Source organism: Rufibacter immobilis, assembly GCF_003721565.1.
Lineage (GTDB): Bacteria > Bacteroidota > Bacteroidia > Cytophagales > Hymenobacteraceae > Nibribacter > Nibribacter immobilis.
This window is the reverse complement of sequence record NZ_RJJE01000001.1, coordinates 56,925-114,595: the sequence shown is the minus strand read 5'-3', so window position 1 is coordinate 114,595 and position 57,671 is coordinate 56,925. Positions and strand designations below refer to the sequence as shown.

42 protein-coding genes and 1 pseudogene (2 of these 43 cut by a window edge) are annotated in these 57,671 nt (G+C 51.5%); 13 read left to right on the top strand and 30 right to left on the bottom strand.

What is annotated here, in order from left to right; all coding sequences use genetic code 11:
* Both EFA69_RS00470 and EFA69_RS00465 read left to right on the top strand, forming a co-directional pair.
* A protein-coding gene (locus tag EFA69_RS00470; protein WP_123131131.1) for a BlaI/MecI/CopY family transcriptional regulator crosses the window boundary here: on the top strand, positions 1-209 show its 3' portion. 169 nt of this gene lie to the left of the window's left edge; 209 of the gene's 378 nt are visible here — the last part of the coding sequence; its start codon lies off the left edge, out of view; its stop codon occupies positions 207-209.
* Entirely contained in the window at positions 202-2,625 is a 2,424-nt protein-coding gene (locus EFA69_RS00465; RefSeq protein WP_123131130.1) for a M56 family metallopeptidase, read from the top strand. Before EFA69_RS00470 ends, EFA69_RS00465 begins: the two co-directional genes overlap by 8 nt.
* A gap of 161 nt (positions 2,626-2,786) precedes the next feature.
* Here the strand turns inward: EFA69_RS00465 and EFA69_RS00460 are convergent, their stop codons facing one another.
* Positions 2,787-4,316, bottom strand: coding sequence for a S8 family serine peptidase (locus EFA69_RS00460; protein ID WP_148041216.1), 1,530 nt, complete (start codon positions 4,314-4,316; stop codon positions 2,787-2,789).
* A gap of 191 nt (positions 4,317-4,507) precedes the next feature.
* Between EFA69_RS00460 and EFA69_RS00455 the strand changes: the two genes are divergently transcribed.
* Together EFA69_RS00455 and EFA69_RS00450 are read left to right on the top strand one after the other, a co-directional pair.
* Positions 4,508-5,797 carry an aminopeptidase P N-terminal domain-containing protein gene (locus EFA69_RS00455; RefSeq protein WP_123131128.1) on the top strand — a complete coding sequence of 430 codons (1,290 nt, stop codon included), beginning with the start codon at positions 4,508-4,510 and terminating at the stop codon, positions 5,795-5,797.
* 116 nt (positions 5,798-5,913) lie between these two features.
* Complete coding sequence (locus EFA69_RS00450) at positions 5,914-7,446, top strand: TolC family protein (protein ID WP_148041215.1); 1,533 nt, start codon at positions 5,914-5,916, stop codon at positions 7,444-7,446.
* Between the two features lie 119 nt (positions 7,447-7,565).
* Here EFA69_RS00450 and EFA69_RS00445 read toward each other — a convergent pair whose 3' ends face one another.
* The 7 genes from EFA69_RS00445 to EFA69_RS00415 all read right to left on the bottom strand — a co-directional run bounded on the left by EFA69_RS00445 (position 7,566) and on the right by EFA69_RS00415 (position 13,100).
* Positions 7,566-7,979 (bottom strand): STAS/SEC14 domain-containing protein, encoded by a 414-nt coding sequence (locus EFA69_RS00445; RefSeq protein WP_123131478.1) that lies wholly within the window; start codon positions 7,977-7,979, stop codon positions 7,566-7,568.
* Between the two features lie 214 nt (positions 7,980-8,193).
* The gene (locus EFA69_RS00440) at positions 8,194-9,117 is read right to left on the bottom strand and encodes an aspartate carbamoyltransferase catalytic subunit (protein WP_123131126.1); all 924 of its coding nucleotides are present in this window, start codon (positions 9,115-9,117) and stop codon (positions 8,194-8,196) included.
* On the bottom strand, positions 9,104-9,676 hold the full coding sequence (gene pyrR, locus EFA69_RS00435) for a bifunctional pyr operon transcriptional regulator/uracil phosphoribosyltransferase PyrR (RefSeq protein ID WP_123131125.1): 573 nt from the start codon (positions 9,674-9,676) through the stop codon (positions 9,104-9,106). The genes EFA69_RS00440 and pyrR overlap by 14 nt, the downstream gene beginning before the upstream one ends.
* Positions 9,677-9,772: 96 nt before the next feature.
* Positions 9,773-11,326, bottom strand: coding sequence for a hypothetical protein (locus tag EFA69_RS00430; protein WP_123131124.1), 1,554 nt, complete (start codon positions 11,324-11,326; stop codon positions 9,773-9,775).
* Positions 11,327-11,394: 68 nt separating this feature from the next.
* A complete protein-coding gene (locus EFA69_RS00425; protein ID WP_123131123.1) occupies positions 11,395-11,799 on the bottom strand; it encodes an EVE domain-containing protein in 405 nt (134 codons plus the stop codon).
* 80 nt (positions 11,800-11,879) lie between these two features.
* Positions 11,880-12,647: a glycosyltransferase family 25 protein gene (locus EFA69_RS00420; protein ID WP_123131122.1), complete on the bottom strand. Its 768-nt coding sequence runs from the start codon at positions 12,645-12,647 to the stop codon at positions 11,880-11,882.
* A 63-nt stretch (positions 12,648-12,710) separates the two neighbouring features.
* A complete protein-coding gene (locus EFA69_RS00415; protein ID WP_183906639.1) occupies positions 12,711-13,100 on the bottom strand; it encodes a hypothetical protein in 390 nt (129 codons plus the stop codon).
* 227 nt (positions 13,101-13,327) lie between these two features.
* On the opposite strand from EFA69_RS00415, the gene EFA69_RS00410 reads away from it, so the two are divergent.
* From EFA69_RS00410 to EFA69_RS00400, 3 genes are all read left to right on the top strand, one after another.
* Positions 13,328-15,043, top strand: a complete 1,716-nt coding sequence (locus EFA69_RS00410; RefSeq protein WP_123131121.1) for a helix-hairpin-helix domain-containing protein — start codon at positions 13,328-13,330, stop codon at positions 15,041-15,043.
* Positions 15,044-15,085: 42 nt separating this feature from the next.
* Positions 15,086-16,186: an HNH endonuclease gene (locus EFA69_RS00405; protein WP_148041214.1), complete on the top strand. Its 1,101-nt coding sequence runs from the start codon at positions 15,086-15,088 to the stop codon at positions 16,184-16,186.
* A 77-nt stretch (positions 16,187-16,263) separates the two neighbouring features.
* A complete protein-coding gene (locus tag EFA69_RS00400) occupies positions 16,264-16,596 on the top strand; it encodes a DUF962 domain-containing protein (protein WP_123131119.1) in 333 nt (110 codons plus the stop codon).
* Positions 16,597-16,665: 69 nt separating this feature from the next.
* Here the strand turns inward: EFA69_RS00400 and EFA69_RS00395 are convergent, their stop codons facing one another.
* From EFA69_RS00395 to EFA69_RS00370, 6 genes are all read right to left on the bottom strand, one after another.
* Positions 16,666-18,249, bottom strand: coding sequence for a PQQ-dependent sugar dehydrogenase (locus EFA69_RS00395; RefSeq protein WP_123131118.1), 1,584 nt, complete (start codon positions 18,247-18,249; stop codon positions 16,666-16,668).
* 99 nt (positions 18,250-18,348) lie between these two features.
* A complete protein-coding gene (locus tag EFA69_RS00390) occupies positions 18,349-19,221 on the bottom strand; it encodes a helix-turn-helix domain-containing protein (protein WP_123131117.1) in 873 nt (290 codons plus the stop codon).
* Positions 19,222-19,293: 72 nt separating this feature from the next.
* On the bottom strand, positions 19,294-19,698 hold the full coding sequence (locus EFA69_RS00385) for a DUF983 domain-containing protein (protein ID WP_123131116.1): 405 nt from the start codon (positions 19,696-19,698) through the stop codon (positions 19,294-19,296).
* A gap of 229 nt (positions 19,699-19,927) precedes the next feature.
* Positions 19,928-21,757, bottom strand: coding sequence for an outer membrane beta-barrel family protein (locus tag EFA69_RS00380; RefSeq protein WP_148041213.1), 1,830 nt, complete (start codon positions 21,755-21,757; stop codon positions 19,928-19,930).
* Positions 21,699-22,340, bottom strand: coding sequence for a carboxypeptidase-like regulatory domain-containing protein (locus EFA69_RS00375; protein ID WP_123131114.1), 642 nt, complete (start codon positions 22,338-22,340; stop codon positions 21,699-21,701). Before EFA69_RS00375 ends, EFA69_RS00380 begins: the two co-directional genes overlap by 59 nt.
* Positions 22,341-22,477: 137 nt before the next feature.
* Entirely contained in the window at positions 22,478-23,875 is a 1,398-nt protein-coding gene (locus EFA69_RS00370) for a S41 family peptidase (protein WP_221175642.1), read from the bottom strand.
* A gap of 258 nt (positions 23,876-24,133) precedes the next feature.
* On the opposite strand from EFA69_RS00370, the gene EFA69_RS00365 reads away from it, so the two are divergent.
* From EFA69_RS00365 to EFA69_RS00350, 4 genes are all read left to right on the top strand, one after another.
* On the top strand, positions 24,134-25,198 hold the full coding sequence (locus tag EFA69_RS00365) for a sensor histidine kinase (RefSeq protein WP_123131112.1): 1,065 nt from the start codon (positions 24,134-24,136) through the stop codon (positions 25,196-25,198).
* Positions 25,199-25,266: 68 nt separating this feature from the next.
* Positions 25,267-26,019: a LytR/AlgR family response regulator transcription factor gene (locus EFA69_RS00360; RefSeq protein WP_123131111.1), complete on the top strand. Its 753-nt coding sequence runs from the start codon at positions 25,267-25,269 to the stop codon at positions 26,017-26,019.
* 261 nt (positions 26,020-26,280) lie between these two features.
* Positions 26,281-27,618 (top strand): M16 family metallopeptidase, encoded by a 1,338-nt coding sequence (locus EFA69_RS00355; protein WP_183906637.1) that lies wholly within the window; start codon positions 26,281-26,283, stop codon positions 27,616-27,618.
* Positions 27,619-27,692: 74 nt separating this feature from the next.
* The gene (locus EFA69_RS00350; protein WP_123131109.1) at positions 27,693-29,780 is read left to right on the top strand and encodes a M16 family metallopeptidase; all 2,088 of its coding nucleotides are present in this window, start codon (positions 27,693-27,695) and stop codon (positions 29,778-29,780) included.
* A 141-nt stretch (positions 29,781-29,921) separates the two neighbouring features.
* Here the strand turns inward: EFA69_RS00350 and EFA69_RS00345 are convergent, their stop codons facing one another.
* On the bottom strand, positions 29,922-31,664 hold the full coding sequence (locus tag EFA69_RS00345) for a T9SS type A sorting domain-containing protein (RefSeq protein ID WP_148041212.1): 1,743 nt from the start codon (positions 31,662-31,664) through the stop codon (positions 29,922-29,924).
* Between the two features lie 241 nt (positions 31,665-31,905).
* Positions 31,906-33,666, bottom strand: a complete 1,761-nt coding sequence (locus EFA69_RS00340) for a T9SS type A sorting domain-containing protein (protein ID WP_123131107.1) — start codon at positions 33,664-33,666, stop codon at positions 31,906-31,908.
* 252 nt (positions 33,667-33,918) lie between these two features.
* Between EFA69_RS00340 and EFA69_RS00335 the strand changes: the two genes are divergently transcribed.
* Positions 33,919-35,343, top strand: a complete 1,425-nt coding sequence (locus EFA69_RS00335; RefSeq protein WP_123131106.1) for a sodium:solute symporter family protein — start codon at positions 33,919-33,921, stop codon at positions 35,341-35,343.
* Between the two features lie 95 nt (positions 35,344-35,438).
* A complete protein-coding gene (locus tag EFA69_RS00330; protein ID WP_123131105.1) occupies positions 35,439-36,437 on the top strand; it encodes an NADP-dependent oxidoreductase in 999 nt (332 codons plus the stop codon).
* 418 nt (positions 36,438-36,855) lie between these two features.
* On the opposite strand, the gene argH is transcribed toward EFA69_RS00330, so the two are convergent.
* The 14 genes and pseudogenes from argH to EFA69_RS00260 form a co-directional block, all read right to left on the bottom strand.
* Positions 36,856-38,187, bottom strand: a complete 1,332-nt coding sequence (argH, locus tag EFA69_RS00325; protein WP_123131104.1) for an argininosuccinate lyase — start codon at positions 38,185-38,187, stop codon at positions 36,856-36,858.
* A 1-nt stretch (position 38,188) separates the two neighbouring features.
* Complete coding sequence (locus EFA69_RS00320) at positions 38,189-39,253, bottom strand: M20 family metallo-hydrolase (protein ID WP_123131103.1); 1,065 nt, start codon at positions 39,251-39,253, stop codon at positions 38,189-38,191.
* 250 nt (positions 39,254-39,503) lie between these two features.
* Positions 39,504-40,325 carry a pyrroline-5-carboxylate reductase gene (gene proC / locus EFA69_RS00315; RefSeq protein WP_123131102.1) on the bottom strand — a complete coding sequence of 274 codons (822 nt, stop codon included), beginning with the start codon at positions 40,323-40,325 and terminating at the stop codon, positions 39,504-39,506.
* Between the two features lie 544 nt (positions 40,326-40,869).
* Positions 40,870-41,664, bottom strand: a complete 795-nt coding sequence (gene argB, locus EFA69_RS00310) for an acetylglutamate kinase (RefSeq protein ID WP_123131101.1) — start codon at positions 41,662-41,664, stop codon at positions 40,870-40,872.
* A gap of 450 nt (positions 41,665-42,114) precedes the next feature.
* Positions 42,115-43,071 carry an N-acetylornithine carbamoyltransferase gene (locus tag EFA69_RS00305; RefSeq protein WP_123131100.1) on the bottom strand — a complete coding sequence of 319 codons (957 nt, stop codon included), beginning with the start codon at positions 43,069-43,071 and terminating at the stop codon, positions 42,115-42,117.
* A 66-nt stretch (positions 43,072-43,137) separates the two neighbouring features.
* On the bottom strand, positions 43,138-44,274 hold the full coding sequence (locus EFA69_RS00300) for an aspartate aminotransferase family protein (RefSeq protein ID WP_123131099.1): 1,137 nt from the start codon (positions 44,272-44,274) through the stop codon (positions 43,138-43,140).
* A gap of 298 nt (positions 44,275-44,572) precedes the next feature.
* Positions 44,573-45,565, bottom strand: a complete 993-nt coding sequence (argC, locus tag EFA69_RS00295) for an N-acetyl-gamma-glutamyl-phosphate reductase (RefSeq protein ID WP_123131098.1) — start codon at positions 45,563-45,565, stop codon at positions 44,573-44,575.
* Entirely contained in the window at positions 45,552-46,748 is a 1,197-nt protein-coding gene (gene argG, locus EFA69_RS00290; RefSeq protein ID WP_123131097.1) for an argininosuccinate synthase, read from the bottom strand. Before argG ends, argC begins: the two co-directional genes overlap by 14 nt.
* Before the next feature lie 197 nt (positions 46,749-46,945).
* Positions 46,946-47,497 (bottom strand): annotated as a pseudogene (locus tag EFA69_RS00285) (GNAT family N-acetyltransferase); the annotation flags it as partial.
* A 494-nt stretch (positions 47,498-47,991) separates the two neighbouring features.
* Positions 47,992-48,834 carry a DUF1735 domain-containing protein gene (locus EFA69_RS00280; RefSeq protein ID WP_123131096.1) on the bottom strand — a complete coding sequence of 281 codons (843 nt, stop codon included), beginning with the start codon at positions 48,832-48,834 and terminating at the stop codon, positions 47,992-47,994.
* A 26-nt stretch (positions 48,835-48,860) separates the two neighbouring features.
* Positions 48,861-50,375, bottom strand: a complete 1,515-nt coding sequence (locus tag EFA69_RS00275) for a SusD/RagB family nutrient-binding outer membrane lipoprotein (RefSeq protein WP_123131095.1) — start codon at positions 50,373-50,375, stop codon at positions 48,861-48,863.
* Positions 50,376-50,401: 26 nt separating this feature from the next.
* Entirely contained in the window at positions 50,402-53,554 is a 3,153-nt protein-coding gene (locus tag EFA69_RS00270) for a SusC/RagA family TonB-linked outer membrane protein (protein ID WP_123131094.1), read from the bottom strand.
* Positions 53,555-54,269: 715 nt separating this feature from the next.
* Positions 54,270-56,090 carry an ABC transporter ATP-binding protein gene (locus EFA69_RS00265; RefSeq protein WP_123131093.1) on the bottom strand — a complete coding sequence of 607 codons (1,821 nt, stop codon included), beginning with the start codon at positions 56,088-56,090 and terminating at the stop codon, positions 54,270-54,272.
* Between the two features lie 192 nt (positions 56,091-56,282).
* On the bottom strand, positions 56,283-57,671 hold the 3' portion of the coding sequence (locus tag EFA69_RS00260; protein ID WP_123131092.1) for a sodium:solute symporter. Its footprint extends 60 nt past the window's final position; only the last 1,389 of its 1,449 coding nucleotides appear in the window; the start codon falls outside the window, past its right edge — the gene reads right to left on this strand; the stop codon is at positions 56,283-56,285.

The window sequence follows — 57,671 nt, the reverse complement described above, 5'->3', positions numbered from 1 at the left end:
CCTACGGAAAAACGCACGAGTACTACCCGCTCATCGCCCGTGACGACTACCGTCATTTCTACCTGAAGAACTTCGTGAGCGGTTACTTTGGGGGCTCTTTCAAGCGGCTGGTTTCCTTCTTCGCCAAAGAAGAGAACATGGACCTGCAGGAACTGGAGGAAATGCTGAAGCACGTGAAAGAGGACCTAGACAAGAAAGAAGATGAATGAGAACCTGCTGCAGTACCTGCTGGAATCGGCGGCGGGCCTGACCTTGCTGTACCTCTGCTACGCGCTCCTGCTCCGGCGCGAGACCTGTTTCCAGTTTAACCGCTACTACCTGCTGGGTTCACTGGTGCTGGCTTTCTTGGTGCCGCTCTCCCAACTGCCCGGCCTTGCCCTCTGGCCCCAGGAGCCAATGCAGCAGGAAGTGGTGCTTGAACCTATGGACATGACCATGGTCGCGGCCCAAGTAGTGGTAGTTCCGGAGGAAACCTTCAACTACTGGAACCTGCTCTATGTGGTCTACGGCATTGGCCTGTTGTTTTTCGGCCTCCGGTTGGTGGTGCAGTTGGTGCGCCTCCGGCGATTTGCGCGGCAGAGAGGCGTCAGCTTTTACCTGCCCAACCTGTCGCCGGTTGTCTTTACGCAGGGGCAGCTCCCTACCTTTTCCTTCTGGCGCTACGTGTTCTTTGACAACAGCCAAAAACTTACCCCCGAGGAAACGGAGCGCATTCTGCAGCATGAGCAGGTGCACATAGACCAACGCCATACCCTGGATGTGCTGCTAGTTTCGGTGGTGGGCATTGTGTTCTGGTTTAACCCGCTGCTGGTGCTCTACAAAAAAGCCCTGGAACAGACGCATGAGTTCATCGCCGATGCCCAGGTGGCCCAAACCGCCGGTTCCTCGCTGTATTCCTATCTGCTGGTGAAGCAGGTGTTCAGGAACGCAGATTTCCCTTTAGGCAGTTATTTCTTTCTCCATAAATCCCTCACCCTAACCAGAATCAAGATGATGAAAAAATTACACCAGTCGCCCCGGCTTAGCCGGATGTTGATGGCCGTTCCTGCGTTAGCCTTGTTCTTAGTGGCGGTAGCGGCCATGCGTCCGGCCCCGGCCCCCCAGGCCGCCTTTGAGAAAAACACCAAAGTAACCAACGGCCCCGCCGAGTTTCCAGGAGGAAAAGATGCGTTGGAGAGATTTGTGAAAAGCTCATTCGTGCTGCCGGAGGTGGCGTTCCAGAAAAGGAAAAGCCCCAATGACTACGTGCGCGTGGTGGGTACCATAGAAGTGGATGTGAAGGAAGACGGAACGGCCGTATTTGGTAAAACCCTTCATCTGGAAGTTAACCCCAATGACGCCGCCGTGACCCAAGCTGTGCAGCAGCAGTTTGCCCGGCTGGTGCAACAGATGCCCAAGTGGTCGCCGGCCAAAAAAGACGGACGCGCCGTAGCCTCCAAAGAGAGAATCTCAGTGACCAGCACCGGCGGAAATTTCCTCAGCTACGGTGCTTACCTGGAAGGCCGCCAGCAGAAGACATCCGTTACTGGCAAATCGTCGGCAGAAAAGAGCGGCACTACCCAATCAGCGGAGTATCCTGGTGGTAAAGCAGCCCTATATCGTTTCCTGACCAGCCAATATATTACGCCGGAGGAAGTTTTCAGGAACCGAGAGGCCGCAGACACTACCGCCAAAATGGTGCAATATATCAAAGCAGAACTCACCATTGGTGCCAACGGGAAGGTGACCGATGTGTCTACTATAGAGGTTGCTACCAAACCGGCCCAGCCTTCTGCCATCACTCAAGCCATAGAAACCGAGGTGCGGAGAGTGCTGCGCCAGATGCCTGCCTGGACCCCCGCCTATAAAAATGGTGCGGCGGTAGCCTCTAAAGAAGCCATCTCTTTTGCCTCAGTAGTGAACAGAAACGCGAAAAAAACGTCCCAGAAAGAAGCTGCCCCAGCCAAGGATAAGGATCTTGTGTTCATAGCCGTGGAGCAGATGCCAGAATTCCCGGGCGGACAGAAAGCGATGTTTGATTTTCTGAAGGACAATTTCGTTTACCCACAAGATGCCAAAGAAGCCAAAGTAACAGGAATGGTAGTAGCTACATTTGTGGTGAACACGGAAGGAAAGGTAACAGACGTACAGGTCATGAAAAAGCTGCACCCCAGCCTGGACCGAGCCTTTACGCAGGTTCTGCTGAAAATGCCCAATTGGAAACCGGGCACCCAGAATGGCAAAGCCGTGAACGTGAGATACACTGTTCCATTCCGGGTGACAAGCCCGTCTGCTGCTGCCCCGGCGGCCCCACAGGAAGATGAGCGTGTGTTTATTGCCGTGGAGCAAATGCCGGAGTTCCCGGGTGGGCAGGCCGCTCTGTACAAGTACCTGAGCAGCGCGGTAGGCTACTCGGCGGCGGCCAAGGCTGCCAACGCCCAGGGAATGGCAGAAGTGTCTTTTGTGGTGAACAAAGACGGCGCCATTACCAAGGTACAACTCCTGAAGGGAGTACACCCCAGCCTGGACCAGTCTCTAATGAAGGCGATTGAGTATATGCCTGCCTGGAAACCGGGTCGGCAGAATGAGAAAAACGTGAATGTAAAACTAGTGATGCCCTTCAAGTTTGTAGCTCCGGCCAAGTAAAGCGTAGTTTATCATGTAAAATGGAAAGAGCCTCTAACGCGTTTAGAGGCTCTTTTTTTTAAAACAGGGCTAAACCAGAAGAGGCGTAAGGCTGGCTGAACGAGAACGTGGCAAACTAATGAGAGGGTTGAAGGCCGAGAGAATCCTGCCGGTTCATTTCATTATTCCCAGACCAGTTCAACCACAGTGGGGCCCACGTGCAGCGTGGTATGCGTCTCTTTGGGTTTGCGTTTCACCACTATCCGCTTTTTGCGCAAGGAGATTCTCTGCTGAGCCATGACCACCGTGGGTGATTCCTTCCGGTAGAGCACAATACCGCCGTTTTCCTCGGTGAGCAGCGAAGGTTTGTGCTTGTAGACAAAACGGTTGCCCTCTACGGTAACGGTTTCTTTGGCGGGCCAGAGGGTGGAGAAGCCCTGTACCAGTTCCAGTGCCTTGAAGGCGTTGGGTACGCCATACCCCACATAATTATTCCCGTAGGGATACAGGTGGCTGCTTTTCTTGATGATATCTGTGAGCTGCTGGGGCGTGAGCGATGGGTCTTCCTCCAGCAGGCAGGCCGCCAACCCCGCAATGATGGGCGCCGCGAATGAAGTGCCCGAAGCCGCGAAACAGGCCACATCGGGTTTGAGGTAAGGCAGGAAACCTGGGCCAATGCTGCTATAGCCCTGTTTGGCCCAGGTGGTAAAATCAGTGGCGCCTACGGTGAGCACGCCGGGAGCATCGGCGGGGGTGTTCACGATCCTCCATTTCTTATTTCCGCCGTCGTTGCCCGCGGCAATCACCAGCATCATGCCTTTCTGTTCCACGGCCATCTGCACGGCCCTGGCAATGAAACTGGTCCCGTCCATCTGCTCTGGAATGTAATTCTCAGCGGGGTTGTCAAAGCCGGTGCCGTAGCCCAAAGACGAATTCACCAGCCGCACGCCCAGGCTATCCATCCACTCCAGGGCCTGTACAAAGTATTCTTCCTCCACACGGGTTTCGCGGTTGCCGTGGTCGGTGCGGGCCAGGTAGAACTCAGCCTCCGGGGCGAAGCCGCTCAAAACCTGTCTCTCGGGGTCTGAGCCAGCCATGAACAGGAGCACATCGGTGCCGTGCGAATCCAGGAGACTCTCGCGCTGGGAGTAAGGCTGGGTTTTGGCGGGATTCACGAAATCGCGGTACGCTTTCAGGCGGCCATCTCCAAAAATTGGCTGCAAACCAGACTTGTTGGGGGCATCATAGAAACCGGCATCAATCACGCCCACCTTCACGCCGCGCCCGGTGAGGCTGGCGGCAAAAATGGCTTCGGGTTTAAGCTGTTTCAGGGCTTTGCCCATGTACAGGGCCTGGTAGGGTAGGGCAGCGGTGCGGGTGGGCACAAAAAAGCCGGTAATGGGTTGCAGGTCCTGTACAAAAGAAGTCTGGCGCAGAGGTGCTGCTTTCTCCGGTGTGGCGGTGACCACGGCGGCGTTGAGCCACTTGGAGACAGCGGTAACGGTGAAGCCCCGGGCGGCCAGGCTGTCCAGGTACGGCTGGTGCACGGGGGCGTCTGAGGCCTGCGTGACCGAAAGACGCTGGAGGCGGCGCTGGTGCTGGGTGGCAGTGCTGACCCAGAGGGTAGCGCCCGCCGCGGGTTTGTCTTTGAACATGACCCAATACCGCTGCTGCGCCTGTACGTTTTCAGCGGCCCAACCCGTTATAAACAAGACACAGAAAAAGAATATTTTAGTCCAACCCCTCACGCCAAAAAGATTAAATGAAGGCTATTTGCCTGCAAATTACGGTTTAATGTCATACATTTAAGTTTCAAAAGAATAACGGTTTAGGGCTTATTTGAGAAAAAGAGCCGCTAAACGCCCATAGCCGGTAGCACCTGCTTACCACAAAACGTACCGCCATGAAATACGAGCCTATTGGGAAGGACCTTTTTATCCACAATCGCCAGAAATTTGTCTCTTACCTCAAGCCGCAGTCTCTGGCCATCTTCCACTCCAATGACGTAATGCCCACCAACGCCGACGGCACCATGCCGTTCAGGCAGAACAGCGACCTGCTGTGGCTCAGCGGCATTGACCAGGAGGAAAGTATCCTGGTTCTTTTCCCAGATGCCCGCGAGGAACGCCTGAAGGAAATGCTGTTCGTACGCGAAACCAATGACCACATCCTCACCTGGGAGGGCTACAAACTCACCAAAGAGCAGGCCCGGGAGGTCTCTGGCATTGAAACGGTTTTCTGGACCCATGAGTTTGACAGCATTCTGGCCGCGCTCATGCCCTACACCGAGAACGTGTACCTCAACTCCAACGAGCACCTGCGCGCCGTGGTGGAGGTGGAAACCCGCGATGCCCGCTTCATCAAGAAGCTAAAGGAGAAATACCCGCTCCATAATTACTGCCGCAGTACCCAGCACCTGCATTACCTGCGTTCCATCAAGCATCCCCGCGAGGTGGAGCTCATGCGCACGGCCTGCAACATCACGGAGAAAGCGTTCCGCCGCGTGCTCCAGTTTGTGAAGCCCGGCGTGATGGAGTACGAGATTGAGGCCGAGATCAGCCATGAGTTCCTGCGCAACCGCTCCCGCGGACCAGCCTATAGCTCCATCATCGCCTCGGGTGCTAATGCCTGCATTTTGCACTACGTAGACAACTTCCGGGAGTGCCAGGACGGCGATGTGCTGCTCATGGACTTCGGGGCCGAGTACGCCAATTACGCCGCAGACCTCACGCGCTCCATTCCGGTCAACGGCAAATTCACCAAACGCCAGGCCGATGTCTACAACGCCGTGCTGCACGTCATGAACGTGGCCAAGCAGATGCTGGTGCCCGGCAATACGCTGGATCAATACCATAAGTTTGTGGGCAAGGTGATGGAGAACGAGCTCATCAAACTGGACCTGCTCTCTGAGAGCGAGGTGAACAACCAGAACCCCGCCCAGCCGCTCTACAAGAAATACTTCCCGCACGGCACCTCACATTTCCTGGGCCTGGACGTGCATGACGTGGGCGATAAGTACCGCCCGTTTGAAGAAGGCATGGTCTTTACCTGTGAGCCGGGCATCTATATTAGGGAAGAAGGCCTGGGCATCAGGCTGGAGAATAATTTCCTCATTACCCACAATGGCCCCGAAGACCTTATGGCCAACATTCCGCTGGAACTGGAAGACATTGAGCGCGAGATGCGCCGTTAGTTTGATAAGATAAAAGTTGAGAAGTGCGTTTAGGGGCTGTTTCCCGAGAAAGAGCCCCTAAACGGCATGAGCATACACCAGGGTAACCCACACCCACAGCAGATTTTAGAGTGAACGTGCGTACAGTAAAACGAGTAACAAGAGTAAAGTGGCCATTGGTTTTTGTCTGGGTACTGGGTGCTGTTTTGGTAGCCTTGCCCGTGGCCGCGCAGGACACAGACAAAATTCCTAACATTGACACAGAAGATCCCACTACCCGCCGGTTGAGTTTGCCCGAGGTCATCAAAATGGCGCGGGAGCAGTCGCCAAGCTATCAGCAGGCACTCACGCAGCTGGAGAACCGCACCTGGCAGTACCATACGTACAAGAGCAATTACCTGCCGCAATTGGCCCTTTATGCCACGCTGCCCTCTTATACCAAAGACTATGAACGGGTAACAGATGCCACCACTGGTAAAATCAACTTTGTGGGCGTGCAGTCAGCTATCTCTTCGGGGCACCTGGAGCTGAAACAGAATGTGGGGCTAACCGGCGGCGTCATCTCCATTGATTCAAAACTGCAACGAATTGATGATAACGACGGACATTCCTATGCATCTAACCCGGTTGTGGTTACCCTGCGCCAGCCCATCTTCAACCACAATAACCTCAAGTGGGACCGCAAGACAGAGCCGCTGCGCTATGAGGAAGCCAAACGTAATTTCTGGGAAGAGATGGAGCGCATTGCCGTGCGAGCCACAGACTTATTTTTCTCTCAGCTACAGAGCCAGATCAGCTATGACATCGCGCAGAAGAACGTGGCCACCAATGATACACTTTTTAAAATTGCCCAAGCCCGGTTCTATAATGCCAAGATCAGCGTAAACGAACTCCTGCAACTGGAGTTAAGCCTGCTTACCTCCAAACAAAGCCTGGAGCAAGCCAAACTAGAGATTGAAACCACCACACTGCGCCTTAAAACCTACTTGGGCCTCACAGAAACATACCCCATCCGGTTGATCGCGCCTGCCCAGATTCCGCAGTTTGAAGTAGCTGAAGAAACCGCCCTGAAACAGGCCCTTGAGAATCGTTCGCGGGTTATTGGCATCAAAAGAGAAGAGATAGACGCCGAGCGTAATCTGGATTGGGCCGAGGCCAGTTCTGGGGTAAATGCCGATCTGTTCCTGCAGTACGGGCTCACCCAACGCGCCGAATCCATTGGCCCAGTGTATCAAGATCCTACTTCGCAACAGCGCGTAAACCTAGGGCTCAGCATCCCGCTCATGGACTGGGGCCGCAATAAATCCAGAATAGGAACCGCCAAGGCGAACCTGAAATTGGTAAAAGCCAATCTGGAGCAGCAGCGCGTGAGCTTTGAGCAGGACGTGTACCTGCAGGTGAAACGATTTAAGATGCTACGCGAACAGATGAAAATTGCGCAGCAGGCCAATGGTTTGGCAGAACGCCGTTTCCTGGGGGCCAGAGATCGCTACTTGAACGGGAAAATCGGTTTTTTGGAATTGAACCAAGCCTCTTCAGAACGTGACTCCGCCAGAAGAAGCTACGTGAGCTCCTTGCGTAATTTCTGGGACGCTTACTACAACCTAAGGCTACAGACACTCTATGACTTTGAGACCAACCAGCCCCTGACCATGCCGTTGCCGTTCTAGGGCCTTGGTAAAAATAGAGCCGTTTAGAGACTTATTTCAGAAAAATGGCCCCTAAACGGCAGCGCCCTCCAGACTTAATCTGGAGGGCGCTGCCGCTTTATGGTAGTAAAGAAAAGGAGTTATCTACGCGAATTATATTCCGCTAGCCACTGACGGGCTGTTTCCAGGTCATCAAAAGATTTGGCTTCAAAAGATTTTACCTCTTTGAGGAAAGTAGAGGCGGAGGACTCGCCAAAACTTTCAGGGTTGGCGAGCATGGCAATGCGCTTCAGACCGGCTTTGGCGGCATTGGGGGCCCAGTCATTGATCACCCAATCCAGGGAATGGTCCCAGGAACCTATGATCAGTCTGGTGTCATTGAGCACGCAATGATAGCCGGCATCGGCTAAGGCTTGGGTATAGGCCCGGACACCGGCCTTTACATTCTCTTCGGTTAAGTAGCCCATCCAGTTTACATAGATTAGCCTGTTTTTAGCATCCTCCTGTATGGTGAGGTACGTTCTTCCAAAAGGATTGACAAGTTCTTTGGTCATAGTGAAATAACGTGTTTCGGCTTCTGTCAGAGCTTTAAATATATAACTTTTGTTTAACAAAGCTTTGCCGGTTCCTCCTATGAAACCGGTAGGTTTAAGCATTAAACGCAAAAATCCGCTGTTTAGGGGCTCTTTTTTCAAAAAGAGCCCCTAAACAGCGGATAAGGTAAAAGTAGAATGATTCCGTTTTTGGGTGATCTTGCAGGAGTTGTGCTTACCCTTTGCTGGCCAAGAGGTAAAGCACCGCCATCCTGATAGCCACCCCGTTCTCCACCTGGTCCAGAATGATGGAGTGGTGGGAGTCTGCGGCGTCTGAGGTGAGTTCCACCCCGCGGTTAATAGGGCCGGGGTGCATGAGCACGATTTCCTTGTCCAGCTCGTCCAGCATTTTTTTGCTAATCCCGAAGTACAGGGCATACTCGCGCAAAGACGGGAACAGCTTGCCGGTCTGGCGCTCCAGCTGAATGCGCAGCACATTGGCCACATCGCACCATTGCAGGGCCTCGCGCACGTTCCAGAAAACCTTTACGCCCAGTTCCCCTATGTGCTTGGGCAGTAGGGTGGGCGGCCCGCAGACGGCTACCTCGGCCCCTTGCATCTGCAGCGCGAAGATGTTGGAAAGTGCCACGCGGGAGTGGGTGATATCTCCAATTATGGCCACCTTCTTACCGGCTACCTCCCCTAATTTCTGCCTGATGGAGAAGGAATCCAGCAGGGCTTGGGTGGGATGTTCATGGGTGCCGTCTCCGGCGTTCACAATATTGGCCTGTATTTTCCGGGACAGGAAGTGCGGAGCTCCGGGGCTGCTGTGGCGCATCACAATCATGTCTACCTTCATAGACAGGATGTTGTTCACGGTGTCCAGCAGGGTTTCGCCTTTTTTCACGGAGCTGCCGGAGGCCGAGAAATTGATCACATCCGCCGAAAGGCGTTTCTCTGCCAGTTCAAAGGAAAGGCGGGTACGCGTGGAGTTTTCAAAGAAAACATTGGCGATGGTGACATCGCGCAGAGACGGCACTTTCTTGATGGGGCGGTTCAGTACTTCCTTGAACTGGTCTGCGGTCTCAAAGATTAACTGAATATCCTGCGGGGTAATCTCCTTGATGCCCAACAGGTGCCGGACGCTAAGCTGTTGCATGGGGTTGTTCTTGGTCTGGGGTACGTGTCAGGAGCCAGATGGCGTCCTCAGGTGATTGGCTGTCCTGCCAACTCACTTCTACCCGCTGGGAGTGCAGCGAGTCTACCCGCTGGCCCACGTAGGTGGCTTCAATGGGCAAATCACGGGTATATTGGCGGTCTATGAGCACCAGCAGTTCTACCTGGGCGGGTCTTCCGTAGGAGATCATGGCATCCAGGGCGGCCCGCACAGAGCGGCCGGTGTAGAGCACATCATCTGCCAAGATCACCCGCTTTCCTTCCAGGGAGAATTCTACTTTGGTGGCATTGGGGGCCAGGGGAGTGGCACGGCGCCGGAAATCATCACGGTGGAAGGTGATGTCCAGATAACCGGTTTGTACGCTGATGCCCAAGATCTCCTGAAGGGTCTGCTGCAGGCGGTCAGCGACAAAGGTGCCGCGGGGTTGTAGCCCCAGGATAACGGAATTGGAAAAATCACCGTGCGTCTCTATGAGCTGGTGCGCCAGGCGCCGGATCATGATCTGAAACAGTGCGTGCGGAACAATGAGGCGTTTGTGCATGGCCGGGTTTTGGGCAAATATAAAAACTTACTCCCTGCCAATACTAGTAGAACCTGTTTTTTCTGAGGCAGCCTCTAGTGTTTACCGGTTAAGAAACTAAAATGCCATGTTCTGCAGGTAGAAAACGGTGCGGGCTTCGCCGGTCTGGGGCCGTATGCGCTGGAACCCGAAGGCAATGAAGTTACCGCCGTACCAATGCACAATGCCCTCTGAATTGCTGGACACCATTTTCTCCGTTTCCTCCTGAAGCCGTACCTCTACCTTTTCCTCGTTGGAGAGGGATTGTTTAGGCCTTAAGGTTTTAAACCAGATCTTTTCCTCTTCTGGGTACACCAACGCAATGGAACCGTCTGCCATCACTCCAGCCTCTACAGTGGGGGCCAGTTCTGGGTACGTGAGGTTCTTGAGTTTGTAGGAGTTGTCCCAAAGGAGGTTGCCTTCCCGGTCAAAGACGCAGGCAATGGCATGCGAGAACCTATAGCCGTTGAACATGTTTCTGGTTCTGGGCTCACGCATTTCCATAGGGTAACGGCCCGCCAGGTAAGGGTTCTCTATGTTGTTGCGGTACTGCGGGTAATAAATCTCACCTACAATGGCGTAGCCCTGCGGGTGCGGCAGCACGGGGTGCAGCAACATGCGGTACCTGAGCACCAAGGGTTTCTCCCGGGCCTCTTGGCGGGCGAACTTAGCCTTCATGCGGCGCTCCGCCCGCGGCGACAGGTACTCAAAGAAGTGGTCCAGCTTGCTGAAATCAAAATACTTCACGTTGCCCGCCAGATTACTGGTGAACAGGCCTTTGGAGAAGATAGACGTGCGGTAGCCGAAAGTGCCAATGAGCACTTTGCTCAGCGTGTCGCCGGGCGTGAGGCGGCCGGCCTGCAGGGTGTTGTAGTTGCGGTAGTCTATCTCAGGCTGGATGAAATAAGTGCCTATGACATCGCCTTTGGTGTTGATGCGTTTGGTCTGTACCCTAGAACGCCAGCCATTAGATTCCGCCACCACAAATTCTACCGCATGGGAGAGCGTGTCAACTCTAAACTCACCTAAATCTTCCTCCATCCCGAACACCGCGGGCAGCAGTTTCACTTCTTCCTGCCGCGGGTTCAGTTGCAGCATGTTGAGGTTGGGACCTTCCAGACCGCTCAGAAACACTTGGCCGTCCAGAGCCTCCATTTCCCGCAGGGTAAGATTGTTGGAGGGCAGTTCGTGTTCACTATACGTGGCGTTGCCGGTGTTTGGGTTTACCCGGTAAAGCAGCAGCTTTTTGTTGGATAGGGTAGAGAACAGCAGAAAGATGTTGTTGCGCTCAGCGGACACAAACAGCAGGGAGTGGTTGGGCTTGTGCTCATGTTTGGTCTGCCAAATTTGTTTCAGCTGCCGGTCATACCGGGTCAGGGTGAAATCATCTTTGCCAAACCAACTGCTGCGCTTGAAGCTAGCCACCAGCAGGGTGCTGTCGGGCAGCGGCTTTACCACATGTTCATCGTCAAAAGAATTACTCTCCAGTTCTGCCCGGTAGTTTTGGGTAGGCGGGGCCGGTTTTTCCTTGTCCTTCTCTTTTTTCTGGCGGGCATGCGCCGGCAGGAGCCAGCCAGCGCACAGCAGGAGGATCAGCAGGGAACTATAGATGCTTCTGATGATGGGGAACATAGGTGTTTTTAAAAATTTAAGCCAAATCAGTAAAAACGCCGGCTGCCTGCCCAGCATGCGGAGCCGTGTTATTGGCCCATGCGCAGCAGAATCTCAAACTCCTCGGGAGAAAGAGGCATCACAGACAACCTGGATTGCCGCAGCAGGGCAATGTTCTGCAACCGCTCCTCTTTTTTGATCTGGTCCAGGGAGACAGGTTGGGCAAACGCCTGCTCGGGCACCAGGCTTACCGCCAGCCAGCGGGGCTCATTGGCGGTGGGGTCTGGATAGGCTTCTTTGCTTACTTTGGCCACGCCCACAATAGATTTCTCAGAGACGCTATGGTAATACATGACCAGATCGCCTTCTTTCATCTGTTGAAGGTTGTTGCGGGCCTGGAAGTTGCGCACGCCGTCCCAGGTGGTTTCTCCATCGCGCTGTAAGTCAGTCCAGGCGTATTTCTCGGGTTCAGATTTTACGAGCCAGTAGTTCATATAAATAACGGAAAAATTCAGTAAATGTAAAGCAAAGGGAGGACCTTTCTAAAAATTTTCAGGGAAAACAGACCCCGTACTTAACTGTGGAGGTAAGAGATAGGTGCCTCCTCCAGTACCTGGTACTGCTGATTTATGATCTTAGGTAGAACCAGATAAGCCTTTACCAGCTCATTGGTGGCCGCATAGGCCAATAAGTGGTCTGGGAAGAAAGAAATAGGTGTCTGTAGCTCGGCTAATTTCTTCGCCGCAGAATACGTAAGGGCATACGCATGGGTGCAGTCATGATAGCCGGATTTGTAAATGTGTTTCGAAATCTGTTTCGGGTACAGGTTACGGATAGCAGTATGGGTGTGCTTAAGCAAGCCAAGCGAATGGATCAGATGGTAAAACAACTTCTTTAGCGGGGCGTTTGCCGGCGGAACTTCATGCAGGGCAAACCCGAAGTAGAACAACTCCCAATCATTAGGCAGCTCAACGAAGACCTCTGGGAGTAACGCTAGATTCTGGGTGTCCAGTACCACATCATCCTCCAGAATCAGGACTTGCTGGTAACGGTGCATGATGATGTCCTCATAGATCAACCGGTGGCTCCAGGAGCAGCCAACCATGCCCGGGGGCATGGGTTTGCCGTATCTGTGGTGTTTCTTGGCAAGAGCTTCGTCATAGATGCCGGCCGCGTTCAATTCCGCAAGAGAGAATTCTTTTTTGTCTTTTCCATAGAAAAATTCATAGTTAAGCCCTTTCAGTTCTTTTTGGATATGTGCGTGTCTGTCATTCGCCCTGTGAAGGGTAATCACATATATCTTATCATACCTCTGGTTGAGTAGATCCAAGTACTGCTGCATACAATAGCGAGCCTATCTAGAAAAGACGTAAGAGACTAAAAACATAAAAAAGTACAGGGTTGGCTAATCAGTCTTACGCCGGATTTTAAGTAAAGTAGGCGTGGCCGAGATGATCTCAATCTGCTCCGGCTCATGCTGGGCGTCTTTGAACTTGATCTGCAGCAGGTTCTTGCCTCCGGCTTCCCAAGTGCCGGGTTGTTCCTCCAGGCCGTCTGTGGGCGCTATGCCGTACCGGATAAACGTGCCGTCTTTCTGCAGCATAAAACCTGTACGACCTCTGGAGGGAGGAAAGTCAAAGGTGTTGGGGCGGTAAGAGCGCACGTCGGCAGAGTCTTCTTCATAGGAGTAGAGCCAGGTTTGGCCGTAAACAGCATCTGGTACGCTTACACCGTCGCCACATTGAAAGGCCATCAGCCCCATGGTCAGGAGGCAAAACAGAGACAGGTTTTTCATGCGGGGAAGGTCTTTTAGAATCTATTTTAAACGCAAAGTTGTCACAAGATACAAAAGAGTTCCTACCTGCCGCCATACGGGCGCTGGGAAGTGCGTTTAGCGGCTCTTTTTCCGGAATTGAGGCAAAACCAGTCAGTCTCCCAGCTTACACCCAAGACTCGGAACTCAGGACTAACATACGCAGTATGTTCCTTATCTTTGTCTAAATCCCATTAGCAAGCATACCCGTGGAGAACAAAGAACTCATTCGTATGTTCCGGCTCACGGCTTCTTTGATGGAGCTGCACGACGAGAACCCGTTCAAGATAAAATCATACACCAACGCCGTTATGGTGCTGGAACGCCTGGAACAGCCCATTCACCAGATGAGCCAGGCCCAACTGGAGAAGCTGGACGGCATTGGCAAGGGCATGGCCGCCAAGATCATGGAAGCCATCCAGACGGGCAGCCACGCCGACCTGAACCGGCTGCTGGAAACCACCCCCGAGGGTGTGGTGCAGATGCTCAACATCAAGGGCATCGGCCCCAAGAAAATCAGGACCATCTGGAAGGAACTGGGCGTGGAAACCACGGAGGGCCTGCGCGAGGCCTGCGAGCGGAACGAGCTCTCCAAACTCAAAGGCTTCGGGGCGAAAACGCAGGAAACCATTCTGCAGGCACTGCAATACTCAGAGGACAGCAAAGGCAAACTGCTCTGGGCCGAGGCCGAGCCGCTGGCGCTGGATTTGCTTCAATTCCTGAAAAACAGGCCCGAAACGGCTTCCGTGGAACTGGTGGGCGACATGCGGCGCAACTTGGAGATTGTAGATACCCTGCAGTTTCTGGTGAGCCTGCAAGACGACCGCTCCTGGCCTGAGTTCCTGAATGAAATTCCCGGCATTACATCTGTGGAGCATCTTTCTGGACCGTTCGTGTGGCGCGGGCAGTTAGTAGGGGCAGGGCTGAAGCTGGAGGTGCGGCAGGTGCCGGAGCGCCGCTTCGCGAACCAGACCTTGCTGTACTCCGCTAATCCGCACTGGCTCATCCAGCCCCTGAACGAGAACGGAGATACGCTTATGGCCGAGGCCTACGGCGAACCGGCTGCTTCTGAAGAGGAGATTTTCCAGCGGCTGAAACTGCCGTTCATCGCCCCAGAGCTGCGCGAAAGCGTACGCGTGCTGGAACTGGCCAAGGAAAACAAACTGCCCACCCTGCTTCAGGACAGTGACCTGAAAGGCATTCTGCACAACCACAGTACCTACTCAGACGGCGCGCATACGCTGGAGCAGATGGCGGTGCACTGCCAGCAACTAGGTTACGAATACCTGGGCATCTGCGACCACTCCAAATCGGCGTTCTATGCCAACGGGTTGCAGGAGTTCAGGGTACAGACGCAGCACCAGGAAATTGAGCGGCTCAACCAGCAATTGGGCCCGTTCAGAATCTTCAAAGGCATTGAGTCTGATATCCTCGCCGATGGGTCTCTGGACTATGACAATGATGTGCTCGCGTCCTTTGACTTTATTGTGGCTTCCATCCACAGCAATCTCAAAATGGACATCGTGAAGGCTACAGATAGACTGGTGACCGCCATCCACAACCCCTACACCACCATGCTGGGACACCCCACCGGCCGCCTGCTCCTGCGCCGCGAAGGCTATCCTATTGACCATAAAGCCGTGATAGACGCCTGCGCCCAGAACCAGGTAATCATTGAAATCAACGCGAACCCCTGGCGCCTGGACCTGGATTGGCGCTGGGTAGAGTACGCCCTCAGCCAGAACGTGATGCTCAGCATCAACCCAGACGCCCACAGCATGCGCGGCTATGAAGACATGCGCTACGGCGTACTGGTAGGACGCAAAGGCGGCTTAACGGCGGAGATGACGTTCAACGCCAAAAGCAGAGATGAAGTAGCCGCGTATTTTGCAGAGCGGAAGAAGGCCAAGAAGAAAGGAATTTAAGTTATCTTTAGTATGTGATGCTAATTCGATAAATTAAATGTTATGGATAATCTTACTGTATACACATTCAAAAGTTGGGTTAATGAATTAATTAGATTCACAAAGCACTATACAATTGAGTTTATATCAGGTTGTCCAGATAATAAAATGAAAGGGCTTACTCCTAAAAGAGAAAGGGTTTGTAGATTCTGTGGGCGAAATAACACACAAACAAAATTCAACAAGATTGCTCATACAATTCCTCAACTACTTGGGAATAAACATTTAGTTTCTGATGATGAATGTGATATCTGTAATTCCCTCTTTTCTTCCTATGAGAATGATTTGACAAACTTCTTAGGTTTAATAAGAACTATTTCTGGAGTAAAGGCTAAAGAGAATATTCCTAAATTTACATCTAATGATGGGGCTCTTGTTGCTAAATATGGGGAGTTTGATGGATTAAGTGATTGTGTTAAGATTGAGCAAAGTAATTTTGAAAAAAAAGTATTTGAGATTAATGATGAGTTAGGTAGGGCAGAGATACGATTCTTAAAGAATCCATATACACCGATCAAAGTATATAAGGCATTTCTGAAAATAGCATTAGCTGTTATTCCAAAGGAATACATGAAGTATTATCAGGAAAGTGTCAGGCTTCTATTTGAAAATAGATATGATGAGGTACTATCTGAGTTGTTTAAAGTGGTACATTACCAATTACCACTAGAATACAGTGATAAGAAACCAAGTTGCTTTATTTTTAGGAAGTTAGATGATAATGAGAAGTGTGTCACCCATATATTCTATCTAAGATATTTAAACAACGTTTATGAGTTTATTATTCCATTGCATTCTGAAGATCTAAAACATGGTCTTTACAGAGGTGGAAACAAGGTTGTAGTGCCAATGTGCCCACCTCTGTTGTTTTCCATGCCTAAAGATGATAGTATTTGTGGAGTTAATATGAAAGATTTATCATCGAATATCAGATTGAAAGAGGAAGAAAAGATTGAATTTGATTTTCCTCCGAATCTTATAAGTAGCACTATATGCATCAATCCAAAAACGGGTGAAGTAACAGACCATATTTTCGATCCAAATGATATCGTAGCAATGTTGCTTGCACCTGGTGGCTCAAAGATTAACCTTCCCAATAACTGATCTATCTAATAGAGCTGATTGAATAAATACTTCTGTATTCATAGAAATTTATTGTTTCTTTTATCTGGATGTATCAAATGATGCCTCAACCAACTCCTTCTCCCCGCATCACCTCCTTCAAAGAGTTCTACCCGTTCTACCTGCAAGAGCACCAGAACACCACCAGTCGGGTGCTGCATTTTACAGGCACAGGGCTGCTGCTGATCCTTTTGGTGGTGACGTTGTTCCTGGGCCGTTACTCTTGGCTGTGGCTGCTGCCGGTCATTGGCTACGGGTTTGCGTGGGTGGGGCATTTCTTCTTTGAGAAAAACAAACCGGCTACCTTCCAGTACCCGTTCTATAGTCTGGCCTCAGACTTTGTGCTGTTCTTCCAGTTGCTTACGGGGAAACAGAAATTCAGAGCAAAGTAAACTTTCCCTTCTATCCAACTTTGCGTTTAGGGGCCGTTTTTCCAAAAACAGCCCCTAAACGCAAAGTTTCTATTCTTCCTTTCTGGTAGCGGCAGCCTTGGTGGGGGCAGGGCTGCGTTTGGTGGCCCCGGTGGCTTTTTGAGTGGCACTGCCTCCCTTTACGTAGGTAAATTCCAGAATGGCTCCCTTGTACTGGCTGCCTTTGGGATCTTCGCCCGAGGGGCCGGAGGTTACCGAAGAACTGTCTACGGCTAGGTACAGTTTCTTTCCGTCTGGTGAGATAGCCAGGTCCCGGTACCGGATCTGGGATTTGTGGAAGTAGGAGAGAGTATCGCCGGAGGGGGCGGTGCCCGATGCATTCAGCGGTACCCTGATGAGCTTCCCAGATTTGAGCGTGGGAATAAGCAACGAGTTCTGCCACCCCGGAATAGCCGAAGCGGTATAAACGTCAATGCTGCTGGGCGCATCAGAAGGCCATTCTGGCGACGCTTTCTCATCGTTTCGGGATTGCGTCATTATGTTCCGGATGAAGGCCTGGGAGTTGGGGTAGAGACTCAGGAGAGGGTCGCGGTAAGTGTCTTTCCCCAGGGCGGTGGCGTTCTCTTTTTCGCTTTTGATGGTGGGGTAGGTGGTATGCCACTCGCCGGGTAAGTTAGAGTGGGTACTTACCCCGGCGGCCAGTCCGTTGTAGTTGTTGTCGGCGTACCCAATAATAAGCGGGTGACCGTAGTTTTTGCCCTTCTCAATAAGATTCAGCTCATCGTCAGAAAAAGGACCGTGCTCACTGGCGTAGATTCTTCCGGTGCCGCCAATTAGCGCGTACGCCAGCCCTTGAGCGTTGCGGTGGCCGTAGCTCCAGACGGCGTTCTGTTTCTGGGGTTTGGTAAACGGATTGTCATTGGGAATCCAGCGGTCATATTCCCCTTGATCTTGGTCTGGCTCCAGATTGAACCGAAGCACTTTGCCTTCATAGCTGCTAATTTGCTGCGCGTGGTTAGGTCTGCCCACGTTCTTGAACTGCCCCGCGCCCATGTCACCCACGGTATAAAACAGAAACGGCTGGCCATTGGCGGGCGCAATGAGCAGGCGCCCCGAGTTATGGTCGTTGCTGCCGGGAATGCTGTCACAGAGCACCAAAGGGTTCACCAACCGTTGCGCCTTCGGCTGATATTCATACCGCACCACGCGCATGGTGAAATGACAACCGCCAAAGTTGGGGTCACAGCCGCTGCCGGTCTGGTCTGCCCCTGCAAACTCATATGCATAGGCCAGGTACACGTAGGGTTTACCCGTGAGAAGCTGCGGGTGCAGGGCCATTCCCATCAGCCCGCCCTGGGGCCAGGGTTTGCCGCCATCTTTTTGGTCTGGAATTTTGTCATATCTGGGGAAGTTGCGGGCCGAATTCAGGTCCAGCAGCACGGTCTGGGCCCCGGTGGCCGGATTAAGCCTGCTTACCCGGTATCCTTTAGCTTCGGTGACCCACAGATGCTGATCGGGGCCATAGGTTACTTCCCAGGGGTCGCTGAGTTTGTCTTTCACCACCCGCAAGGTAAAGACTTCGCCCTTGGGCCCGGTAAGGTTTTGGGCCGAGGTGGGGCTGGCCGCGCAGAGCACCAGCAAAAAGCAGGAGAGCAGAAGAAAGAAACGTAGCATGGGCAATAACTGAATCTGACGTTAGGACACAGATTCTTTAAACCCCCACCGTTGCCATTAGGTTGTTGAAAAGTAGGCGCTAAGGAGCAGAAACCGTATTTATCCTTTCTGCCGGAACTGCTCTGGCGTGGCCCCCGTGTGTTTCTTGAAGAACCGGCTGAAATAGGAGTTGTCCTCAAACCCAAGCGCCAGCGCCACCTGGGCAATGTTCAGGTGCGGCGAGTGGGTGAGCAGACGCTTGGCTTCCAGAATAAGCCGTTCCTGCAGCAGGTCTGTGGTAGTTTTGCCCAAGTTCTCTTTGCAGAGCTCGTTCAGGTACTTGGGGCTCAGGTGCAGGGCGTTGGCGTAGAACGCAATGGGCTGGTGCTGGCGGTAATGCTGCTCCACCAGTTTTTCCAGCTGGTACAACTGGTGGGGCCAGGTGCTGGTGCCGCTGCGGTGTTGCTGGCTGGGGTACAAGCGGCTTATCTGAATGAGCAGCAGGTGCAGGTACGCCCGCAGCGCATCGGCTTGCAGCGGGAGCGCCGCTTTGTATTCGTTTTGTATACTTTGGAATGTTTGGGCCGCCGGAGCCAGTGTCTGGGCATCTGCGTACAGAACCGGCGCATGTTGCCAGGACCTGAAAAACGGGAACTGCCTCAGCGCCTCACTTTCTTGCCCGTTGGAGAAAAACGCGGGGGAAAAGAACAGCAGCGTGCCTTGGGTGTCTGGCGATAAGTTCCAGGCATGTACCTGCCCCGGCGTGAGGAAGAACAGGCTGTGGGGCTTCACCTCATAGGCGGTGAAATCTATGGTATGGGTGCCGGAGCCTTGCCAGACGTGCAGGAGCAGGAAGAAATCGTGTTTGTGCGGCGCCTCTATGAACGCGTGTTTCTGCTGGTGCGTCTGCAAATCTACCACATGGAAACCCTGGGCCATGCCCCGGGCGGCGGTAAAATCTGGGATACGGTAAACCGGTAGTTTTTCGGGCATAGGCCAAGAGACAGCGGGGAGCCCGCTGGTTTGGGCCTAATTTGGGAAAAACGGCTCAGAAACAGAAATCTTCTAGTGCCCCCGGGCGTGCGGACGGGCGGCGGCGTTAGGATCATAACTGATGAAAATATTGATCCAGATGGCCCTAGAAAGCTTGAAGATAGCCGGCAGAAAAAGTACTAGGGTAAGGGTGAGCGCCCCTACAAACATGAGCATGGTTACTTCGTTGAAAACCAGTAGCATGAGCAGCACCATAATGAGCGTAGGGCCGGTGGTAAGCCCGTAGCTCACATACATGGCGCCGTAGTAATACCCTGGCTCGGGCTCATACACCTGCTGGCAAATCGGGCAATGCTCCTTCATCTGCGAGAACCGACTCCAGCTCAGGAGGCTGTTGTTCTCAAAGAGGTCGCCTTCGTGGCAGCGGGGGCATTTGAGTTTGAAAATGCTATATAATTTAGATCCTTTACCTAACATCAGTACCGTTCATCTGTTTCTACAAAAGTACGTGTCTCTTCCCGGGAAAGATAGGACAAATGGCGGGAGTTGCGGTGATTTTTGTCTTAGGAGGGAAGAATGAGGGTTTGCAGATCTGGTTCTTTAAGGGCTTGCCATGCGGCACCTGGGCAGTGCTTTTAAAGGTTAGTTGCGTTTAGGGGCTCTTTTTCCAAAAAGAGCCCCTAAACGCAACTGAACAATGCAGGCCTTACTTGCTCACCCGGTTTTCCTCGTCAGAGGTGCCGGTTCTGCGGCTGCGGGCGGTTTTGATTTTGCTGTTGCCAAACTTGTAGTCCAGCGTGAGGTTGAGGCGGCGGCTTTCCCACTCGTTCTGCCAGTACATGTTCACGTTAGCGTACCTCAGGTGAGCCCTGAAACGGGCGGTGTCAAAGATGTCGTTCAGTTTCAGGCTCACGGTGGCGCGGCCGTCCAGAAAGGTTTTCTTGCCGCCAATGCTCATGAGGTAAGACGCCTTGTTCCGGAAAAGCCCAGACACCGAGGGCGAGCTGTAGTACGCCGAGTACTGCACGCTGAAGTTCTTAGGCAGGATGAAGTTATGGTCGGTGCTGAGGTCCCAGGAGAACTGCTCCTGGTTATATTGCTCGCCCTGCACGGGAGTGGTCACTTTGTTCAGGCTGCCCTGTACCTGCAGGTTGGCGTTCCACCACTTGCGTACGGGCAAGGTGCCGCCGCTACTGAAACTAAGGGAACGCGCGCGGCTCAGGTTCTTGGGCGTACTGATGCTCTCCTTAGTGTCATCGTTCTGGGTAACCACCTCCATGACAAAATCCTTCTCCTGCAGATAGCTGATGCTCAGCACCTGAAAGCTCTTGAACGAATAACTGACCATGAAAGAGTTGGAGAACGACGGCTGCAGAAACGGATTGCCCAGAAGGCCCGTGTACGGATCTGAGTAAAACGTGAACGGGTTCAGGCTCCGGTAGTTGGGCCTACTGATGCGGCGGCTGTACGAGGTGGAGAACTGATGGTCCTCTGAAGGGGTGTAGCCCACAAACACGCTGGGGAAAAACCGCCAGTAATTGCGGTTAGCTACATTTTTGAGGGTTAGGGAATTGCCTTCGGAAATGGTCTGTTCGGCTCGCAGCCCAGCTTTCAGGCTCAGGGCTTTGCTTACTTTCTTACTCAGGCTCACATACCCGGCGTTGATGTTCTCGTCGTACAGGAAGTGGTTGGTGCGGCGCACATCATTGAGCCAGCGGTCTTCCTCCCGACGCTCAAACCTGATGTCGGCGTCATTGCGGACCCAGCTGCTCTTCCAACCCGTTTCCGCTTTCCAATTATTGGCCAAGGGATGCACGTAGTCCAGTTTAAGGGCGAAGATACGCACATCGGCATCTGAGAAACTCTGCAACTCTTCCAATGCATTTTCGCTCACCACGGTTTGGCCAAAAAACTGGTTTGTGAAAAGCTCATCGGCGGCATTGCGGTAGCGCACAAAGTCAGAGTCAAAGGTGAGCGAGCGGCCGGTGGTGTCTATGTCAAATTTGTAGTTGACGTTGAGGCTGTAGTTGTGGGATGTTACATCGCGCGGGTTGTGCATCTGTACGTTGCCAATGGGGTTGCCAGGCACATCATAGTTCACCGAGTTGCTGGTGGTGAGCACGTCTTGCGGCGAGGTGTAGCCTTTGACCATGAAACCCACCGTGTGTTGCTTTGAGATGAAATAATCGGCCCCGGCCACCACGTTCACGCTTTTAGTGATGGGGTGCCAGAAGTTCACGGAGCGGTACAGGCTGTCTCTGATCTCCCGCTCCATGGTGAGGCGGTTGTAGGAGTTGTAGTGGCCCGTGTTCAGGCGGGTGTAGAAACTCACCTTGCCCAGGTTGTAGTTGAGGTTGAGGCCAGCCCAGGCTTTCTCATATTTCCCGTAGCCGGTGCCCGCGCTCAGCGTCCCGTTCATGCCTTTGGTAAGTTCCCGCTTGAGCTGAATGTTGATGATGCCCGCCGTGCCCGCCGCGTCATACGAAGCCGGAGGATTGGCCATGAGTTCTACCTTGCTCACCGTTAAGGTAGGCACTCAGTTCCGCGCCGTTCATGTAGGTCATTTTGCCGTTGAGCATCACGTTCACGCCCCCGCTTCCTCTAAAGAGAATGTTATCGTCTTTGTCTATGCGTATGCCGGGGGCGTTTTTGAGGACCTCCAGCGCGTTCTCACCGGCGGTGTTCAGCTTCTCCACGTTCAGGATGAGCCTATCGGCTTGCTGCTCCAGCAGGGGGCGCTGGCCCTGCACCACCACTTCTTTGAGCGCGGTGGTCTTGGGAGTCGCCAGGATCGCGGGCACCTGCACCGGCTGGCCGTTCACCTCAAACGGTTGGCTCAGGGCGGTGTTGAAGTCAATGCGGCTGGCTTTTACCACATATCGGCCAGCGGCCACTTTCTCAAACAGATAGGTTCCCGCCTCATCGGCCATCTGGGAGTGGGCGATGGCCGAATCTGGGAGGTGCACCAGCATAATGGTGGCAAAGCCCAACGGCTGGCGGGTTTGGTCTAGCACAGTGCCCTTTACCGGAGCGCCGGACTGAGCCAGGGCTACTCCAGAGAAAAGGCAGAAGGTGAAAAGAAGAGAGAGAAGGCGGGTGGAGTAGAGGTGACAGCGCATAGGAATGGGGTTTGATAAATAGATGCTCAAAGGTGCGGGTGGTTGCTTAGGGCTGGAAAAAAATGATCCCGAGGATTCTCAAGTACTACTGGGTGCCTGTTACATAAGGAATTTGGCGGGAAGCGGCTGCGGATAGATCATGGAAACCAGCGTTGGGCAAACTCCAGCACGGCATCACGGCCCTGTGCCCTGTCTCGCTGAGTTGGTTTTACCACCACGTCTGGCTGAACGCCGTCACGGTTGTGGCGGTCTCCAGTGGGGTGGGTAAAATACTCAGAGGGAGTAGAGGCCACCAGGCGAGTATGGGGTAGCATGAAAGACATCATCTCGCCGTAATCATTGAGCGGTTCACAGGTGGCTTCGCCGATGAGCGTGCCCAGTCCGTATTCTTTGATACTCCCCGCTAAATTGTTGGCCGCCGAGAAAGTGCCCTGCCCAATAAGAAAGCAGAATTGGCCTGTGTAGAAGGGTTGCCTGGTACGGTGCGATTTGGCTTTGTAGCGGGTGGTTTTCACCAACCCGTTAGGAAGGCTTTTCAGCAACACCCGCACCGGTTTAGGAATGGTGCTGTTGACCAAGTCATACTGAAACTCCTTAGAGGGCTTGCTCAGCTTGAATTTGGTGAAGGCGTGAAAGCGGTAAGGCTTCCGGGTAAGGTAGGAGAGCAGAATCTGGCCCAGGCGCGGGTCGCCGCCGCCGTTGTAGCGCAAATCAATAACCAGCTTCTGAACACCCCGCACGTGCATGTCTGTGAAGGCGCTGTCCAGAAAGGAGATAAACCGGCTGTGATATCCCCACATGCGCCGGAAGTTGAGGTACGCCACGCTGTCTGGCAGAACCTGATAGGTATAATAGGCCGGGCTGCTAACGGTGGAGCCAGAAGGTGAGGGCTTTGGGTAAGGATTGCCTTCTACGGTGAAATGGGTGAACCGCCCTCGGTGGCTGGCCCGTACCCGGAACGGAGACCTGATGGAATCTGCGAACAGCAGGAAGTGGAGATTGTTTTTGACGTGTCTGGTGCGCCAGCAGTCCAGCCCACCGTTCAGGTTTTTGTATTTCTGGATCAAATGCCTCACCGGAATCCCATTGATGGCCCAGATAGTGTCAAAAGGAGCCAGGTGTTGCGGCTGAGACAAGTCTTTCTGAATGATAAGAGCATCATGCATGACCTCCGCAATGGTAAAAGGGAAAACCTGCGCCTCGCGATAAAAATGTTTCCACTGCTCCTGGTGGGTGACAAAGCCTAGATGTCCTTCGTTCAACTGCGCCACAACCGCACTTAGCGCAAAAATGGCTTGGAAACTGTTCAAATGGGCAGGTAACGCGGCCGCCACACTGTCTTTGTACCGGGTCAGCTGCTCCCGGCTCACAGAATGGTATAGGTTGGGGTGCGCCTGCTGTAGGGTGTGGAGCAGAAACTCTAAGTCTTCCTGCACCTGGGTTTTGGTGAACCGAGTAGTCACCAAGCTAGAGTCTGTGGGTTGGGCGTAGAGGATTTGCGCTTGGCCAGCAAAAGGACTGAAAAGAAAGGCCACGCAAACCAGTAGGCCACTCAAACATCTGAGATAAATAAAAAAGCGCATGCCGGGTTAGGTTGGGTGAAGGAATGCCCAAAGGTGCAGGGGGTTGCTCTGAGCGGGAAAAAAATGATCCCAACGTCTCCAGATTTTATCCCAAACTGCGTTTAGGAGCCGTTTTTAGAAAAAGAGCCTCTAAACGCAGGTTCACATCAGGAAAAGAGGGATTGGGATAAAAAAGGCGGAAACCCTTGCCGCTCTTTCTAGCTTTGGGACATGAAGAACCAAAAGATTGTGCTCTACCATGTGGCGGCCTGGGTCCTGTACCTGACGTACAGCTTGATAGGTATCTATATAGAACAGCCAAAGTACCCGCGGTCCCTCATGTGGCTCCAATCCTCGTTCACGCTGTGCATGGCGTTGGAGTTCTACTACTGCTACCGTTTGGTGTACCCCCGGTTCCTGAACCGCGAACGCCTGTTGGCCCTGGTGGTGGGGTTGGGGAGTGCGCAGCTACTTTTCATCCTCTGCCGGTACCTGCTGGAAGAGAATCTGTACCCGCTGGTGCTGGGGTTCCAGAATTACAGCAAAAGCACCCCTTTTCTGCATTACTTAACAGACAACCTGTACTACGCCACGCCCATGGTGGTGCTGAGCCTGGTGGTCTACAGCGTGCAGGATGCCTTTAAGAAAGAGAAGGAAAACAAACTGCTGCGCCAGGAGAAGACCCAGGCCGAGTTAGCCTTCCTTAAATCTCAGGTGAACCCGCACTTCCTCTACAACACGCTCAATTACCTGTATGCGCAGGCGTACCCCGTTTCTGAGAAACTGGCCGAGGCCATTCTCAAGCTCTCTGACCTGATGCGCTACATGCTCCATGACAGCCCCGATGGCCAGGTGGAGCTGCAGAAAGAAGTAGACTACCTGCACAGCTACATCCAGATTTTCCGGCTGCGGTTCCAGGATTGTTTCTTCGTGGATTTTCAGGTGGAGGGCTCCGTGGAGGGACAGCGTATTGCTTCTCTGTTGCTCATCCCGTTTGTGGAGAACGCCTTTAAACACGGCATAGCCGATGATGCCGCCAACCCCATCCGCCTAAAACTGGAGATGACGGGACAAGACTTGATTTTTGAGGTAGAGAACCACATCCACCACCACCAGAAAGACCAGACCACCGGCATCGGGTTACAGAACATAAAACGGCGGTTGGAGCTGCTGTACCCCAATGCCCATACGCTCACCGTCAAAAACAACGGTGATGTGTACCTGGTCACGCTGCACTTACGTTTAGGGGCTGTTTTTCCAAAAACAGGTCCTAAACGCAATAGTGCTGCCCATTAGAAAGTTGTTGGAGCTTTCTGCATTTTGGGTATTATCTTTAATTTCCTACTTCCCAACTTACAAGAAGAATGATCAGGTGTATTTGTGTGGATGACGAGGCGTACGCGTCTACCTTGCTCAAAGCCTATATTGAGAAGGTGCCGTTCCTACAGTTTGCGGGCAGCACTACCAGCCCTATTGAGGCGCTGGGCTGGGTGAGCGAAGGCCGTTGCGACCTGGTGTTCCTGGACATCCAGATGCCCGAGCTAACCGGTTTGCAGTTCCTGAAACTGGCGGGCAACAGGTGCAAAGTCATTCTCACCACCGCCTACCCAGAATACGCCTTGGAAGGGTACGAGCATGATGTGGTGGATTACCTGCTCAAGCCCATTGCGTTTGACCGCTTCCTGAAGGCGGCGCAGAAAGCGCAGGCGCAATTGCAGCCTGCTAAGGCGGCTCCCATTGGAGGTTTTCCCGATCCGCTGGTTCCCGCTGCGCCCGCCCCAGACTACATGTTTGTGAAAGGCGAGAGCAAAAACAAGTTCCTGCGCGTCAACTACTCAGATATCCTGTTCATTGAAGGTCTCAAAAACTACGTGTCTTTGTACCTGCCGCAGCAGCGGGTGGTCACGTACCAAACGCTTCGGGATTTGGAGGAGCAGCTGCCGCAACCACCGTTTTACCGGGTTCATAAATCCTACATCATCGCCATTGACAAAGTGCGCATGGTAGACGGGCACACCCTCTACATCCAGGACAAGGAAATTCCGCTGGGCGAAACGTACCGGGACAACTTTTTCCGGCTCATTAGGGAGAAGGAGCAGGGGGGAAGGCAGTCTTAAGAGGGCCTTTGTATGTAAGCTTGCCGCAGTTTTCGGCCTGTTTCCAGAAAAACATGCTTAAAACCCCAACCTGTCTTCCGCGTTGCGAAAATAAAAAATCTCTGCCCCTGTGCTGTAAGAAATACCCGCCCGCTGCTACTAATGAGCGTTAGCAAAAGGATTACCCTTGGCGATAAACCGGAAAGAGTCTCCGGTTACGGCGTTACCTGCTGCTTCACCATTTACCAGTGCACAACCCTTTATTTATTCAACCCCAACAGTATGTTATTTAAAAAGCATCTATTCGTTGCGGCGGCAGCGGCCATGCTCTCTTCTACGGCAGCGCAGGCGCAAAAAGTAGAATTCACGGAGTATGATTTACCCAACGGCTTACACGTGATCCTGCACCAGGACAAATCTGCCCCGGTGGTGGCGGTGTCTGTGATGTACCACGTAGGCTCTAAAAACGAACAGGTGGGCCGCTCGGGCTTTGCCCATTTTTTTGAGCACCTACTCTTTGAAGGCTCACAGAACATCAAGCGCGGCGAATTCATGAAGCTGGTTTCCAGCAACGGCGGCCAGAACAACGCCAATACCTCGCATGACCGCACGTTCTACTATGAGGTGTTCCCCAGCAACCAGCTCAAACTGGGCTTGTGGCTGGAAAGTGAGCGCATGCTGCATCCCGTGATCAATGAGGTAGGCGTGAAAACCCAGAACGAAGTGGTGAAGGAGGAGAAACGCCTGCGCATTGACAACCAGCCATACGGCCAGTTCGCCAATGAGATCTTCAAGCGTCTGTTCACCAAGCACCCGTACCGCTGGCAGCCCATTGGCTCCATGGAAGACCTGGATGCGGCCAAGCTGAGCGAGTTTCAGGCGTTCTTTAAGAAGTATTACGTGCCTAACAACGCTGTGCTCTCCATTGCCGGCGACATAGACGTAGCCCAGACCAAAGAACTGGTGGCCGCTTACTTCAGTGAAGTGCCCAAAGGCGAGCCGGTGGTCTACCAAAAGGTGGAGGAAGCACCCATCACCAAGGCCATTGTAGACACGGCCTATGATGCCAATATCCAGATTCCGGCCATTATGGCGGCGTACCGCGTGCCGGGCATGAGCACCAAAGACTCTAAAACCATGCAGATGATCTCTTCCATCCTTTCAGGTGGGGCCAGCTCCAAGCTGTACAAGAAAATGGTGGATGAGAAGAAGAATGCGCTGCAAGTGGCGGCCTTTAACTTCGCGCTGGAAGACTACGGCGCTTACATCACGTTGGCGCTGCCCAATAATAACACCCCTCTGAACACCTTGCTCACTGATATTGACGCGGAGGTGGCCAACCTGCAGAACAACCTCATTTCTGAGGAGGATTATAAGAAAATCCAGAACCAGTTTGAGAACCAGTACGTGACCGCCAACTCCACTATGTTGGGCGTGGCCGAGAACCTGGCCAGCGGCTACACCTTCCACAACAAGAACACGAACAACGTGAACCAAGAGCTGGAGCAGATCAGAAGCATCACCCGCGAAGACATTCAGGCGGCAGCCAAAAAATACCTGCAGCCCAATGCCCGGGTGGTATTGTATTACCTGCCCACTTCTGCAAAACCAGCTAAATAAGATTAGAGGAAAAGATTGCTTTGCGGGCAAACCATTACCTAACGGAGGTGTGCCCGCCTAACATAGAAACTACCATGAAAAAATATATTTTGATTGCCGCCAGTGCCCTTCTGCTGTTCCAGGCAGAGGCGCAGGTGAAAGTGGACAGATCCAAAAAGCCGGAGGCCGGTCCGGCCCCCGCCATTACCCTTAAAGACCCCAACACGTTCAAGCTGAAGAACGGCATTACGGTGCTGGTGGTGGAAGACCATAAACTGCCCAGAGTTTCTGCCAGTTACTTTATAGATGCCGGCCCTATCACGGAAGGGGCTAAAGCCGGGGTAGTGAACCTCATGGGCCAGATGCTGAACGAGGGCACCAAAGACATGCCCAAAGCCGCCTTTGACGAAGCCGTTGACAAAATTGGCGCTGAGGTGAGCCTGTCGCCCACGGGAGGCAGTGCCGCGGCGCTTACCCGTTATTTCCCGGAGGCATTCGCCCTCATGGGAAAAGCCTTGCAAAACCCGGCCTTCACGCAGGAATCATTTGACAAGCTGAAATCCCAGGCAATTACTGGCTTAAAAGCCGATGAGAAGAACGTGAAATCCGTTTCTGGCCGGGTAGTGAATGCGTTGTCTTACGGAAAAGACCATCCTAGCGGGGAGTTCGTGACCGAGGAAAGCATCAAGAACCTGACCTTAGCCGATGTGCAGGCGGCCTACCAGAAGTACATCACGCCTTCGCGCGGCTACCTCACCATCATTGGCGACATTAAACCGAAAGAAGCAAAAAAACTGGCCGAGAAAGTCTTCAAAGACATGAAAGGCAGTGCGCTTACCTTACCTACCTTGGCTCCGGTGCCCAACCCGGCTAAGACGGAGATCAACGTGGTAGACATGTCCAATGCGGTGCAGTCTGAGATCACGGTGACCAATTTGGTAGACCTCAAGATGAACAACCCAGATTACTTCCCGGTGTTGCTGGCCAACCAGATTCTGGGCGGTGGTTCAGAGAGCCGTCTGTTCAACAACCTGCGCGAGAAACACGGCTTTACCTACGGTGCGTATTCCAGCATCGGGTCGGGGCGGTTCCAGAGCGATTTCTCGGCCTCGGCTTCCGTGCGGAGCGCCAAGACAGACAGCGCCGTGGTGGAGTTTATCAACGAGATAAACAAACTACGCAATGAGCCGGTCACTGATGAGGAACTGGCCAGCGCCAAAGCTTTGTATAACGGTTCGTTCGCACTTGGCTTGGAGAACAAAGGCTTAACGGCTTCCTTCGCACGTAACATCCTCATCAATGAGCTGCCTAAAGATTTCTACCGGACGTACCTGCAGAAAATCAACGCCGTGACCAAAGAGGACATTCAGCGGGTAGCGCAGAAGTATTTCAACAGCACCAACACCCGCGTGGTAGTGGTGGGCAATACCTCCCAGATGCTGGACGGCCTCAAAAAGCTGAATTACCCGGTGAAACTGTATGATGCCTTCGCCAACCCAGTTACGGAAACAGCCAAATCGGCGGCAGCCGTAAACGTGAAAGCGTCTGATGTGTTCACCAATTACCTCAAAGCCATTGGCGGCGTGGAGCAACTGAAGAAAGTGAAGTCTATTGCCGCCAATATGAGCATGAGCATGCAAGGAGCCACGCTAGATGTGCAAACCAAAGCCATGGCGCCTAACAAAGAGGCCATGACCATGTCTATGGGCGGCAACGTGATCATGAAAACCAGATTCAACGGCACGGCCGGTTACCAGGAGCAGATGGGCCAGAAAAAGGCCTTAACGCCAGAAGAAGTGAAAGAGAAGAATTTAGTTGCCAACCTGTTTGAGCAAATAGATTTCCTGAACAACAAGGCTTTCAAAGCCGAAGTGACAGGTGTAGAGAAAGTAAACGGATCTGATGCCTACAAGGTGGTGGTTACCTACCCCGGCGGCAAAACCAAAACCGACTACTATGACGTGGCCAGCAAACTTCTGGTAAAAAGAGAGGAAGCCACTACCGCCAACAACATGACTATTAACAACACCTCGGAATTCAGCGACTACAAAAAAGTTGGTTCCATCCTGTACCCGTACACCCAAACCATTACCGTGTCTGCGGGCGGACAGCAACAGGTGATGGAGATGAAGGCTAAAACGGTAACGGTGAACGAAGGAGTGACCGCCACTGATTTTAATTAAGGAAATTTTCCTCTGGAGTAAATAAAAAGGGAGCAGATTAAAGTCTGCTCCCTTTTTATTTACTGTCTTTACCTATAAGCAGTAGCTGTTCCTGTTTAGGGGCTATTTTTGAAAAAATAGCCCCTAAACGGAAATCAATGGCTATTGGGCAATGACTAATTTCTGCACCAGTGTGCCTTGGTCTGTCTGAAGGTGGAGTAGGTAAAATCCGGCAGTAAGACTCCGGAGGTCAAAGACCCAACCAGCGGCAGTTCTACGGGGAGTAAGGGTGCTGATCTTAAGCCCTGCCTGATTGAGTACCTGTGCTTTCATAAGGCGTACAGATGCCGGTGCCTGTACGGTGAAGTCTGTGGTAGCCGGGTTAGGATAGAAAGAGAATTGCTGCCCCAGTCCTTCGCGCATACCGGTTACCAAAGTGGCACAAACCTCATTGGAAGCCACGCTGTTCCCACCTGCCGTACCTCCAAAATCGGCGTAAATCCGGTAGCAGAAATTGGGATTGCCAGTACCAGAATAGGTATCTAGAAAAGTAGTAACGTCTGCGTTCACCTGGCCTACCAGCGTATAGCCGGCCGAGGAAGGGACGCCAGGTTGGCAGGCATTTGGGGTGAAGGAGGAAGAGGGGCCTTCTTTGCGATAAATGTAAATGCGGCGGGCGTTGGCACAGCTATAGGTATCCCAGGTTAGCCTAATACGGGTACTGCTTTCCTGTACCGCAGACCGGAGTACCGGGGGCGGCCCCACCACCGTAATGCGCCAAGGCTGTAGGTCTTTTAGCCGTACCCCTGTAGTTGGTTGGTCCTCGGCTGTAAAAAGCACCTGGTAAGGCTCAGCTTTGATGTCCTGGCAAGACGTTTGCCAGGTAAACGCGCCGGAAGTGGTTCCTGGGATAAACGTTGCGCCGGAAGAGGAGGGTGTGAGTATACCGGCCAGTGCCGAGAGTGACACCGCGTGCCCATCTGGGTCTTGGGCCGTGATGGTTTCCTGCACAGAAGCGCCCGCTACCAGACAGACATCTTTAGGAATGGTGAGTACCGGAGGGCGATTACTGTCTTCCAGTATCATGATCTGCATGTCACGGGTTACCTGTCCCAGCAGCCGGCCGTTACGCCACTCCTCCACCACAAAGGCCACATTCACTTCACCTACCACCCCGGGCGTATTCCAGGTGAGTAACCCGGTGTATTTGTCTATGCTGAACCCCGCAGGCTTGACGGTATTCACCGGCCCTAGGAAGTTCTCTAGTCCCTGATACCCTGCTGCAATTTTACCCGTTGGGTCCCCGCAGGCGCTCAGGCTGCTTTCAGTCTTCAGCGGTACTATCTTAAAGGAAAGGCTGTCGCCGTCTGCATCATACGCGAACGGGTTGTGCTGAAAGACCTGATTCCGGACGGCGGCATCCAATGGCGCATACTGGAGCACAGGAGATTTATTGGGTCCCAGAAGTGGGTCCACCGTGAGCGTGCTCTGAAGGAAGAAGGTTTGCTGAAAAGCATTGGAGATATTCAGAACTCCTCCGTTGCGGTTAGAGCCTACATAGGTAACGGTATAGGTGCCCGCGGCTGTATACGTATGCTCAAACCTGTACACATTCATATAGGAGTTGTTGAGCAAGGTTCTGGACTCTCTGGTCACAGTCTGATGGGTGCAATCCCCAAAATAGAGGGTGGCCTCCATATCCTCATAAGTCGCTGCCACGCTGAACGTCACCAGTGTTATATAAAATTTATAAGGACTGCGTGCGGCAGTAGTGTCACTTTTGTAGAAAATGTTACCGGCTTTCAAGTGGGTAGCCTGCGCGGTAAAAGTGAATGTCAGTAAAATGAAGAACAGGACAGGCAGAAGCCATCGCTTTGCCTGGTTATGAAGGAACGCTTTTCTCATAGTAGGCAGCAAGTGCTGTATTATATATTAAATTAACTTTTGTTATAATCTTTGATTTTATAGAAATGAAATAAGCTAAAATAACTCCTTAAAGCAATTTAAATTCAAAATTTTTTAGATGTAACTGATTGTTAATAAGTGAAATATGTGCGTGGTTTAGGTGGGGAGAAGGAAGGAAGGAAGGAAGTGCTGATTTCCTGTTTAGGGGCTGTTTTTGGAAAAAGAGCCCCTAAACAGGAAATCAATGCCCTACTAACAGTTTGTGCACCAGCGTGCCCTTGTCTGTCTGGAGGTGGAACAGGTAAAACCCGGCGGCAATATTTTTTACGTCAAAGACCCAACCAGCGACAGTTTTACGGGGAGTAAGATCGGTGATTTGTTGGCCTGAGGAGTTCAGCAGGATTCCTTTCTGTACCTGAACAGAGTTGGGAGCCTGTACGGTGAGGGTGCTAGGGGCCGGGTTAGGAAAGAAAGAGAATTGCTGTTTCAACTCTTCCGCCATGCCCGTTACAAAGCGGGCGCAAACCTCGGCCGAAGCCTCACTGGTCCCGCCGGCCGCAGAGGCATATTCAGCATAAATCCGGTAGCAGTAAGAGGGATTGGTGGTGCCTTGGTCAATCTTGTCGTCTACAAAAGAGGTGGCATTCCCGTCTACCTGCCCTATGAGCGTGTAGCCTTCCGGGGCAGAGATGGTGCGTTTCCGGTTGCCTGTACCGGTGGCAGGAGTAGTCTGCTTGCGGTAGATGTAGAGCTGTTTTGCGTCTTGGTAGGTATAGGCATCCCAAGCTAACCTGATGCTGGTGTTGCTTTCCTGTACCGCAGACTTAATCATGGGGGCAGGACCTACTACGTGAATCAGCCAAGGCTGCATATCTACCAGTTTTGTCCATGTCGTTGGCGCATCTATCGCCCGGAAGACAACCAGATATGGTTCTTTCCGCACATCAGAATCTTCGGGTTTCCAGGTGAAGGTACCGGAAACTCCATTTTGGGTGGAGAAACCGGTAGCGGTATTGAAAGAGGTGGGTAGATGGGCCAGGAGGCTCAAGGAAACGGAGTGCTCATCTGCGTCAGTAACAGTAATCTCCTCCTGTAGGCTAGAGCCGGCTTTTACGTAGATTTCCCTTGGCACGGCAATGACCGGCGGTCGGTTGGAGTCCTCCCGCACATAGATCTGCATGTCCCTGATGACGCGCCCGATGAGCCTCCCGCCGCGCCACTCCTCCACCACGAAGGCGATGTTGAACTCGCCCAGCCTGCCGGGGTTATTCCACGTCAGCTGCCCGGTGTAGACATTGAGAGTAAGACCGGCGGGACGACCTGGGGCAAGCTGGCCGCTCAGGTAGTTCTCCAGCCCCTGGTAGCCGGGCGCCACCTTCCCCAGCGGGTTGCCGCAGGCGTCGAACCGGTCGAAGATGCGGGGCTCTACTAATTTGAAGGCCAAGCTGTCTCCGTCGGGGTCATAGGTGGCGGGGTTGTGCACGAACACCTGCCCCCGCACCGCCACGTCCACGGGCGGGTACTGCATGCGCGGCGAGCGGTTCCTAAGCAGCAGCGGGTCCACGGTGACAGTGGTCTGCAGGAAGAAGGTCTGCGTCACGGAGGAGGAGATGTTCACGATGCCCCCGTTACGGTTCTCGCCCACGAAGGAGACGGTGTAGGTGCCCGGCCCGTAGATGTGCTCGAAGCGGTAGACGTTCATGAACGAGTTGTTCTGCCCGTTGTCCAGCAAAGTTCTGGACTCACGGGCTACCTCCTGTCTGGTGCAGTCCCCGAAGTAGAGGGTGGCCCTCAGGTCCTCAAAGGGGGGCGGGGCCACGCTGAAGGTGACAAGGGTGAAGAAGAAGCGCCCCGGCACCGGGTTGGCCGTGGTATCTGCCACGGCGTAGATGTTGCCCGCCCGCAAGTGCGTGGCCTGTGCTGATAAGCCAGAACAGAGCAGGAAAAGAAAAACACTCAGGAAAAGATGCCAGCGTTTGCCAAAGGGTAGAGATATTGTCATATACAGGTAGAAGGGGAACTAGGGAAGATTAAATATGAGATAATATTGTGAATACATTCAAGCACTTAAAGTCAATAAATGTACTATTTGCTAATTACAGGTGCAAAGTAATTTCTTGTGCTAATCAAAGAAAGCGCTGTTTTAGGGAAGACCTTTTACTTGTGTTGGAGCGAAAGTAGCAAAACCTGTAACTTGTCTTCCGTTTAGGGGCCGTTTTTGGAAAAAGAGCCTCAAAACAGAAATCCTTTGTCTATGCTTGTTTTCTTCGTACTGCTATACCTGGCGCTTAATGTATTGCTGGGCTTATGGGCCGCCCGCCGCGTGCATAATACCTCAGATTTCATGTTGGCTGGTAGGGCATTACCCTTGCCCATGGCCACCGCGGTGGTGTTTGCCACCTGGTTCGGGTCTGAGACCATTCTGGGAGCCTCTGCCGAGGTGGCCGAAGAAGGATTGATGGGCATGGTGGAGGACCCGTTGGGCGCGGCGCTTTGTCTGGTGTTAGTAGGGCTGTTCTTCGCCCGTAAACTGTATCGCATGAACCTGCTTACCTTCGGAGATTTTTACCGCGTCAAGTTTGGCCGGCCGGCCGAGGTAGTGGCCTCTGTCTGCCTGGTGGTTTCTTACTTTGGTTGGGTGGCGGCGCAGATGGTGGCCTTGGGCATAGCGTTCAACCTGCTGCTGGGTACCTCCCTGTGGCAAGGGGTATTGCTGGGAAGCTTTTTGGTAGTAGTATATACTTATTTTGGGGGCATGTGGAGCGTAAGCGTCACAGACTACCTCCAAACCATCATGATTATTCTGGGGCTGCTGGTGGTCACGTGGTGGGTTATGCGTGAGAAGCCTATCTCAGAAGTCACCGCTAGTTTACCAGCCAGTTTTTACCGGATCACGCCTACAACCGGCACTTCCTTTACCGGATGGCTCAATTACCTGGCCCTCTGGCTGACCATTGGTCTAGGCTCTATTCCGCAACAAGACGTGTTCCAGCGGGTTATGGCCGCTAAGTCTGAGAAGGTGGCGGTAAGCGCCTCACTGCTGGCGGCGTTTCTTTACGTGACAGTGGCGCTGCTGCCGCTGGTACTGGCGGTCTATGCCAAAGTACTGCACCCTGAATTAGCTACCAAAGATGCTCAAATGCTGGTGCCTAGCCTGATTTTGGGCAACAGCCCCATGCTCATTAAAGTGTTGTTTTTTGGGGCGCTGATCTCAGCCATCATCAGTACGGCCAGTGGGGCTATACTGGCCCCTGCGTCTATTTTGAGCGAGAACCTGCTGCGCCCCTTTTTCAAGAAAATGACCGATCAGAAGTTGCTGGCCCTGTCCAGACTGAGTGTGTTGGTGGTGACCGTTGTCTCCTTGGGCTTCGCCTTATCCCGGAACAACATCCATGAGCTGGTGAGCGAGTCTTCGGCGCTGAGTCTGGTGAGTCTGCTGGTGCCGCTGGTGGCGGGCATTTACTTCAGGAAAACTTCGGCGGGAGCCGCTATCCTGTCTATGGTACTGGGCATGGGGGTGTGGTTTTTCTGCCGAATCTCCGGTACTGAGGTAGAACCCATGTGGTACGGTTTGGCCGCAAGTGCGCTGGGTTATCTACTGGGCGTGGTATGGCCTTGGAGGGCCCAACAGGTGCTCTTGCAGCCCAACCCAGCGCCAGAGAAGGCCCCGGTACCCTAAACGCTACCTCCTCTGGGCATACCCTTTCCCGCCGAAGACCGTTTCTTTACAGAGGGCTTGCGCTTAAGCGAGCCATACTATTGTAGAGAAACACCATGGAAATTACACAGATCGTATTGGCCAGTCGGCCGAAGGGAAACCCCAGCAAAGATAATTTCAGGTTTGAGAAAGTAGAGTTGCCGGCTTTACAGGAAGGGCAGGTGCTGCTGGAACCGCAGTTTTTCTCCGTTGACCCGTACATGCGCGGTCGCATGAACGATGCCAAGTCCTACACGCCCCCGTTTCAGGTAGATGCGCCGCTGGAAGGCGGGGTAGTGGCGAAGGTGCTGGAATCCAAGAGCGAGGCCCTGCAACCCGGCGATGTAGTGCTGGGCGCGCTCCCGTGGGCCACGCAATCCATCGCGGAAGCCAAAAAGCTCCAGAAAATTGACACCAGCCTGGCCCCCGCCAGCTATTACTTGGGCATTCTGGGCATGCCCGGCTTAACCGCCTATTTCGGTCTGCTGGACATCGGGCAGCCCAAGGAGGGCGAGACGGTGGTGGTATCGGGCGCAGCCGGCGCCGTGGGCACGGTAGTAGGGCAGGTTGCCAAGCTCAAAGGCTGCCGCGTGGTGGGTTTGGCCGGCTCAGACGAGAAAGCCGAGCTGCTGAAAAAGGAGTTCGGCTACGATGAAGTGATTAACTACAAAACCACCCAAGACCTGCGTTCCGACCTGAAAGCCGCCTGCCCCAACGGCGTGGATGTGTATTTTGACAACGTGGGCGGCGAGATCACTGATGCCGTTTTTTCGCTCATCAACTTCCACGCCCGCCTCGCCATCTGCGGCCAAATTGCGCATTACAACGACGAAAAGCCCCAGCAGGGCCCCCGGTTCCTGCCGCTGGTACTCACCCGCAGCGCGCTCATCAAAGGCTTCATCGTGAGCAACTACCACGCCCGCTTCCCCGAAGCCATGCAGCAACTAAGCACCTGGGTCAAAGAAGGCAAACTCCACTACCAGGAAACCATCCTGGAAGGCTTCGACCAACTCCCTGACGCGTTCTTAGGTCTGTTTACCGGCCAGAACCAAGGGAAGATGCTGGTGAAGGTGTAAGGCTTTGGTATCAGGTGAAAAGATAAGCCCTCCCAGGTTTCCTAAACCTGGGAGGGCTTTTGCGTTTAGCGGTTCTTTTTCTGAAAACAGGCCCAAAACGCATTGAAGGGTCTTACCAATTACAGCTTGTACGCATTCCGTCCCCCTTTGAGGGGGTAGGGGGATGATGACGCATGCTGAAGGAGGTATTCCAGAATTTACTTTCGCGCCTTGATGATAAATCTACCTGTGGCTCTCGGCGGTCTGGAGACTCGCCTCATCCCGAGGCACGAGACTGGAGTCTCGCGCCAGTAAAAAAAGACCTCCCAGGTTTTCAAAACCTGGGAGGTCTACTGCGTTTTGGGCCTGTTTTCAGAAAAAGAGCTGCTAAACGCATCTCCAGTGTTGCCCTGCATTGGAAAAGGAGATAGGAGGAAGCTTACGCCAGCAACTCTGCAATAGCCTTATCTACTTTCTCAAACTGGAAGCCGTTCAGCACATCTTCCATCAAGCCTTTGATCTGCTCTGTACACAGGTTCCCAATGCTGCCTTCATGCGTGTGGTTTACCGTTTCTGGCCGTTCAAACTCGCCTTTCTCAATGGCCAACCCTACGTTTTTGTAAGCGTCTCTGAACGGCACACCGCTCAACACCTGGTTGTTCACCACTTCCACGCTGAAGAGGTACTGGTATTTTTCGTCTTTCAGGATGTCTTGGTTCAGTTTCAGGTGCGGGAGCATGAAGGTCATCATCTCCAGGCAGTTCCTGATTTCGGTGAAGGCGGGGAAGAAGCTTTCTTTGAGCAATTGCAGTTCGCGGTGGTAGCCGGAGGGCAGGTTGCCCAGGAGCATCTGAATTTCGGTGGGAAGCGCTTGCAGGCGGTTGCACTTGCCGCGCATGATCTCGAACACATCGGGGTTTTTCTTGTGCGGCATGATGCTGGAGCCGGTCGTCAGCTCGTCGGGCAGCGTCACGAAAGCGAAGTTCTGGCTCATGTACAGGCACACGTCCATGGCCATGCGGCCGAGGGTGCTAGCGATGGAGGCCAGGCCCATGCTCACGCTGCGCTCGGTTTTGCCCCGGCCCATCTGGGCGTACACCACGTTGTAGTTCAGCGCCTCGAAGCCTAGTAAATCCGTCGTCATCTGGCGGTTGAGCGGGAAGGAACTGCCGTAGCCAGCCGCTGAGCCTAGTGGGTTCTTGTTGCTGATTTTATAAGCTGCTTGCAACAGTTGCAGGTCATCTACCAGACTTTCGGCGTACGCCCCAAACCACAACCCAAACGAAGACGGCATGGCCACTTGCAAGTGTGTATAACCGGGCAGCAAGATGTCTTTATTTTTTTCGCTCAACTCCTGTAGCGTGTTGAACAGTGTGTGCACGGCCTCTACCGTCTGGCGGATTTCATGGCGGATGAACAGTTTCAGGTCCACCAGCACCTGGTCGTTGCGGGAACGGCCGCTGTGGATTTTCTTGCCCGCTTCGCCCAAACGGCGCGTTAAAAGCAACTCTACCTGCGAGTGGACGTCTTCCACGCCTGGCTCAATTTCAAACTCGCCCCGCTCAATGCTTTGGTATATTTCCTTGAGTTCGCGCTGCACGGCGGCCAGGTCTTCCGGCTCCATGAGCCCGATGCTCTCCAGCATGCGCGTGTGCGCTAGGGAGCCCAGCACGTCAAAAGGAGCCAACTGTAAGTCCATTTCGGCGTCTTTGCCCACGGTGAATTTCTCAACGTTCTGCGCCACGGAGGTTTCTTTCTGCCAGAGTTTCATGCTAAGCGGTAATAACGGGTGTCAAAAGTTCTATGTAAAGCTGAATGCCTTCTTCCAGTTCTGAAAGGTAAATATATTCATCGGCGGTATGCGACCGCGCCGAGTCACCGGGGCCAATTTTGAGCGAAGGAATGCTCAATAGCGCCTGGTCTGAGGTGGTAGGGGAGCCGTAAAGTTCCCGCCCCAGCTTGATGCCCGATTGCACAATGGGGTGGTTCTGGTCAATAGACGAAGGCCGCAAACGGGTAGACCGCGGTGTCACCTCGCTTTTCACGTGCTCCCGAATGATGGTTAACACTTCCTCGGGCTGATAGGCATCGGTCATCCGTACATCTACCGTAAACTTGCATTGGTCCGGTACCACGTTGTGCTGCGTTCCCGCCTGAATCACCGTCACGCTCATTTTGATAGGCCCCAAGAAGCTGGACTCCTTCTGGAAACGGAACGTGCGGAACCACTCTATATCAGGCAGCGCCTCATAGATGGCATTGACGCCTTCCTCCCGCGCGGCATGACCGCCTTGTCCGTGGGCTATGCAATCCAGTACTATTAAGCCTTTTTCGGCCACGGCCAGGTGCATTTGGGTAGGTTCGCCCACTATGGCAAACTCCACCGGGCCCAGTTCTGGGTACACCAGCTCAATGCCGTTTCTGCCCGAGATTTCTTCTTCGGCGGTAGCCGCCAGCACCAGGTTATACGTCAAATCCTGCCGCTCATAAAAGTGCAGGAACGTAGCGATGAGCGACACCAAGCAACCACCGGCATCATTGCTGCCCAGCCCAATGAGTTTGCCGTCTTGCACCGTAGGCGTGAACGGGTCAAACGTCCAGCTGGGGTGGGGCTTCACGGTGTCATGGTGCGAGTTCAACAGCACCGTGGGCAAGGCTGGGTTGTAGTGTTTATTGAACGCCCAGACGTTGTTCTGCTGCCGGTGAATTTCCACGCCCCGCACCTGTAGAAACTGAGCTATCGCCTTCGCCGTCCCCGCCTCCTCGCGGCTGAACGACTGGATGGAAATCAATTGCTGGAGTAACGCGAGGGCGTCTTGGTATAAGGTGTTGTTCATTGTTTAAATTCAAAATTCCGCTGGCGTGAGTTTGCAACTCGTGCCTACAGATAAGGAGTAGTCTCCAGACTACTCTCGCTGCAACGCAGCGACAGCACACATGGCTGATCTGTCTTTAGCTTTTGGTTTCCGGCGAGTCTGGAGACTCGCTTCATCCTTTGTCACGAGACTTCAGTCTCGCGCCAGAAGTTTTCTGTTTTCGGCCTGTTTTCGGAAAAAGAGCCGCTAAACGCAAGCGTGCAAATGACCTCTATTTTTCGTCGGTATATAACTTCTCCGCTTTTTGCGCCGAGGTTCTAATTCCCTTAATCATGGCCGAGCTGAAACCGTTGTGTTCCATTTCGTTCAGGCCGGCAATGGTGCAGCCTTTGGGCGAGGTCACTTTGTCAATTTCGTTCTCGGGGTGACTGCCGAAGTGCAGCAACAGCGAAGCCGCGCCTTTAGCCGTTTGAGCGGCCATACGTAGTGCATCTCCCGCATGAAAACCAATCTCGGTGCCGCCCTGAGCCGCTGCGCGGATGGACCGTAAAAAGAAGGCAATACCGCAGGCCACCAAGGCCGTCGCCGAGGACATGAGTTCTTCCTCAATTTCCACAGTCTCACCCACGGCGGAGAAGATGTCTTTTACCAGTTCTATGTTCTCTGGCGAGGCGTTTTTACTGGCAATACAGGTCATGGACTCCTGAATAGCGATGGCAGTGTTAGGCATGGCCCGCACCACTTCCACTACCTTGCCAATGCGGGTGATAATGTCAGTCACGGCCACGCCCGTCACTATGGAGATGAACAGATGGCGGCTGGGGTCGATGCTCTCCAAGATATTGTCCAGCACGCTGTCCAGCTGTTGCGGTAGAATGCTGAGCACGATGATGTCGGCCTCGGCCACGGCCAGCGCGTTGTTGCTGGAGGCGCGGTAGCCCTGCTCCACCATTGCATCTAATAGCTTGGTATTGCGGCGGGTGAGGGTGATGTCCTCGGCGCGGTACTTGCCCGAGGCCACCATGCCCTTCGCCAAGGCAATGCCCATGTTGCCACCGCCCAGAATGGCTATTTTTTTGTACTGTTCACTCATGGTGCACTTCGTTTGAGCCGATTGTTCGGCTGAGTTTCTATGGTTGCTCCTGCAAGAAAACCATTTTGCCTTTGCAAAAGCTGTTTCCTGACTATTTTCTGAAAAACAGCCGCTAAACGCTTCTGGCCGAGACACTCGCAGGAGCTGCGCACACTACGAGGTCTTTTGCGTTGAAGCCATTGGAGGAACGCTGCTCCTTTCCAATTCTACTACTTTCTCACCTGACGCAAGCGTCCGCTTGTGCAAATGTTCCGTTCTAGTATGCGTCGGGAAACAAGCGGATGCTTGCGCCAGAATCTTTCTTGACCCTAGAGTTTTAGTTTTTGCCCTGATTTCAGAAAAAGATCCCCTAAACGCATCTTCTGAATTCTCTTTCTTATTGGAGTGAGAGGAACTTCACTGGCGCGAGTCTCCAGACTCGTGCCGATGCGTGCGTGGAGTCTCCAGACTCCATTTTGCCCGCATTCACCGCTCCGTGGTTTCCGGCGAGTCTGGAGACTCGCTTCATCCTTTGGCACGAGACGGAAGTCTCGCGCCAGTATTCTTACAGCGTAATTTTCGTTCCCGCCTTTCCGACTACGGCGATGTCCTGAATCTCGGCGGCATCACCGATGATAACAACTTTCACCCCGGCCTGAAGCGCCGAGAAGGCATTGTCCAGCTTCGGCAGCATCCCCGCGAAGATGGCGCCTTGTTCTTTCAGCTCGGCATAATAGGGCGGTTGAAGATGGTGAATCACGCTGGTTTCATCTTCTACATCCAGGAGCACGCCTTTCTTTTCGAAGCAATAAATCAAGTTCACCTCAAACTGGCGGCTCAAAGCCACGGCCAGGGTAGAGGCGATGGTATCTGCGTTGGTATTGAGCAGGCTGCCCTGTCCGTCATGCGTGAGCGCGGCGAAAACGGGGGTGAGGCCCTGCTCGGCCAAAGAAGCCAGAAACGTTACGTTCACCTGCTCGGGATTTTCCACATCACCCACAAAACCGTAGTCAATGTCTTTCACCGGGCGCTTGTGGGCAGGAATGACGTTGGCATCGGCACCAGTCAGACCGAGGGAATTACAGCCTCTGGCTTGCAGTTGCGCCACCAGGTTCTTGTTTAGTAATCCGCCATAGACCATGGTGACCACGCGCAGGGTATCGGCATCGGTAATGCGGCGGCCGTTGACCATGTTAGGTTCAATGCCCAGCTGCTTGCTCAATTCCGAGGCAATTTTCCCGCCGCCGTGCACCAGCACTTTAGGGCCTTGCACGGAAGCAAAATCAGTTAGGAACTGTTCAAGCTGCGCCGGGTTGTCCAGCACGTTGCCGCCTATTTTGATGACGTTGAGTTTCTGCATGTTTTATTGGTATCACGTATCGCGTATCAGGTAGCACGACACAAGATTTTACTTGTTCTTCCAGATTGGTAGTTGTGAACAGTAACTGGACTTTCACTTGCTCTTCCGGATTTCTAATCCGGAAGCATTCTGTCGGGGATTTACTAATCCCCGTTTCTACAAATCTTGCCCATGGCTCCCGGCGGATTGATAAATCCGCAACAGAGGGGTTCGGGATTACAAATCCCGAACAGCATGGCAAGCCTTAGCTAAATGTTTTCCTTCCGTTTTTGGCCCGTTTTCTGGAGAACAGGCCGAAAACAGCTTTTTGCATGAAGCAAATTCTGTCTAGTTCGCCACCAGTATCCTTTCAGGATGACAAAAAATGATCCTGGTGGTAGTGACAGGGTTATCGCGCTTCTTTCTGGCAGACCTCACAGGTTTTCAAAAACTGTGAGGTCTTTGCAGGCATTACTGAATCCCTTCAAGTAACCTCTTCAGCACCGCTTGAGCGGCAAATTCACGGTTGGCGGCTTCGTTTACTACTAGGGAGTTCGGGCCGTCCAGGATTTCATCGCTGAGTTCCACGTTGCGGCGTACGGGCAGGCAGTGCATCACTTTGGCGTTGTTAGTGTTGGCCAGGTGCTGGTTCGTGAGCATCCAGCTGGCGTTTTGGGTGAGCACGGCACCGTAGTTGGGCTGAAAGGTGGACCAGTTCTTCACGTAGATGAAATCGGCCCCTTCTAACGCCTCTTGCTGGTTGTGGGTGATGGTGGCGCCTTGGGTGAACTGCGGGTCCAGCTCGTAGCCTTCGGGGTGAGTGATGACGAAGTCCACATCGGCGGCGCACATCCATTCGGCGAAGGAGTTAGGAACGGCCTGCGGAAGCGCCTTCACGTGTGGTCCCCAGGTCAAGACCACCTTCGGCCGACGGCCTTGTGGGGCGTGCTCGGTGATGGTGATCAAATCTGCCAAGCTTTGCAGCGGGTGACGGGTAGCCGACTCTAAGCTCACGAACGGCACGTTGGCGTACTGGATGAACTTCTTCAGAATCTCCTCAGAATAGTCTTCCTCTACGTTCTGCAGCTTCGGGAAGGAGCGGAGGCCCAGCACATCGCAGTACTGACCCATGACGGCGGCGGCGTCTTTGATGTGCTCTACGGTGGTGCCGTTCATGATGGCACCGTCCTGGGTTTCCAGTGCCCAGCCTTCCTGGCCCATGTTCATGACCATCACGTTCATGCCCAGACTCTGCGCTGCTTTCTGCGTGCTGAGGCGGGTGCGCAAGCTGGGGTTCAGGAAAATAAGGCCCAGCGTCTTGCGCTTGCCCAGGTGCTCAAACGCGTACGGGTTTTTCTTCAACTCCAGCGCTTCCTGCACCAGGGCGTTTAGGTCTTCTACGTCGTGAACGGAAGTGAATTGCTTCATTATTTGTGGGTATCAAGTATCGCGTATCACGATACTAGTTGATAAAATCTAAAATCGTGATACGTGCTACTTGCTACATGATACAAGCGCAGCGAACGCCTCTAAAAATCTATCCAGCTCGGTCTGAGTTACGTTCAGGGCGGGCAGAATCCGGATGGTGTTTTTGTTGGAGGCAGAGCCGGTGAAGATGCGGTACTCGTCCAGCAGGGCTTTGCGAAGGGGAGCGCAAGGAGTTTCCAACTCAATGCCCACCATCAAGCCTTGACCGCGCACTTCGCGCACGCCGGGGATGGCTTTGGCTTTCTCCATGAGGTAGTCGCCCATTTGGGCAGCGTTCTCTACCAGATTCTCCTGCTCCATCACTTCCAGCACCGCCAAAGAAGCGGCGCAGGCCAAATAATTTCCCCCGAAGGTGGTGCCCAGCATGCCGTGCTTGGCCGGAATCTCCGGCGAAATCAAGACGCCCGCCACCGGGAAGCCGTTGCCCATGCCCTTGGCGATGGTAATCAAATCTGGCTTAATGCCTGCGTGCTGGTGCGCAAAAAACTTCCCGGAACGCCCGTACCCCGACTGGATTTCGTCCAGAATGAGCAGCGCGCCGTGTTTCTTGGCTAGTTTTTCCAACTCCTGCAAAAATGGCGTGGTAGGGATGTTCACGCCGCCCACACCCTGAATGCCTTCCACAATAATAGCGGCTACTTCGTTGGTCTGTAAAGCTTCTTCCACCGCGGTAGCATCATTGAACGGCAGAAAGATTATGTTCTCGGTCTCATTCACCGGGGCCACAATACTGCGGTCATCGGTAGCGGCCACTACCGCCGAGGTTCTGCCGTGAAACGACTTGCTGAACGAAATCACTTTCTTGCGGCCCGTGTGGAACGAGGCCAGTTTCAAGGCGTTTTCGTTCGCCTCTGCGCCGGAGTTAATCAGGAACAGTTGGTAATCTTCGTAGCCACTCAACTGGCCCAGTTTCTCCGCCAGTTCCTGCTGCTGCGGAATCTTCACGGAGTTAGAGTAGAAGCCAATGTTGTTGATTTGGTTGGTGAGGCGCTGCACATAATGCGGGTGGCTGTGGCCGATGGAAATCACGGCATGGCCGCCGTATAAATCCAGATACTCAGTGCCGTTCTCGTCCCAGAGCTTGGAGCCGAGGGCCTTCACAGGCGTGATATCGAAGAGGGGGTAAACGTCGAAGAGGTTCATGTTGAAGACGTAAGATTCAAGATGTAAGACATCAGACTTTTCCGTTTAGCGGCTGTTTTTCAGAAAACAGGCCGAAAACAGAAAATTGTATGTTGTTGGCGCGAAGGTTTGATTCACGTTAAGTGCAATTATTTAGATTGTCCTCCTGAAAGGACCTTGTGAGCATACTAAATAGCGTTGTAGTAAACGCTTTTACAGTTCGCCCACAAGGTCCTTTCAGGAGGACAAAAGAAGCGGAGGTTGAGGGTCTGTTTCTAGTTTAGGTCTGTTTTCTGAAAAACAGCCGCTAAACGGAAAGCTAAAACCCAATCGCTTTCAACTGCAAGCCCGCCCTTTCGTCCAGTCCGAACAGCAGGTTCATGTTCTGCACGGCCTGGCCCGAGGCACCTTTCAGCAGGTTGTCAATCAGGCTGGTGATGACCAGTTGATCCTCGTGCTTCTCTATATATAAGAGGCACTTGTTGGTGTTGACTACCTGTTTCAGGTCGGGGTTCTTATCAGTTACCAGCGTGTACGGGTGGCTTTCGTAATACTGCCTGAACAGTTGCTGGGCTTCTTCCAGGCTCAGGTCTGAGCGCAGGTAGGTGGTGCATAGAATGCCCCGGCTGAAGTTACCACGGTACGGCACAAAGCGGATAGTGGTGTCTAGGTTGCTTTGCAGCGATTGCAGGCTTTCTGTAATCTCATGCAGGTGCTGGTGCCCGAATACTTTATAGCTGGAGATATTATTGTTGCGCCAGCTGAAGTGCGACGTCTCGGCCAGTTTCTGTCCTGCGCCAGTAGAACCGGTAATGCCGCTCACGTGCACTTCTGCGGGCAGAGAACCGTTCTGCGCCAGCGGCAGCAAAGCCAACTGAATAGCCGTCGCAAAGCAACCTGGGTTGGCTACATTGGCCGCCGATTTTATCTTTTCCCGGTTCAGTTCTGGCAATCCGTACACGAATTGACGGTTACCAAAAGCAGATTTCTCTGTTAAGCGGAAATCCTGGCTCAGGTCAATGATTTTGACCGTGTCCGGAATAGGGTTAGCGTCTAAAAATTTCTTCGCATCGCCGTGGCCTACGCAGAGGAACAGCACGTCCACCTGGATGCCCAGTTCGTTTGTGAAAACCAACTCCGTATCACCCAGCAGGTCGGTGTGGGTGTCGGTGACAGGTTTGCCGGCCTGACTGTTGCTGTGCACAAAGCTGATTTCTACGTGAGAGTGGTGCACCAGCAAGCGGAGCAGCTCACCACCGGTGTAGCCTGCTCCGCCTACTATGCCCACTTTTATTAGATTATTCTGCGCCATCTTCGCCGTTGATTAAGCGGTACATCATGGTCTGGTTCCCGAAAATCTTGGAGAAGCCTTTCACGTCTTCGCCCGTCCAGGCGTTGTTCATCTCGCCGTACGATCCGAATTTAGACGACATCAAATCATGCTCCGATTCAATTCCTTCTACCTGGAAGCGGTACGGCGCCAGCCACACGTGTACTTTTCCGGTCACAGTTTTCTGCGTGTCGGTCAGGAACGTTTCGATGTTACGCATGGTAGGGTCCAGGAACTGGCCTTCATGCATCCAGTTACCGTACCACATAGCCAGGCTGTCTTTCCAGTATAACTGCCACTTGGTAAGCGTATGTTTCTCCAACGCGTGGTGTGCTTTGATGATGACCATGGGAGCCGCCGCCTCAAAACCCACGCGTCCTTTGATGCCAATAATAGTATCACCCACGTGAATGTCACGGCCAATGGCGAACCCACCGGCAATCTCCTGCAGCTTCTGGATCACGTGCACCGGATTGTCAAATAGCTCCTCGTTTAAACCAACCGGCTCACCGTTTTTGAAGTGCAGAGTAATGCGCTCCGGGGTTTCTTTAGTAAGCTGAGTTGGATACGCAGATTCTGGTAGCGCCTGATGAGAAGTCAAGGTCTCCTTGCCACCCACCGAGGTGCCCCAGATACCTTTGTTGATAGAGTACTGCGCCTTCTGGAAGTCCATCTCCACGCCTCGCTCTATCAGGTAGGCAATTTCTTCCTCTCTGGACAGTTTCAGGTCACGGATAGGCGTAATCACCTGCACGTTCGGCACCAGAATATTGAAGACCATGTCGAAACGTACTTGGTCGTTCCCTGCGCCGGTGCTACCGTGGGCCACCGCTTCGGCACCAATTTCCTGCGCATACTTGGCAATGGCCACGGCCTGCGAGATACGCTCCGCACTCACCGAAAGCGGGTAGGTGTTGTTCTTCAGAACGTTGCCAAAAATCAAATACTTCAAGCAAGACTGGTAGTAGTTATCGGTTTCGTCTAAGGTTACGTGTTGGGTCACGCCCAGATTCTCCGCCCTTCGGGCAATCTCCGCTAACTCCTCTTCAGAGAAGCCGCCGGTATTCACAATGGCCGAATAGATTTCATAACCTTGTTCCAGTAGGTACTTCACACAGAAAGATGTGTCTAAGCCGCCACTGAACGCGAGAACTACTTTTTTCATGGGTAAATTTTAATGGGTGTTATTTTCTAGTTTTTTGTCCCCCTTTGAAGGGGTAGGGGGATGACGACTCGTGCTGATGAATGCATGCCCGAGGAACATTCTCTTATTTGCTATGGCAGAAGTTCCTGCTTTGCTCCAGCATTGTCATCCCCCTACCCCCTTCAAAGGGGGACGACCAGCAATGTTTTAAATAATTATTCTTCTGTCTTCGGCGGAACGTAGAGCATGGCCGTGCAGAGGCAGTTGCTGCGGTTTTTGGCCGTTAAGATGTCAAAGTTCACACAGCTACGGCAGCCTTTCCAGAACTCCTCGTCGTTGGTGAGCTCAGAATAGGTCACTGGACGGTAGCCCAGATCTGAGTTGATCTTCATCACCGCAAGTGCCGTGGTGAGTCCGAAGATTTTGGCGTGGGGATATTTATTGCGCGATAGTTCAAACACTTTCTGCTTGATACGCTTAGCCAGACCACTCTTACGCAGGTGCGGCGACACAATCAAGCCGGAATTCGCCACGTACTCGCCATGACCCCACGTCTCAATGTAGCAGAACCCGGCCCACTTGCCTTCTGCATCAAACGCAATGACGGCTTTGCCTTCCCGCATTTTTAACGCCACATATTCCGGCGAGCGCTTGGCGATACCAGTTCCACGCGCTTTTGCCGATGACTCCATCTCATCGCAGATTTGTTGGGCATATGGGGTGTGTTCCTCTGTGGCCACCACCACCGTGAAATCAGATTGAGTTTCCATGGAAACAGATGCAATAGGCTGCAACTCTACAGCCGAAGCGCATGTACGCATCGCAGTATGTTTTGAAAAAATAAGTAAAAAGAAAAAGGGGTACTGCTACCAACTTTAAGAGTTGGTATACAGAGATACATCCGGTTTAGTTGTAGATCACAACCTACGCCGGTGGCCTAGCGCCTGGATCGGGTAAGGTAAATAGGTTCACAAAAAACTGTTCTGGGCAGAACAGAAAAAAGCGCACTCCCTGTGAAGGAGCGTTTTACCGTTGTAGTGACAACTGATAAAAGCGACTTTTTATTCATTGACGTAATTTAAAATTAACAAGCGGTGTGGGTGTGCCACTTCGCTACAAATTTTTCATATTAATATTGTAAAATGCAAGAGTTAGGTCAAAAAAAATATAAAGATTTAAGCCCGTTGCTGCCACAATGTCTGGAGTACATGCATAAAAAAAGGGAGCAACTGCTCCCTTTTTTTATGCATGTACTCCAGGTAAACTATTTTTTTACAAACGTTTCTTCAAAAGTTCTTGCCCCTCCATTAGAAGTCCATTTGAGATGAAAGGTTTTAGTAGCAGGGTCATAGTGGCTACTTGGATCAGTAGCAATTGGTAATAAGGTTGTCATAGATACAGTTACTTTATGAGTAATAGGATCTATATTCAAAGTCACTGCGTTTGAGTATACTCCTAATAGACCTGGAGATAATGTTACAGCATTTGCACCTAAAGTGATCATGTTTACTGTGTTAGTTCCATTTCCTAAAGAAGAAGTATATGTGTGGGTATATGCGCCATGATACTGATTCTGAGCACCAACTATTGCTAAGCGATTGCCAAAGTTACCACTTATTATATAGCCTGGTTTATCCACGCTAACAATGTTGAAACCTAATCCATAAGTAAAGTCTGCATTCAAATCAGAAGATTTTAAGCGGATTTTGACAACAGCTGATCTGCTCCCTTTAGGAATAGTTACGGTTAAGCCAGTACCTTCAAATGAGTAGAAATTATTAGGTAGTTGGGTAACAGTTGGATCTGTTGCAGGCTTATTCTTATTGTGATTGTCAATAATTTGTTGACTATTGCTAATACCTAGCTGTACTGTGATATCTTCTTGAGCAACCTCTTCTGCTGCAAGATTCACTGTAAGAAAGTCAATAACTTCAGCTTGCTCTGAGTAAGGTAAAAGTTGAGCAGAAACGGCTGGGAGCTCAATAATCTTTTTCGTATTAAGATCAATCATCCCATACTTCTGGTCTTCAATCATCTCATCATTCAGACAAGAGGAAAGGCTCATGGCAAGGAATGCCATGGGTAAAAACTTTGTGAACTTTTTCATATAATTAATGTCTTGAATGCTAGAAATTATTTATCCCAGAAAACTTTATCATTTTGAGGATTGATATTTCCTTCAGCAGCTACATTAGCAGAGTTATAAGTGTATTCAGCTTGAGGATAGAGTAATCTCTGAGGGATACGGTTATTACCTCTGTTAGGAGACAATGACAGTGGAAGATCAGTTGGTATACCTACTCTTCTATAATCTACCCAAGCTTCAAAATTATTTACACCCACTAATGCAAGATATTTTTGCATCACAATCAGATTAATCTTGTTTGCAGCAGCATCATAACTAGCAAAGCCTTCTGACAAGTATGTATTTGCTGTAGCTGTTGCGTTTGTAACACCTAACCAAATAAATGATTCTCTTACAGCATTCTCATAAGCAGCCTTAGCATCGCCTGATAACCAGCCTCTTTGAGTTGCTTCAGCTTGCAGAAACATACTCTCAACAGAAGTAAATAACCATTGTGGTTGAGTAGCTGATTTTGCAAGACCAGGACCAGCTACATCAGATGAGTTTGCAGCATTAGGAGCGCTATTAGGAATGATCTCACCAAAGTTATAGCCATAGTAGGTATTACCACCTAGCGGAGTGGCGGCAGCACTAAAGAAGTACTGATATCTAGGATCATTGTTACTGCGGAATTTGTTCAGAACATAGTTGTTAGCACGGTTATAATCATCTTTTGTGCCTAATGCTCCTTGCTTATAAGTCTCAAAATAAGGGTTCTGCTGATTAGCTGAACCTGCAGTATAACCTGGCTGTACGCTAGCAGATTGGGTTGTGCCTAAGAAACCACTACCATCAGTAGTTATTTTGGCAATCTCAGCTGTTGGGGCTGTACCTCCAAATACTTCAGATTGACGTAGCAGTAGCTTCAAGCGTTGTGAATTAATGAGCTTGCGCCACATCAACCTCTGGGTAGCAATATCAGCCGTTCTGCCCTTTCCAAATAGAATATCAACTTCGTTCATAGCAGTTGTGATTTCAGCATTAGCCATCAGCTTAGCTGCCTCATCTAACTGTGCCAGCAGGTCTGTGTAAATATCTTGTCCTTTGTCATAAGACGGTAAGATATTCCCAGTAACATCAAAGGCTTTAGAGTATGGCACATTGTTGTACTGGTCTACCAAATACATGAAGCCAATAGACTTTAATAATTTAGCAGATGCGACATAGAAGTTTTCACCACTAGCAGCAGCTTTTTTTTCCATGATATCTACGTCAGTGAGTAGATCATACCATCCAGACCATTCATCTGCTTGAAAACCAGTCGTGATATTATAGCTCTCTTGTTCCTGGCTTGGGCCGTAAGTTCCGGAGCGAGCCCAATATCCCATCCAATGAGCCGAGAAGTCATAGGAAGTAGCCATTCTGGAAGCTGTAGCATGTAATACTCTTGGGAGAATATACTGCGGGTTTACAGATTCAGACGTAGGGGAATTAGGATTCTCGTTAATATCAAAAAAATCATCACTACAACCCCATGCACTTAGCATCAGTATAGTGAATACAGAATATATTACTTTTTTCATTTTTAACTAAATTGGTTTTATGCTCCTTAGAAAGTTAGAGTAACGCTACCTCCAAATGTTCTAACTGGAGGGTTGATTGTTGAGTTGGTGATACCAGCTTGATTACCAGATGTTACCCCTGTAGAGTTTCCGGTGCCGAAGTTAGTTTCTCCTGGAGAGTAAGTGAAATCTGGGTCACTGTAAACATTTGTTTTTGGTAACCATAAGAATAAGTTTCTACCAGTAAGTGCTACAGATACTCCCTTCACTACCTTCTGTCTGCTGATAAGGCTAGAAGGCAATTCATAACTTAATGCAACTTCGCGTAATCTCCATGAAGCTGCGCTAGTGATGAAGTTGCTAGCAACAGTTCTGTAAATACCTGTGTAAAAGTTTTCCGCTCCGTTGATAGTAACGTTTGTGTTAGGAACATAATTACCATCTGCACCTAAGATCACTGAATTAGGGAACACGAAGTTTTGACGGCTATTACTTGCTGTAGCTTCAGATACACCTGTCCAAGCCATGGCATTTCCTATATCATGATAGGCATAGTGCCCTGTTTTGTATTCAGCCAATACTGAGAGATTAATACCTTTCCATGAAACAGATGGATTAAAGCCCATTATCCATGTTGGCATGGTGCGTCCAAAGATCTGTGTAGCTGGATTCTGAGTTGGCATTCCTGTAGAAGCATCTACAATCACTCTTCCTTCTGGATCTCTGTTATAGTCTGTTGCTCTAAACACAAATGCTGGATATCCTTTGATAGCATAGTTGGCAGCAGTTGTGTAACCACCAATTGGCAGTTGGTCTAGTCCTTCAAATATTTTTGTAACCTCAGTAGTGTTATAGGTTGCGTTTGCTCTGAAATCAATTTTTACATCACCTAATTCAACAAGGGGAGTGATTCTCAGATCTAATTCTACCCCTTTGTTGATGAATGATGCTGCATTCACGTATGCTTTTGTGTAACCAGTAGCCGATGATACATCCACATCGATGATCTGGTCATCCATGTCTTGGTTGTAATAAGTAGCTTCTATGTTAATTCTGCCATCAAGGAAACCAGTCTCAATACCAATCTCACGGCTCTCAATAAACTCTGGTTTTAAGTTAGCGTCATAAGTAGTGTTATTGGCTGTAAATCCTGGTAAGCTACCAAAAGGGAAACCGGCAGGCTGACCAAAGGTAGCAGCTAGCAAGTAAGGTGCAATATCAGCGTTACCTGTTTGATTCCAAGAACCTCTAAGCTTCAAGTATGAGAGGATATTGTTGTCTTGTAAAGCACCAATAGCGTCTGTTAACACTAATGAACCGCTTACACCTGGATAGAAGAAAGAGTTGTTTCCAATGGCTAATACAGAAGTTTGATCATTTCTACCTGTTACTTCTAAGTTAGCCCAGCCTCTATAGCTTAATCCAACGCTTCCGTATAAAGAGAATAATCTTGAAGTTCGCTCAGGAGAAGAACCTGTTAGCTGGCCAACACGATTAGAAATGTTGAATAATTCTGGAACTACTAATTGGGTTGCACCAACTCTAGTGTCACGGGCTTGATCCTGACGAACGTATGTACCAACTACTGCATTTATTTTAAAGTCTTCATTAATCTCTTTGTTGATATTAGCAAAGGCCTCTGAAGATAGGCGGATATTACGGAAAGATCTTTCTGAAACAGTTCCAGGAATGGTTTTTACTCCTCTTGGAGATCCAAATGAATTTGGGTTTTCACCTTTAGATGTAGTTCTTTCAGATATATTTTGAGAAGTAAGAGCGGCTCTATAGTTTAATGACAACCAGTCAGTTGCTTTAAAGCTTAAGTCCAAGTTAGTAATCAAGTCTTCTCTTTTACCATCTCTACGCCAGTTGTCTAACGCAAAATATGGATTAATTCCATAATGGTTAAAGTAGTTATTGTAGGTTGCAAACTCATTGTTTTCAAAATCCTTGTAATTTAACAACGGAGCATGCGCTGGAGTGTTGAAGATCAGGTTCATCAAACCTTGGTTCAATCCTACGTTATTAGAGCTATTCCAGGAAGCCATAGAGGCGTCATCAAACACATTGTAGTTTTGCTGGATATAGTTAGTGTTTAAACCAACTTTGACTCTGCCATACTCACGGCCAGTATTTAATCTGATTCCTGTTCTACGGTTTTTGTCATCAGGAACAATCCCTTTTACAACCGCATCTTGTAAACTTATATAGAAGTCCTTAATGGCTAGAGAGACATTGTTTTGAGTAGTCACACCTGTATCAAAAAACTTCTTTCTGTCATTCCTTGCACTATAAGCTACTCTTTGCTCATTACCATTTGCTAGAGGATCTCCAAGCAGTACTTCAGATCCATCAAATTCAGGGCCCCAAGACCAGTTTTCGTAAGGAATATATTCTCCTCCGCCCCCGCTACCAAACTTTTCTTGGAACTTAGGGAAAAATGATATTTGGGTTAATTGAGTAGAATGGCTAAGTGTAATTACTGGCTTTTCATCAAGTGATCCTTTTTTTGTAGTCACTACAATCACCCCGTTTCTTGCATCTGGACCATAAAGTGCTGCGCCAGAGGAGCCCTTCAGTACAGTTACATTGTCAATATCGTTCGGGTTGAGGGACGATAAGTAGTTAATATCAGAAGGAACACCATCTAATAATAGAAGAGGGTTGTTGTTACCTGTTAATGAACGGATACCACGTAGGTTTATCTTTACATTTTCAAATACACCACTGTTAGTTGTAGTGATATTTAAACCTGAAACTTTACCTTGTAAACCAGTAGCGACGTTCACAGGCGCAGCACGTGTGATTACTTCCTCAGTTACAGTAGTGGCAGCATAACCTACTTCCTTCTTCTGTCTTTCAATACCCAAGGCAGTTACTACAACTTCACCTAATGCTCTTGCATCAGTGGCTAAACGGGCATTGATAGTGGTTTGATTTCCAATGGCTATTTCTTGATTGGTGTAGCCTATAAAGGAAAACACTAGTGTTCCTCCTGTGGTAGGAACAGCAATTGAGTAACCACCATTCACATCTGTAGGGGCAGCTGTGCTGGTTCCTTTGAGCTGAACTGTAACCCCAGGCATGCCTTCTCCTGTAGTTGCATCAGTCACTCTTCCTGTGATGGTCTTCGTCTGTGCCATGGCTTCGTTGAGAAACACAGACAACAAAAGAAGACTCAATAGTAAGATTTTCTTCATGTTGGTTTAGGTTTTGTTTGTAAATGAAGCCATAATAATACAGCTTTTTGTTGAGAAATGAAATAAAAAACGTTAGCAGCTTCTGATAGGTCGATCTTCTTTAAGTCACTTTGTTTCTGTTGCTTTTAATTTTCTTGTTAAAGTTCTAATGACTATAATCAAAGGATTTGTTTTGAATATTTATGGATAATCAGAAAGGTGCAACAGTTAAGGGATATTGAGTTTTACCTATTTCTCTATTTGATTAGAGGTATAAGTTGTGATGAAATGTTTTGTTAGACTATACTTATGCTACACAAGAGCATAACTCATTGGATTGATTCTGTAAGATAGAACTAACTAATCGAGTGCTATGGATTTAAATCTAATGTTCTAAAGGCTAATGTCTAATCGCAAACAACTCTTTGCTTACTAGACTAGTATCGCAGGCTTCTATTGCGTCGAGTTTAGTGTTAAAGTGTAAAGTGTGTTTACGTAGTTTATTTATATATACAACTTTGCTAGTTTGTAGATTTGGATTAATTTGTTTTGCTTGATACTTTATATTCTAATTAATTTTTTGAAGAGTAGCTAGAAATTGATCTACTATGAACTGTCCGTAAAGGTATGAGGCGGGGAATTTAATGTTTTTGAGAGGCTTTGCTCGAAGCGTCAACAGGGTTGATGGAGTAGCTCAGCATCAAAAGAAAGAGGCACCTTTAGATGCCTCTTTCTTTTATTTCGCCTCAAACTGTAGCCTCAGTAGATTAGCATAAATCCCTTCTGGATTATGAGCCAGCTCATCATGCGATCCCTGTTCCACAATCTGCCCTTTGTCTATTACTAAGATCTTATCTACTTTCCTGATGGTGGCCAGGCGGTGAGCAATGATGATGGTGGTTCGGTTCTTCATCAGCTCATCCATGGCCTGCTGCACCAGCATCTCAGACTCAGAGTCTAGGGAACTGGTAGCCTCGTCCAGGATCAGGATGGCGGGGTCTTTCAGGATGGCGCGGGCGATGGCGATGCGTTGGCGCTGTCCGCCAGAAAGTTTAATGCCGCGTTCGCCCACTACGGTATTAAAAGCTTCCGGGAAGGATTGAATGAACTGCAGCGCGTTCGCTTTCTGAGCAGCCAGGAGAACTTCTTCCTCCGTGGCGTCTGGGCGGCCATAAGCGATGTTCTCCTTGATGGTGCCTCCAAAAAGCAGTACCTCCTGCGGCACAATGGCCATGTTGCCGCGCAGCTCGTGCAGGTGCAGTTGGTTAATGTTCTGTCCGTCTACGTAGATTGCCCCTTGGTCTACTTTGTAGAACTTCATGAGCAACTGCGCAATGGTCGACTTGCCGGCGCCGCTGGAGCCTACCAAAGCGATTTTCTCTCCGGCCCGAATCTCAAAATGGATATTCTGTAGCACCTGGAGGTCGGGGCGGGTAGGGTAGGAGAAGCCCACATGCTCATAGCGTACGTTGCCGTTGAAGCGGACCGCTGCCGGGGTAGGCAGCGTTAGATCAGGCTGCTCCAGCGGAAGGTCTAGTATCTCCAGGATACGCTCAGATGCTCCTACGGACACCTGAATTTTGGCGTATAGGTCGCCCAGGCCTGCTACAGAGGCCCCAATAAAAGAGGTGTAGAGGATGAACGAAGTAAGTTGGCCAAATGTAAGGTCGCCGCGCTGCACTAAGGTGGCCCCGTACCAGATCACGAGAATAATGCCGCCAAACAACCCGATGATGATAAAGGAGATGAACGCCCCGCGATAGAAAGAGGTGGAGATGGCGGTTTTTACAGATCTTCCCAAGGCCTGCTTGTACCGGTTAATCTCAAAGAGCTCGTTGGTGAACGCCTTCACTACCTGAATAGCTTGCAGGGTTTCCTCCACAATCACGTTGGTTACGGCCAGTTCATCCTGGGTCTTGCGCGACAGTTTCTTCAGCTTTTTGCCAAACACCATGGCCAGAATCACCAGAACCGGGAAGGTGGCCAGCATGAACAGGGAAAGCTTCACCGAGATGAACATGATAAACCCAATGCCCACCAGTAGGGTAGTGATCTGCCTGAAAAGCTCGGCCAGGGTAATGGAGAAACCATCCTGAATATAGCTTACATCTGAGGTGATGCGGCTGGTGATCTCGCCTACCCGGCGTTGCTCGAAAAACGTGAGTGGCAAGCCCATGAACTGGGTGTAGAGGCTCTTCCGGATGTCGGCGATGGCGTTTTCGCTTACTTGGGCGAAGAAATAGACCCTGAAAAAAGAGAAAATCCCCTGGAGCGCAATCACCGCAAAGAGCAGTACGGCAATGTAATCAATGTCCTGTATCCAGAGATCCGGTTTGCCCACGGCGGCGTCTATGAGCATGCCCGTAACCGCCGGAAAAGCCATGAACGTGAGGCTGGAAAAAAGCAGAAATACCAGACCAATGTAAAATTTACCTCTGTAAGGCAGAAGGAACCTGAAGATCTGAAGACCGCGCCGTAAATTCTCTTTGCTTAATTTGGCTTTACCTTCTGTTTCGCCTCCGGCCGCCGCCCCTGGTCCGAATCCTCTTTTTGCCATGTAGTGTAGTTCCTGTTTGTATAGATTGAGGTGCGTTTATAGTAAGCTTGTTCTTTCAGGTTTACGTTTAGGGGCTGTTTTTCAGAAAAGAGGCTCTAAACGCATTCCTCTGCCTGAACAGCGAACGCAACCCGCAAAGGTAGGCATATCCATTGATTTCCGCAGCCCATAGAAGGTCGTAAAACCAGAATGCTACAGACTTTTACGGGCTGAAACGAACCAGAGCCCTAAAAACATGAGAAATCCGTTCAGCAGCAGCACCTCAAACCCAAACTGATAGCCCCAGAACCACTGGGCGGAATGGGAACTGATGACGTACGTGAACACCGGAGATAGAACGCCCAGTACCGGAACGGCACCGTCCCGAACGGTTCTTGTGGTGAGCAGACCAAAGGTGTACATGCCCAGCAACGGACCATAGGTATAGCCCACCAGCGTGAAGAGCGTGGCAATGATGCTCTCGTCATTGTAGAGTTTGAACAGGAGAATGACCAGTGCCAGCAGCAGGGAGAACGCCAGGTGGACCCAATTTTTGTAACGTACCCGCTGGGCCTCCGGCCGATGCTGGAAATCCAGGAAATCGACGCAGAAGGCGGTGGTCAGAGAGGTGAGGGCAGAGTCTGCCGAAGCGTAGGTGATGGCCGTGATTCCCAGGATAAAGGCCAAGCCTACCACCGAGGAAAGATGGTTCAGGGCCAGGAACGGGAATACGTCATCGCCTTTGGCGGGTACTCCTATTCCTTTGGCCGCCGCAAAGGTGTACAAAAGCACGCCCAGGCAGAGAAAGAGCACGTTCACCACCACCAGAATGACGGTGAACCAGAACATGTTCTTCTGGGCCTCGGGCAGGTTACGGCAACTCAGGTTTTTCTGCATCATGTCTTGGTCAAGGCCCGTCATGGCAATGGTGATGAACGCGCCGGCCAGAATCTGTTTCACGAAGAAATTAGGCGCTTTGGCATCCCAAACGAAAAGGGTGGCATGGGAGCTGTCCGTGATGGTGCTTACCAGTGTGCTGAACGAAAGGTGCAGTTCCTCAGAGATGAGCCAGATGCTGGTGCCCAGACAGAGAAGCATGGCCAGCGTCTGGAGGGTATCGGTCCAGACAATGGTTTTCATGCCGCCCCTGAACGTGTAAAACCAGATGAAAGCGATGGTGAGTGCCACGGTACCCGCAAACGGAATGCCCAGCGGCCCGAATACCGCCAGTTGCAGTACCCCCGCCACCAGATACAGCCTGAGGGCGGCGCTGAGCGTGCGGGAAAGCAGGAAAAACGCACTGCCGGTTTTGTAGGACCAGAAACCCAGCCGCTGCTCCAGATAGGTGTAGATGGAAACCAGCCTCAGACGGTAGTATAGCGGCAAGAGCACCAGCGCAATCACTACGTAGCCCAGCACGTAGCCCAACACAATTTGTAGGTACGTGAAGCCGGTTTTCTCCACCATGCCCGGAATAGACACAAAGGTGATGCCCGAGAGCGTGGTCCCAATCATGCCAAAGGCCACCACGTACCAGGGAGAGTTGCGGTTAGCCAAGAAGAAACCCGAAGTAGATTCGCCTTTCTTGCTCGTGAGAAAAGA

What these genes read in the sequence shown, in the direction of transcription:
- EFA69_RS00465 (WP_123131130.1), top strand. Translation starts at nt 202, where the DNA reads ATGAATGAGAACCTGCTGCAGTACCTGCTGGAATCGGCGGCGGGCCTG.
- EFA69_RS00455 (WP_123131128.1), top strand. Translation starts at nt 4,508, where the DNA reads ATGAAATACGAGCCTATTGGGAAGGACCTTTTTATCCACAATCGCCAG.
- EFA69_RS00445 (WP_123131478.1), bottom strand. Translation starts at nt 7,979, where the DNA reads ATGACCAAAGAACTTGTCAATCCTTTTGGAAGAACGTACCTCACCATA.
- EFA69_RS00440 (WP_123131126.1), bottom strand. Translation starts at nt 9,117, where the DNA reads ATGCAACAGCTTAGCGTCCGGCACCTGTTGGGCATCAAGGAGATTACC.
- pyrR (WP_123131125.1), bottom strand. Translation starts at nt 9,676, where the DNA reads ATGCACAAACGCCTCATTGTTCCGCACGCACTGTTTCAGATCATGATC.
- EFA69_RS00430 (WP_123131124.1), bottom strand. Translation starts at nt 11,326, where the DNA reads ATGTTCCCCATCATCAGAAGCATCTATAGTTCCCTGCTGATCCTCCTG.
- EFA69_RS00425 (WP_123131123.1), bottom strand. Translation starts at nt 11,799, where the DNA reads ATGAACTACTGGCTCGTAAAATCTGAACCCGAGAAATACGCCTGGACT.
- EFA69_RS00420 (WP_123131122.1), bottom strand. Translation starts at nt 12,647, where the DNA reads ATGCAGCAGTACTTGGATCTACTCAACCAGAGGTATGATAAGATATAT.
- EFA69_RS00415 (WP_183906639.1), bottom strand. Translation starts at nt 13,100, where the DNA reads ATGAAAAACCTGTCTCTGTTTTGCCTCCTGACCATGGGGCTGATGGCC.
- EFA69_RS00405 (WP_148041214.1), top strand. Translation starts at nt 15,086, where the DNA reads ATGGATAATCTTACTGTATACACATTCAAAAGTTGGGTTAATGAATTA.
- EFA69_RS00400 (WP_123131119.1), top strand. Translation starts at nt 16,264, where the DNA reads ATGATGCCTCAACCAACTCCTTCTCCCCGCATCACCTCCTTCAAAGAG.
- EFA69_RS00395 (WP_123131118.1), bottom strand. Translation starts at nt 18,249, where the DNA reads ATGCTACGTTTCTTTCTTCTGCTCTCCTGCTTTTTGCTGGTGCTCTGC.
- EFA69_RS00390 (WP_123131117.1), bottom strand. Translation starts at nt 19,221, where the DNA reads ATGCCCGAAAAACTACCGGTTTACCGTATCCCAGATTTTACCGCCGCC.
- EFA69_RS00385 (WP_123131116.1), bottom strand. Translation starts at nt 19,698, where the DNA reads ATGTTAGGTAAAGGATCTAAATTATATAGCATTTTCAAACTCAAATGC.
- EFA69_RS00375 (WP_123131114.1), bottom strand. Translation starts at nt 22,340, where the DNA reads ATGCGCTGTCACCTCTACTCCACCCGCCTTCTCTCTCTTCTTTTCACC.
- EFA69_RS00365 (WP_123131112.1), top strand. Translation starts at nt 24,134, where the DNA reads ATGAAGAACCAAAAGATTGTGCTCTACCATGTGGCGGCCTGGGTCCTG.
- EFA69_RS00360 (WP_123131111.1), top strand. Translation starts at nt 25,267, where the DNA reads ATGATCAGGTGTATTTGTGTGGATGACGAGGCGTACGCGTCTACCTTG.
- EFA69_RS00355 (WP_183906637.1), top strand. Translation starts at nt 26,281, where the DNA reads ATGTTATTTAAAAAGCATCTATTCGTTGCGGCGGCAGCGGCCATGCTC.
- EFA69_RS00350 (WP_123131109.1), top strand. Translation starts at nt 27,693, where the DNA reads ATGAAAAAATATATTTTGATTGCCGCCAGTGCCCTTCTGCTGTTCCAG.
- EFA69_RS00345 (WP_148041212.1), bottom strand. Translation starts at nt 31,664, where the DNA reads ATGAGAAAAGCGTTCCTTCATAACCAGGCAAAGCGATGGCTTCTGCCT.
- EFA69_RS00340 (WP_123131107.1), bottom strand. Translation starts at nt 33,666, where the DNA reads ATGACAATATCTCTACCCTTTGGCAAACGCTGGCATCTTTTCCTGAGT.
- EFA69_RS00335 (WP_123131106.1), top strand. Translation starts at nt 33,919, where the DNA reads ATGCTTGTTTTCTTCGTACTGCTATACCTGGCGCTTAATGTATTGCTG.
- EFA69_RS00330 (WP_123131105.1), top strand. Translation starts at nt 35,439, where the DNA reads ATGGAAATTACACAGATCGTATTGGCCAGTCGGCCGAAGGGAAACCCC.
- argH (WP_123131104.1), bottom strand. Translation starts at nt 38,187, where the DNA reads ATGAAACTCTGGCAGAAAGAAACCTCCGTGGCGCAGAACGTTGAGAAA.
- EFA69_RS00320 (WP_123131103.1), bottom strand. Translation starts at nt 39,253, where the DNA reads ATGAACAACACCTTATACCAAGACGCCCTCGCGTTACTCCAGCAATTG.
- proC (WP_123131102.1), bottom strand. Translation starts at nt 40,325, where the DNA reads ATGAGTGAACAGTACAAAAAAATAGCCATTCTGGGCGGTGGCAACATG.
- argB (WP_123131101.1), bottom strand. Translation starts at nt 41,664, where the DNA reads ATGCAGAAACTCAACGTCATCAAAATAGGCGGCAACGTGCTGGACAAC.
- EFA69_RS00305 (WP_123131100.1), bottom strand. Translation starts at nt 43,071, where the DNA reads ATGAAGCAATTCACTTCCGTTCACGACGTAGAAGACCTAAACGCCCTG.
- EFA69_RS00300 (WP_123131099.1), bottom strand. Translation starts at nt 44,274, where the DNA reads ATGAACCTCTTCGACGTTTACCCCCTCTTCGATATCACGCCTGTGAAG.
- argC (WP_123131098.1), bottom strand. Translation starts at nt 45,565, where the DNA reads ATGGCGCAGAATAATCTAATAAAAGTGGGCATAGTAGGCGGAGCAGGC.
- argG (WP_123131097.1), bottom strand. Translation starts at nt 46,748, where the DNA reads ATGAAAAAAGTAGTTCTCGCGTTCAGTGGCGGCTTAGACACATCTTTC.
- EFA69_RS00280 (WP_123131096.1), bottom strand. Translation starts at nt 48,834, where the DNA reads ATGAAAAAGTTCACAAAGTTTTTACCCATGGCATTCCTTGCCATGAGC.
- EFA69_RS00275 (WP_123131095.1), bottom strand. Translation starts at nt 50,375, where the DNA reads ATGAAAAAAGTAATATATTCTGTATTCACTATACTGATGCTAAGTGCA.
- EFA69_RS00270 (WP_123131094.1), bottom strand. Translation starts at nt 53,554, where the DNA reads ATGAAGAAAATCTTACTATTGAGTCTTCTTTTGTTGTCTGTGTTTCTC.
- EFA69_RS00265 (WP_123131093.1), bottom strand. Translation starts at nt 56,090, where the DNA reads ATGGCAAAAAGAGGATTCGGACCAGGGGCGGCGGCCGGAGGCGAAACA.